The sequence below is a fragment of the Phyllobacterium sp. TAF24 genome, assembly GCF_052113785.1.
Lineage (GTDB): Bacteria > Pseudomonadota > Alphaproteobacteria > Rhizobiales > Rhizobiaceae > Phyllobacterium.
On record NZ_JBFRDN010000003.1, the window covers coordinates 57,535 to 115,205 of the forward strand.

At 54.3% G+C, this 57,671-nt stretch carries 53 protein-coding genes (1 of these 53 running past the window's edge); 23 read left to right on the forward strand and 30 right to left on the reverse strand.

The window, feature by feature from the left end; all coding sequences use genetic code 11:
- A protein-coding gene (locus tag AB4Y96_RS03780) for an efflux RND transporter periplasmic adaptor subunit (RefSeq protein WP_441915751.1) crosses the window boundary here: on the reverse strand, window positions 1-492 show its 5' portion. It extends 594 nt beyond the left edge of the window; the window shows 492 of its 1,086 coding nt (coding positions 1-492); the start codon lies at window positions 490-492; its stop codon lies off the left edge, out of view.
- Complete coding sequence (locus AB4Y96_RS03785) at window positions 489-1,634, reverse strand: efflux RND transporter periplasmic adaptor subunit (RefSeq protein WP_244518420.1); 1,146 nt, start codon at window positions 1,632-1,634, stop codon at window positions 489-491. Before AB4Y96_RS03785 ends, AB4Y96_RS03780 begins: the two co-directional genes overlap by 4 nt.
- A 102-nt stretch (window positions 1,635-1,736) precedes the next feature.
- Here AB4Y96_RS03785 and AB4Y96_RS03790 point away from each other — a divergent pair, with 102 nt between their 5' ends.
- On the forward strand, window positions 1,737-2,396 hold the full coding sequence (locus AB4Y96_RS03790) for a TetR/AcrR family transcriptional regulator (RefSeq protein WP_441915753.1): 660 nt from the start codon (window positions 1,737-1,739) through the stop codon (window positions 2,394-2,396).
- A gap of 34 nt (window positions 2,397-2,430) precedes the next feature.
- Here the strand turns inward: AB4Y96_RS03790 and AB4Y96_RS03795 are convergent, their stop codons facing one another.
- From AB4Y96_RS03795 to AB4Y96_RS03830, 8 genes are all read right to left on the reverse strand, one after another.
- Window positions 2,431-4,371: a beta-N-acetylhexosaminidase gene (locus AB4Y96_RS03795; protein ID WP_441915755.1), complete on the reverse strand. Its 1,941-nt coding sequence runs from the start codon at window positions 4,369-4,371 to the stop codon at window positions 2,431-2,433.
- A 17-nt stretch (window positions 4,372-4,388) separates the two neighbouring features.
- Window positions 4,389-4,865: a GNAT family N-acetyltransferase gene (locus tag AB4Y96_RS03800; protein ID WP_441915757.1), complete on the reverse strand. Its 477-nt coding sequence runs from the start codon at window positions 4,863-4,865 to the stop codon at window positions 4,389-4,391.
- Between the two features lie 15 nt (window positions 4,866-4,880).
- The gene (locus AB4Y96_RS03805) at window positions 4,881-5,822 is read right to left on the reverse strand and encodes an ABC transporter ATP-binding protein (RefSeq protein ID WP_441915758.1); all 942 of its coding nucleotides are present in this window, start codon (window positions 5,820-5,822) and stop codon (window positions 4,881-4,883) included.
- Complete coding sequence (locus tag AB4Y96_RS03810; protein ID WP_441915760.1) at window positions 5,819-6,634, reverse strand: ABC transporter ATP-binding protein; 816 nt, start codon at window positions 6,632-6,634, stop codon at window positions 5,819-5,821. The genes AB4Y96_RS03805 and AB4Y96_RS03810 overlap by 4 nt, the downstream gene beginning before the upstream one ends.
- Window positions 6,631-7,533, reverse strand: coding sequence for an ABC transporter permease (locus AB4Y96_RS03815; RefSeq protein ID WP_441915761.1), 903 nt, complete (start codon window positions 7,531-7,533; stop codon window positions 6,631-6,633). The genes AB4Y96_RS03810 and AB4Y96_RS03815 overlap by 4 nt, the downstream gene beginning before the upstream one ends.
- Entirely contained in the window at window positions 7,530-8,513 is a 984-nt protein-coding gene (locus tag AB4Y96_RS03820; protein ID WP_441915763.1) for an ABC transporter permease, read from the reverse strand. The genes AB4Y96_RS03815 and AB4Y96_RS03820 overlap by 4 nt, the downstream gene beginning before the upstream one ends.
- The gene (locus tag AB4Y96_RS03825) at window positions 8,513-10,258 is read right to left on the reverse strand and encodes an ABC transporter substrate-binding protein (RefSeq protein ID WP_441915765.1); all 1,746 of its coding nucleotides are present in this window, start codon (window positions 10,256-10,258) and stop codon (window positions 8,513-8,515) included. The genes AB4Y96_RS03820 and AB4Y96_RS03825 overlap by 1 nt, the downstream gene beginning before the upstream one ends.
- 284 nt (window positions 10,259-10,542) lie before the next feature.
- Window positions 10,543-11,112, reverse strand: a complete 570-nt coding sequence (locus AB4Y96_RS03830) for a nucleoside 2-deoxyribosyltransferase (RefSeq protein WP_441916026.1) — start codon at window positions 11,110-11,112, stop codon at window positions 10,543-10,545.
- Window positions 11,113-11,345: 233 nt separating this feature from the next.
- On the opposite strand from AB4Y96_RS03830, the gene AB4Y96_RS03835 reads away from it, so the two are divergent.
- Window positions 11,346-12,425 carry a porin gene (locus AB4Y96_RS03835; protein WP_441915767.1) on the forward strand — a complete coding sequence of 360 codons (1,080 nt, stop codon included), beginning with the start codon at window positions 11,346-11,348 and terminating at the stop codon, window positions 12,423-12,425.
- A gap of 143 nt (window positions 12,426-12,568) precedes the next feature.
- Here AB4Y96_RS03835 and AB4Y96_RS03840 read toward each other — a convergent pair whose 3' ends face one another.
- From AB4Y96_RS03840 to AB4Y96_RS03895, 12 genes are all read right to left on the reverse strand, one after another.
- A complete protein-coding gene (locus tag AB4Y96_RS03840; protein WP_091883084.1) occupies window positions 12,569-13,969 on the reverse strand; it encodes an amino acid permease in 1,401 nt (466 codons plus the stop codon).
- Window positions 13,970-14,291: 322 nt separating this feature from the next.
- Entirely contained in the window at window positions 14,292-16,442 is a 2,151-nt protein-coding gene (locus AB4Y96_RS03845) for a carboxy terminal-processing peptidase (protein ID WP_441915770.1), read from the reverse strand.
- Window positions 16,443-16,622: 180 nt separating this feature from the next.
- Window positions 16,623-17,522 (reverse strand): ribokinase, encoded by a 900-nt coding sequence (locus AB4Y96_RS03850; protein ID WP_441915772.1) that lies wholly within the window; start codon window positions 17,520-17,522, stop codon window positions 16,623-16,625.
- 18 nt (window positions 17,523-17,540) lie between these two features.
- Complete coding sequence (locus AB4Y96_RS03855; RefSeq protein WP_441915774.1) at window positions 17,541-18,188, reverse strand: TenA family protein; 648 nt, start codon at window positions 18,186-18,188, stop codon at window positions 17,541-17,543.
- Window positions 18,189-18,192: 4 nt separating this feature from the next.
- Complete coding sequence (locus AB4Y96_RS03860; RefSeq protein WP_441915775.1) at window positions 18,193-19,035, reverse strand: BtpA/SgcQ family protein; 843 nt, start codon at window positions 19,033-19,035, stop codon at window positions 18,193-18,195.
- A 46-nt stretch (window positions 19,036-19,081) separates the two neighbouring features.
- On the reverse strand, window positions 19,082-19,846 hold the full coding sequence (locus tag AB4Y96_RS03865) for a glutamine amidotransferase (RefSeq protein ID WP_441915776.1): 765 nt from the start codon (window positions 19,844-19,846) through the stop codon (window positions 19,082-19,084).
- A 36-nt stretch (window positions 19,847-19,882) separates the two neighbouring features.
- The gene (locus AB4Y96_RS03870; protein WP_441916028.1) at window positions 19,883-20,905 is read right to left on the reverse strand and encodes a phosphotriesterase family protein; all 1,023 of its coding nucleotides are present in this window, start codon (window positions 20,903-20,905) and stop codon (window positions 19,883-19,885) included.
- A gap of 50 nt (window positions 20,906-20,955) precedes the next feature.
- Window positions 20,956-21,957, reverse strand: a complete 1,002-nt coding sequence (locus AB4Y96_RS03875; protein ID WP_441915777.1) for an ABC transporter permease — start codon at window positions 21,955-21,957, stop codon at window positions 20,956-20,958.
- On the reverse strand, window positions 21,954-22,769 hold the full coding sequence (locus AB4Y96_RS03880) for an ATP-binding cassette domain-containing protein (RefSeq protein WP_091883103.1): 816 nt from the start codon (window positions 22,767-22,769) through the stop codon (window positions 21,954-21,956). The genes AB4Y96_RS03875 and AB4Y96_RS03880 overlap by 4 nt, the downstream gene beginning before the upstream one ends.
- Window positions 22,766-23,719: an ABC transporter substrate-binding protein gene (locus AB4Y96_RS03885; protein ID WP_441915778.1), complete on the reverse strand. Its 954-nt coding sequence runs from the start codon at window positions 23,717-23,719 to the stop codon at window positions 22,766-22,768. The genes AB4Y96_RS03880 and AB4Y96_RS03885 overlap by 4 nt, the downstream gene beginning before the upstream one ends.
- 39 nt (window positions 23,720-23,758) lie before the next feature.
- Window positions 23,759-24,781 (reverse strand): LacI family DNA-binding transcriptional regulator, encoded by a 1,023-nt coding sequence (locus AB4Y96_RS03890; protein ID WP_441915779.1) that lies wholly within the window; start codon window positions 24,779-24,781, stop codon window positions 23,759-23,761.
- A gap of 393 nt (window positions 24,782-25,174) precedes the next feature.
- Window positions 25,175-25,807, reverse strand: coding sequence for a hypothetical protein (locus AB4Y96_RS03895; protein WP_441915780.1), 633 nt, complete (start codon window positions 25,805-25,807; stop codon window positions 25,175-25,177).
- A gap of 217 nt (window positions 25,808-26,024) precedes the next feature.
- On the opposite strand from AB4Y96_RS03895, the gene AB4Y96_RS03900 reads away from it, so the two are divergent.
- The 4 genes from AB4Y96_RS03900 to bamA all read left to right on the forward strand — a co-directional run bounded on the left by AB4Y96_RS03900 (window position 26,025) and on the right by bamA (window position 31,477).
- On the forward strand, window positions 26,025-26,750 hold the full coding sequence (locus AB4Y96_RS03900) for a response regulator (protein WP_091883118.1): 726 nt from the start codon (window positions 26,025-26,027) through the stop codon (window positions 26,748-26,750).
- Window positions 26,747-28,006, forward strand: a complete 1,260-nt coding sequence (locus AB4Y96_RS03905; protein ID WP_441915781.1) for an ATP-binding protein — start codon at window positions 26,747-26,749, stop codon at window positions 28,004-28,006. Before AB4Y96_RS03900 ends, AB4Y96_RS03905 begins: the two co-directional genes overlap by 4 nt.
- Window positions 28,007-28,329: 323 nt before the next feature.
- Window positions 28,330-28,839 carry an invasion associated locus B family protein gene (locus tag AB4Y96_RS03910; protein ID WP_441915783.1) on the forward strand — a complete coding sequence of 170 codons (510 nt, stop codon included), beginning with the start codon at window positions 28,330-28,332 and terminating at the stop codon, window positions 28,837-28,839.
- Between the two features lie 259 nt (window positions 28,840-29,098).
- A complete protein-coding gene (bamA, locus tag AB4Y96_RS03915) occupies window positions 29,099-31,477 on the forward strand; it encodes an outer membrane protein assembly factor BamA (RefSeq protein ID WP_441915784.1) in 2,379 nt (792 codons plus the stop codon).
- Between the two features lie 19 nt (window positions 31,478-31,496).
- Here bamA and AB4Y96_RS03920 read toward each other — a convergent pair whose 3' ends face one another.
- The 4 genes from AB4Y96_RS03920 to AB4Y96_RS03935 all read right to left on the reverse strand — a co-directional run bounded on the left by AB4Y96_RS03920 (window position 31,497) and on the right by AB4Y96_RS03935 (window position 35,652).
- Window positions 31,497-32,669: an ABC transporter permease gene (locus tag AB4Y96_RS03920; RefSeq protein ID WP_441915786.1), complete on the reverse strand. Its 1,173-nt coding sequence runs from the start codon at window positions 32,667-32,669 to the stop codon at window positions 31,497-31,499.
- Window positions 32,670-32,931: 262 nt separating this feature from the next.
- Window positions 32,932-33,951, reverse strand: coding sequence for an ABC transporter substrate-binding protein (locus tag AB4Y96_RS03925; RefSeq protein WP_091885282.1), 1,020 nt, complete (start codon window positions 33,949-33,951; stop codon window positions 32,932-32,934).
- 43 nt (window positions 33,952-33,994) lie between these two features.
- Window positions 33,995-34,861, reverse strand: coding sequence for an ABC transporter permease (locus tag AB4Y96_RS03930; protein ID WP_441915788.1), 867 nt, complete (start codon window positions 34,859-34,861; stop codon window positions 33,995-33,997).
- A gap of 14 nt (window positions 34,862-34,875) precedes the next feature.
- Complete coding sequence (locus AB4Y96_RS03935) at window positions 34,876-35,652, reverse strand: ABC transporter ATP-binding protein (protein WP_441915790.1); 777 nt, start codon at window positions 35,650-35,652, stop codon at window positions 34,876-34,878.
- A gap of 115 nt (window positions 35,653-35,767) precedes the next feature.
- Here AB4Y96_RS03935 and AB4Y96_RS03940 point away from each other — a divergent pair, with 115 nt between their 5' ends.
- From AB4Y96_RS03940 to AB4Y96_RS03970, 7 genes are all read left to right on the forward strand, one after another.
- Complete coding sequence (locus AB4Y96_RS03940) at window positions 35,768-36,433, forward strand: response regulator transcription factor (protein ID WP_441915792.1); 666 nt, start codon at window positions 35,768-35,770, stop codon at window positions 36,431-36,433.
- Entirely contained in the window at window positions 36,420-37,784 is a 1,365-nt protein-coding gene (locus tag AB4Y96_RS03945; protein WP_441915794.1) for a sensor histidine kinase, read from the forward strand. Before AB4Y96_RS03940 ends, AB4Y96_RS03945 begins: the two co-directional genes overlap by 14 nt.
- Window positions 37,785-37,884: 100 nt before the next feature.
- On the forward strand, window positions 37,885-39,399 hold the full coding sequence (locus AB4Y96_RS03950; protein ID WP_441915796.1) for a sensor histidine kinase: 1,515 nt from the start codon (window positions 37,885-37,887) through the stop codon (window positions 39,397-39,399).
- Complete coding sequence (locus tag AB4Y96_RS03955; protein WP_441915798.1) at window positions 39,396-40,025, forward strand: response regulator transcription factor; 630 nt, start codon at window positions 39,396-39,398, stop codon at window positions 40,023-40,025. The genes AB4Y96_RS03950 and AB4Y96_RS03955 overlap by 4 nt, the downstream gene beginning before the upstream one ends.
- 99 nt (window positions 40,026-40,124) lie before the next feature.
- Window positions 40,125-40,493: a response regulator transcription factor gene (locus tag AB4Y96_RS03960; RefSeq protein ID WP_441915800.1), complete on the forward strand. Its 369-nt coding sequence runs from the start codon at window positions 40,125-40,127 to the stop codon at window positions 40,491-40,493.
- 112 nt (window positions 40,494-40,605) lie between these two features.
- Window positions 40,606-41,388 carry an alpha/beta hydrolase gene (locus AB4Y96_RS03965; RefSeq protein WP_441915802.1) on the forward strand — a complete coding sequence of 261 codons (783 nt, stop codon included), beginning with the start codon at window positions 40,606-40,608 and terminating at the stop codon, window positions 41,386-41,388.
- 184 nt (window positions 41,389-41,572) lie between these two features.
- Entirely contained in the window at window positions 41,573-42,511 is a 939-nt protein-coding gene (locus AB4Y96_RS03970; RefSeq protein ID WP_441915804.1) for an alpha/beta hydrolase, read from the forward strand.
- Between the two features lie 18 nt (window positions 42,512-42,529).
- Here the strand turns inward: AB4Y96_RS03970 and AB4Y96_RS03975 are convergent, their stop codons facing one another.
- The 3 genes from AB4Y96_RS03975 to AB4Y96_RS03985 form a co-directional block, all read right to left on the reverse strand.
- Window positions 42,530-44,830: an FdhF/YdeP family oxidoreductase gene (locus tag AB4Y96_RS03975; protein WP_441915805.1), complete on the reverse strand. Its 2,301-nt coding sequence runs from the start codon at window positions 44,828-44,830 to the stop codon at window positions 42,530-42,532.
- 21 nt (window positions 44,831-44,851) lie between these two features.
- Window positions 44,852-45,703, reverse strand: a complete 852-nt coding sequence (locus AB4Y96_RS03980) for a formate/nitrite transporter family protein (RefSeq protein ID WP_441915806.1) — start codon at window positions 45,701-45,703, stop codon at window positions 44,852-44,854.
- Between the two features lie 282 nt (window positions 45,704-45,985).
- Window positions 45,986-46,504, reverse strand: a complete 519-nt coding sequence (locus tag AB4Y96_RS03985; RefSeq protein WP_441915808.1) for a DUF992 domain-containing protein — start codon at window positions 46,502-46,504, stop codon at window positions 45,986-45,988.
- 470 nt (window positions 46,505-46,974) lie between these two features.
- Between AB4Y96_RS03985 and AB4Y96_RS03990 the strand changes: the two genes are divergently transcribed.
- The 10 genes from AB4Y96_RS03990 (at window position 46,975) to AB4Y96_RS04035 (ending at window position 57,365) form a co-directional block, all read left to right on the forward strand.
- Window positions 46,975-47,589, forward strand: a complete 615-nt coding sequence (locus AB4Y96_RS03990) for a hypothetical protein (protein ID WP_091885316.1) — start codon at window positions 46,975-46,977, stop codon at window positions 47,587-47,589.
- A 31-nt stretch (window positions 47,590-47,620) separates the two neighbouring features.
- Window positions 47,621-48,322 carry a glycosyltransferase gene (locus tag AB4Y96_RS03995; RefSeq protein ID WP_441915809.1) on the forward strand — a complete coding sequence of 234 codons (702 nt, stop codon included), beginning with the start codon at window positions 47,621-47,623 and terminating at the stop codon, window positions 48,320-48,322.
- 249 nt (window positions 48,323-48,571) lie between these two features.
- Entirely contained in the window at window positions 48,572-48,844 is a 273-nt protein-coding gene (locus AB4Y96_RS04000) for a hypothetical protein (protein ID WP_091885321.1), read from the forward strand.
- 154 nt (window positions 48,845-48,998) lie between these two features.
- On the forward strand, window positions 48,999-49,907 hold the full coding sequence (locus AB4Y96_RS04005; RefSeq protein ID WP_091885324.1) for a LysR family transcriptional regulator: 909 nt from the start codon (window positions 48,999-49,001) through the stop codon (window positions 49,905-49,907).
- A 184-nt stretch (window positions 49,908-50,091) separates the two neighbouring features.
- Window positions 50,092-51,036, forward strand: a complete 945-nt coding sequence (locus AB4Y96_RS04010; RefSeq protein ID WP_441915811.1) for an ABC transporter permease — start codon at window positions 50,092-50,094, stop codon at window positions 51,034-51,036.
- The gene (locus AB4Y96_RS04015) at window positions 51,033-51,851 is read left to right on the forward strand and encodes an ABC transporter permease (RefSeq protein WP_091885330.1); all 819 of its coding nucleotides are present in this window, start codon (window positions 51,033-51,035) and stop codon (window positions 51,849-51,851) included. Before AB4Y96_RS04010 ends, AB4Y96_RS04015 begins: the two co-directional genes overlap by 4 nt.
- Window positions 51,848-53,479, forward strand: a complete 1,632-nt coding sequence (locus AB4Y96_RS04020; RefSeq protein ID WP_441915814.1) for an ABC transporter ATP-binding protein — start codon at window positions 51,848-51,850, stop codon at window positions 53,477-53,479. The genes AB4Y96_RS04015 and AB4Y96_RS04020 overlap by 4 nt, the downstream gene beginning before the upstream one ends.
- Before the next feature lie 21 nt (window positions 53,480-53,500).
- Window positions 53,501-55,042 (forward strand): ABC transporter substrate-binding protein, encoded by a 1,542-nt coding sequence (locus AB4Y96_RS04025; RefSeq protein ID WP_441915816.1) that lies wholly within the window; start codon window positions 53,501-53,503, stop codon window positions 55,040-55,042.
- Between the two features lie 60 nt (window positions 55,043-55,102).
- Window positions 55,103-56,551, forward strand: coding sequence for a M20 family metallopeptidase (locus AB4Y96_RS04030; protein ID WP_441915818.1), 1,449 nt, complete (start codon window positions 55,103-55,105; stop codon window positions 56,549-56,551).
- A gap of 184 nt (window positions 56,552-56,735) precedes the next feature.
- Window positions 56,736-57,365: a DedA family protein gene (locus AB4Y96_RS04035; protein WP_091885342.1), complete on the forward strand. Its 630-nt coding sequence runs from the start codon at window positions 56,736-56,738 to the stop codon at window positions 57,363-57,365.
- Here AB4Y96_RS04035 and AB4Y96_RS04040 read toward each other — a convergent pair.
- On the reverse strand, window positions 57,362-57,628 hold the full coding sequence (locus AB4Y96_RS04040; RefSeq protein WP_441915820.1) for a helix-turn-helix transcriptional regulator: 267 nt from the start codon (window positions 57,626-57,628) through the stop codon (window positions 57,362-57,364). The two genes, AB4Y96_RS04035 and AB4Y96_RS04040, sit on opposite strands and share 4 nt — an antisense overlap.
- Window positions 57,629-57,671: the final 43 nt, after the last annotated feature.

Sequence of the window (57,671 nt, forward strand, 5' to 3'; positions counted from 1 at the left end):
TTCACGTGCCTTGGTCAGGTCAGCCTCGGCCCGTACAACGGATGCCCGTGCCGCTTCATGTGCCTGCTGTGCCTGATCAAAAGTCGCTTCCGTCGCCGAACTCTGGCTAAGCAGTGCTTTCTGTCGATCTTCCGTTGACGCCGCATTGGCAAGCTGGGCTTTGGCTGAAGACAGGCTCGCTTCCGCAGCCTGCACCGCCAGCTCAAGCGCCAGCGGATCGATTGCTGCTATCTCCTGCCCGTTCGAGACCTGATCACCCACTGAAACGTCACGGCGAACAATGCGCCCGAGCGTGCGGAAACCAAGTTTGGTTTCAAAACGCGGCTCGACCTTCCCGGCAAAGCCGCGCACCTGCACGGACTGTGATTTAAGGATGGTGGAAAGAACTGGCCGGATGACCTCGGGCTTTCCGGCCTCATCTTCTTTTTGGCAAGCAGCAAGACCAAGGCTCAGACAGACAAGGCTTGCACCGGCAACAAGAACACGCCTCATGATGGATCACCATTCTTGACTGCTACAATTTCGGTCGGACGCAACCGGGTTCCACCTGAGGTTACGACCTGATCGCCCGCCTGCAGGCCGCCGCCAATTGCGACGTTCAAGGACTCATAGGCCGTCACCGTCACGCTGCGCAGGCTGACCGCTTTTGTCTGCGGATCAATCACCCATACGGCTGGCTTGCCATTATCCGATGTCATTACCGATGATGGTAAAACAGCCGCTTTGACAGCAGCCAGTTTCACCGTTCCGATCACCACAGAGCCGAGCGCCATTTCGGGCCGCGGGTTTTGCACGGCCACTTTTACACGTACCGTGCCAGAAGCATCATCAACGGTTGGCGAAACCTCGCGGATCGTGCCTGTGGCTGTGATAGTGGGATCGTCGAGCAGAGTAATCTGAATCTGGTGGTTGCCGATGTTTCGCGTTACCAGCCCTTCATACACATTGAAGATTGCGTCGCGCGGCCCATCGACGGCCACTGTGAATGCAGTTGACGCGATCTGGGTCACCTGCCCTACCTCGATATTGCGGGCGGTCACGACACCCGAGGCATCCGCTTTCAGCTCCGTATAGGAAAGTGTTTCGCGCGATGTATCGAGTTGAGCCTTGGCTGCGTCGAGCGACCCTTGCGCCGTGCGCTGGGCTTCTTCGGCGCTGTCATAGGCGCTCCTTGTGGTGAACCCTTGTGCAAGAAGCGCCTTCTGCCGGTCAAAAGCCGATGTGGTCTGCCTGACCTGCGCCTCTGCGGAACGCACAGCAGCGTCCGAGGCGTCAAGATCGGCCTTTTGCTGCGTTGGATCGATACGTGCAAGCACGTCACCCGCTGCCACATGATCACCGACATCAACAAGCCGTTCTGTTACCTTGCCACTCACCCGGAACGATAGATTGCTGTCGATCTTGGCACGTATTTCGCCGGTCACCGAAACACTTTGCGCATAGTCGGTGAACTCTACCTTGACCGCATTGACCTGTGCCGGTGGTTTCTGTTCTGCAGCCTTTTCAGGCTGACAACCCGCCAATAGGGCAAGCCCAAAAACCATGATAATCGCTTTGCGCATGAGGGGGATATCGCGCCGCCATGATTGGCGCTCAACCGTCAATTTCGGGGAGTAAAAGTCAGGCCGCATCATTCTACCAATCCATGAAAAGGTGTGACGGGTATATTATTGACTGATTGTTCAGTCAATGTATAATCTCATTCAAACGACTTCAATGCTCCATTGGAAGAAATCATGGCTGAAATAAAAGAGGCGTCAAGCGCCGAGGTAGCTGCCACTGCACCGGGAGTGAGGGCGCGCCGCAAGGCTCAACGTCCGCAGGAAATTCTGCATGCTGCTTTCGATGAGTTTGTTGAGCGCGGTTATACAGCAACCCGCATCGAAGATGTCGCCAACCGGGCTGGTGTCACCAAGGGCACGATTTATCTCTATTTCCAGAACAAGGAAGAGCTGTTTCAGGACGTCGTGCGCAAGCTGTCACAGCCAATTTTCAACGAGGAGCAGTTCTGGCATGAGCACCAGAACCGCTCCAGCGACGAACTCGTGCGGCTATATCTGGATACGGTTTATGAACACATGACCGTGAACCCCTACTCCCGCGAAATCCTCCGGTTCCTGATTTCCGATGGCCGGAGCTTTCCGGAGTTGACCGCATCGCATTACGAGGAATTTGTCCGGCCAATTTTGACGATGCTTCAACACATCCTTGAGAAAGGCGTTCGGGAGGGTATTTTCCGGCCGGAAGCGGCCGCCAGCCAAATGAGCTATATTCTTCTCAGCCCGGCGCTGACATTGACAATCGACAAGCTCCTGGACTGTCAGACTGACCTTCCCGAGCTTGGCGACTATGTGAACGCCCATTACGAAATGATTATGCGCAACGTCCGCAACTAGAACTTTTTCCGGTGATACCGGCGTATAGCGTAAATCATGCCTCCGATCGAAAGCCATAGAGAATCGGCATCAACCCGGCCAAAGCCTTGAAGCGGCTCCAGGACTTCGCTTCCGGTCTTGTCCACCCGGTCTCTGCCAGCGCTGAAATACGCGGGAAGACCAGCCGGTCAAAAACCGCACGATCCGTCATCGGTTCAGACCAGATGCAGGTCTGGACACCGAGAAACCGCTCCCTTTGCGATGTGCTCCAACCTTCGACGGGATCAAAATTATAAAGCTTCTCCGGCTCTGACCAACCCGCCCAACCGGCACCGGGCTCCGACCAGTCAGGACTATTGGCCATATCGAGATAGTAGACCGGGCCGGGACAGACCACGATGTCATAACCTTCCGCCGCAAGCTTTGCGCTGATTTCTACCGTGTGCCAGCCATTGAGATAACAGTGGTTCTTATCAATGCCGCTGCCATGGGCGGCCTCTTCCCACGCACCGGTGATGCGTCCACGTTTGGTGAGTGATGCCTGAACACGCTTCAGGAAATCCGCCTGAAGCACTGCCGCATTGTCGCTGCCCAATTGGGCAAGCCGTGCCTTAGCCTGCGGTGAACCAGTCCATGCGTCGGCGGGTACTTCATCCGCTCCGACATGAATTGTCTTCGAGGGAAAAAGTTCGAGCAACTCGTCCAGAATGGTTTCGACAAACTGATAGGTTTCCTCGCGCGCGGGGTTGAGGCAATTGTTCGGGAAGCCCTGAATGGAAAAATACTCTCCTGCCTCCTTCGGATCGCGCAGCCATGGCAGCGATTGCAGAACGGAATAGCAATGCCCCGGCATATCGATCTCGGGTACGACATCAATACCGAGATCATCGGCCAAACGGATGATCTCGCGAATAGCAGCCTTGGTGTAATAGCCACCCATTGCTTCCGGGCCTGAGCCCAGCAATGGCGGGATCGGCAGACCATGGCCGCGCCACGCGCCAACGGAAACAAGTTCCGGATAGGCATCGATCTCGACGCGCCAAGCTTCATCATCCGAAAGATGCCAGTGAAAGCGATTGAGCTTGTTCCACGCAAGGATATTGAGGAACTGGCTGATCTCGGCTGATCCATAGAATTGCCGGGAAACATCCAGATGCGTGCCGCGCCAGCGCATGGCTGGTTCGTCGCAAATATCACCTTCAAGCGGAAACACAAAAGTTTCCGGATGGAGCCGTGCACCACGCACAATCTGGCCAAGAGTGATGAGGCCATAGAGCAAACCTGAACGGGTACTGGCTGTCACTTCTGTCTGATCACCGAAACGGATCGCATAGGCTTCCGCTTTGAATCCTTCTGCAATTCGAAGCGTCACGGGCAGACCGCCCTCAGCCTGCGGACGAACAATACCCTCAACAGGAAAGAGTGACTGTACCAAGGTTTCAAAAATATCAGCGGCACGCTTGGCTTCATCATCTCGCGGCAGCAAAGCAAGTCCCAAAGGCACGGAACGGCGGCCGGAAATCGAGACCGCTTGCGGCCATGGCACAATGGAAAGCGGAACATCGACACGAACAGGAACAGGATAGATTTCGGCGCCACGCTTTAATGGTGCATTGTCACCGATGGCACGGGTGGGTGTGATTGCAACGGGCGAGGTCGTTCCGTCGGCAAGAACGAGATAGGCGGTGGTGCCCCCATCGGTCCAGTGGCGTAAAGGATAGCTCAATCCTCGCGCTGTGATTGTCCATGATGTTTTGGGCTGAAGCACAAAATCAAGTGGCGGTGCGAATTCCGAATGATTGGAAAGCCGGGCTGTCAATGTTGCACCTTCCACAGAAGCAGCCGGGTCAATACGGCCCGGTCCACTCACACAAAGGCGGAAGTCCCGGATTGGCTCATCTGAGAGATTGGTAAGGGTCAGTAAATAGGCAAGAGGTTCATCGTCCTTGGCAGGATGCCACGTGGTTGCCAGTCGGAATGCATATCGTGATGTCATGGGTAAGCTTTCAGGATTTAATCTGGATATCTGAGCAGTCCGGCAAAAACGCCGGGTTCGGAATCGGCAATCGGCGTTGCTCCGACTGCACGGACGTAGAACTCGACGGGACCGACATCACCGATCGCCGCGTAGCCATAGCCCTGCACGCGCATATCGAGCAGGCAGGCAAGCAAAAGGTCGTGGCCAATGCCTACGCCTCTGGCGGTTTCGCTGACGCCGGTTGGTCCGAAAAAACCACGCGCAATGGCATCGTAACAGGCAAAGCCGACGAGCTTGCCATCCTTGGTCGCAATGAAGCAGGCCGATGGTTGACGGGTGCAGGCAATGGTGGCTTCGCTTGCCCAGCCGGGACCAAATTCCTGCTTGATCCAGTCTGAAACAAGACCGAGTTCAGGAGCGAGCACCCGGCGAACCGCAATACCTGCATCAGCCAGACGCTGATCAAGTTCCGGTTTCGGTTCAAGCGCATATAGTCTGACAAGAAGGTCCATCACATATCCCTTTAATCAGGCGATTTCGCCAAGTGTGCGGACAAAATGGTTGGGACCAACCTTGTCTGTCCCATCGGATGATGGCCGGGATATCTGACGGATTTTTTCCGCATGCTGGAGAAACCGTGCACTGTCGCCCGGCACGAACGGCTGATACGGATCGGGCACGGCCGAAAGCAGCAGCTTGGTATAGGGATGACGAGGATCAGTGATAACAGACATTGTATCTCCCCACTCGACCATCTGTCCGGCAAACATCACCACGATTTCCTCGGCAACATGCGCCGCCGTTGCTATGTCATGGGTAATGTAAAGCAAGGCAAGATTGCGCTGACGCTTTATGCTTGAAAGCAGTTCCAGAATACCAAGCCGGATCGAGACATCGAGCATGGACGTCGGCTCATCCGCCACAAGAACTTCCGGCTGCACGGCTAGTGCGCGCGCAATGTTCACCCGCTGACGCTGCCCGCCGGAGAGTTCGTGCGGAAACTTATGTGCGGTCAAAATGGGATCAAGCCCGACACTTTCGAGCAAGGCGTCGACACCATCCGCTGCGCCCTTCCTGCCCTGCACATGCCCATGCAGTTTCAGCGGTCGAACCAGATGATGCCCGACGGAGAACACAGGGTTGAGTGAGGCAAATGGGTCCTGAAAGACCATCTGCACAGCACGGCGGTAAGACTTTTCCTCAGTTCCTGAGCCGACAGCAGTGACATCTTTGCCGCGAAAAAGCATCGTGCCCGACGTGGGGTTGTCCATCCTTGCAATGATGCGCGCGCAGGTTGTCTTTCCGCAGCCGGACTCACCCACAAGCGCCAGCGCCCTGCCCGGCACCAATGAAAAGGATATACCGCGCAAAGCATGAACGAGACCAAAGGATCGCGTGATATCTTCAAGCGCAATCACCGATGACGCCTCGGTTGCTTGCGCGCCCTTAATGTCAGGAAGGGCGTTCATGCGGGGCTCCTTTCCATGACATTCATGCTTGGCAGGCTGGGAATCGCGCCCCATAATCGTTTGGTATAGTCATGCACAGGCGCACGGCTGACCTGCTTGACATCGCCAACCTCGACCAGTTCCCCCTTCAGCATCACACCGATCCGATGACAAATCTGGGCCATCAAATGCAGATCATGCGTGATGAACAATACCGAGAAACCATGGCTCTTCTGCAGGTCCACCACTTGTTCAAGGATTTCCCGCTGCACCACCACGTCAAGCGCCGTTGTCGGCTCGTCCATAATGATCAGCTCCGGGCTGAGAGCAAGGCAGATAGCTATCACAATGCGCTGTCGCATGCCGCCGCTGAACTGGTGCGGATAGTTGGAAAGCCGGTCTGCCGGGATACCCACGAGGCGAAACATTTCTTCCGCCCGTGCGCGTGACTTCTCGCGGTTGCTGCCCGTGTGGCGATAGAGAACGTCATGAAACTGCGCTTCCACCCGCATCAACGGATTGAGCGAGTTCATGGCGCTTTGAAACACCATGCCAATGCGTTTCCACCGCACGGCTTGCAGTGCCCGCTCGGTCATACCGAGCAGATCCTGTCCATCAAGCAGTATCTCTCCGCCCGCCACCCATGCCGGCGGTTTGGCAAGACGCGTGATCGCATAGGCAATTGTGCTCTTGCCGCAGCCCGATTCCCCGGCAAGACCGAAGAGTTCGCCGCGGCCAATGTCGAAAGACACATTTTTCACGGCATTGAAAACGCCTTTGTCGAGCAGATAATCAACGCTGAGATCGCGAATTTGCAGAAGTGCATTGTTCATCGTGCAGCCTCCAACTCGCGTGTGCGCAGACGATTGAGACGCAACCAGCGGCGGAGAGCCGGGCCAGAACGCAATTGCGGATTGGCGATTTCGTCAAAAGTGAAGTTTAGCAATGAAAGCCCAAGCCCGACCAGAACGATGCCAGCACAGGGTACTGCGATATCCCACCATGCACCAACGATAATCGCCGACGAGTTCTGCGCGTTGTAGAGCATGGTTCCCCACGTCACATTCAATGGATCGCCAAAGCCAAGATATTCCAATGTCGTCTGGGCAACGATGGCGTAAATAATACTGCCGACGAGATTGAGCGCGATGAGTGGCAGGAGATTAGGCACGATCTCGACAAATACGATCCGCCAGTTCGGCTCACCCACCATACGCGCAGCGACAACAAATTCGCGGTTGCGCAAAGCCAATGTCTGAGAACGCGTCATGCGTGCCCCCCACGGCCACGATGTCAGCGCTATGATAGCCATGATGGCAACAGGTCCCACTGTACCAGCGAATGATGCCAGCAGGATCAACAGCGGAATATTGGGAATCACGAGCACCGCATTGGTCAAGAGGTCGAGAATATTGTCGGTGCGCCCGCCAAAATAACCACCGGCAAGCCCAATCAATGTACCGAGTACGGTGATGAATATTCCGGTTGCAAAGCCAATGGTCAGGGATGACCGTGCGCCCCAGACAAACTGACTGAAAACGTCGCGGCCCATTTTTGTGGTGCCCATGACATGTTCAATGCTTGGTGGCTGATGCGAGCGACCGACACGCGCGGCTGGATCGTTCGGGGCAAGGACCGGCGCGAAAAGAGCCATCAGACACAGCGCGACGACGATGGTGAGACCAACGACAGCCTTCTTCTGGCGCAATAAGAGTTTCATTCCGGCGTTCATGTGCGCGCCTCCCCAATGCGCGGATCAACAACGCCGTAGATGAGATCAACCAGCAGGTTTGCCCCAAGGGTCGCCAGCGTCATCAACAGGAGCTGTCCCTGAATAACCGGATAATCACGGGCCACGCTTGCCGTATAAAGTGTGAGGCCAAGACCCGGATAGTTGAAGACAATTTCGGTAACGATGGAGCCACCGAATACCGCGCCAAGCATGAGGGCAAGATTGGTCAGCACGGGCAGCATGGCGTTGCGGGCGGCATAACCAAACATAACAGCGGTTTCGCTCAGGCCTTTGGCCCGGCCCATAGTGACATAATCCTCGCCCAGCACTGAAATCATGCTGGTTCGCATGGTCGTCTGGAATTCGCCGATGAGATAAGGCGAGAGTGTCAACACGGGCATGATTGCGTGAAGAAAGACGCTGCCGAAGAACGTAAAGTTCAAGCCGGGATCGAGATTGGGATTGTAGGCATAGCCGACCGGGAGCCAGCGCAGAGCAACACCGAAAGTGAAAAGTGTGGCCAGGGCGATGACGACGGGTGGCACGGCAATCATCATGATGGAAAGCGGGGAGACGATGGAATCAAACCGCCCCCCACGCCGCCATGCGGCAAGCGCACCCAATGTTGTCCCGATGCAAAGGGAAAAGATAATAGCAGTGATAACGAAAAAGGCCGTCCATCCCGCCGAGCGGCCAAGAACTTCCACCACCGTCTGTGGGTAGTATTTTACCGACACCCCGAGATCGAGCGAGGCCAGTCCTTTCAGATAGTCGAGAAATTGCTCCCACAGAGGCTGCTGAACCGCACCAAACCGGGCCTTGATCGCCTCAATGGCGGCGGGCGTGGCACGCGGACCAAGCTGTGCGATCATTCCATCAACGGGGCTCCCCGGCATCAGCCGGGGAACGAGAAAATTGACAACAATGGCAAAGAGAAATGCTACGCCATAAATAGCAAGCCGGTGCAGAGGGAGCCGCATCAGCCGTTATCTCCGCCAGCCTTTTCGTCTATCGGATGCAGGCGCAAAAGATGGATGAGCCGCATCCTGTTATTCTCGTGATTTTCCGGGTTCAACGCTGGATCATCTTTTGAAACCCAACCGGCGAAGCGTTTTGTGGAAAATTGATACCAGGTCGGGCCATTGAAGAGAGGAACGACCGGGAAGTTATTGGCAACGACCAATTGAATCTGGTTGAAGATCGACTTGCGTTCTTCGATCGTCGTTGCTCGCTTGTAATCGCTGAAAAGCTTATCGAGGTCAGGATTGGAATAGCGGGATGGTGCGCCGGTGATGCGGCCGCCAAATGCTGTTGCCAGCGATTGATAGTAACCGCGGAAAGGCGTTGGACCATCAGCGCGTGAATTGATCAGAGTATCGAAATTACCCTCGACGATCTGTTTGCCCCATTGCTCATATTCCGGTGTAGTAACGGAGACATTGATCCCGACTTTGCGCAGACCTTCGGCTGCGATTTGCACCGCGTCGATCCAGTCCGTCCAGCCATTGGGGACCATGATTGAAAAGGCAATCGGTTCGCCTTTTGGCGTCGCGCGGAAACCATCGGCACCTTTCGCATATCCGGCAGCATCAAGTGCTTTGTTGGCCTTCTCGATGTCGTAGGTCATCCACTCATCCTGAGCTTTCTCAGCGTCAGGGTTGCGCCAACTGTCAAAGCGCGGGGGAAGACCACTGGCGTGCAGATTGACCACGGGATAACCGAAACCCGCAATGTCGACCATTGCAGTCCTGTCCATCACCAGGCTGATCGCATGGCGGAACGCGATATCATTGAACGCAGCCGCGTTGCCGGGCTTGGTCGTCTTGAGATTCATCTGGAAGGCAACGGTTTCAGCCGATGGCTGCCAGTAATGATTGTGCTTCGGGTCAAGTGAAACGTAGGTCTTTTCAATTTCTGGAATGAACGATCCGAACCAGTCCATCTGCCCGTCGGGCAATGTGGCCAATATCTGGTCGTTACCAGAGATTTGCGGCAGTTTCAGGCAATCGATTTTGAGCGAAACCGTGTCCCAATAATTCGGGTTGCGGCATTGCTCATAGACTTGCGGCGTGAAGCGGCGGATCTCGGTCATCGGTCCGGAACCGACGGGATTCTCATTCTTAAAGGCAAGCGGATCGGCAATATCCTTCCAGATATGCTCTGGAACGACAGGCAGATCAGACAGCGATTCCGGGAAATGCGTATCAACATCCTTGAGGGTGATCTTGACCTCAGTTGGCGATGGCGCTTCCACAGAGGCGACGCTGTCCGCAACCCCGACAAAATCAAGAACCGGGTTTTTGCGCATAAGTTCAATGGTGAACTTTACGTCGGCGGCGRTCAGCGGCTTACCGTCTGACCACTTCACCCCTTCGCGAATGGTATAGGTAATCGACTTCAGATCGTCGGCAAATTTGAAGCCAGTCGCTAAACGATAAGTAGGCTTGCCATTGTCGAGTTCGTTGAACACAACAAGCGGTTCATAAACGAAATCAAGCGTACTCTGGCGGCGGCCGCCCACATCAAACGGGTTGAAGTTACGCACCCAGCTTGTCTGTTCTTCAATATGCATGGTGAGAAGCGCTTCAGCGGAGGCACGCGTTGTGCCTGTCAGAGGGCTGGCGGCAAGAAGCGCGAGGCCAATAGTGGCCGCAGCGGGAAGAAAGAGCGTTAGTCGGGAAGTAATCGAGAGTCGGCGTGTTACGGCATTCCTGTTCAAGGTCATGTCTCATCCCCATTTTCAAATGATTGGCGTCGTTTTGTTCCCTTTAGGTCAATCAATTTGATTTAATGCTAGGCATGGAGATATGCGCTTGTCAACAGCCACAATTTTGCCACACAATCCAACGCCGGATTTCGGGGAAAATGGGGGTAGGACAACCCAAATGGCTCATCAGAAACCGCTGAGAATCACCTTGCAAGTCGGTTTTCGCATGCCCGTTTTATGGCCTCAAAGATGACGTTGCCAATTCATCCAATAAAGGTTTGAGAGGGCTTTCGGGGCATTGATTATCGCAGATGTTTTTCTGCGGCGAGCGCCAAGCATTCTTTAAATGCAGTCAGGTCAATAAGAATATCAGCATCTGGCACGGCTTTTCTGATGAACACGCCACCACGCGAAATAATACCGCCCTCGAGCATGAGGTTATCGGCCATGTCAAAATCTTCAATGCTCAGGCCATCGGGTCCAGTGAGCCTGCTATCGGCGCCTGAAATGACCGCTCCGCCATAATAATCCCTGCTGGTGCGCTCGAGATAGCTTTCAGCGACGTTTGTGTAACCATAGACATGGCGGCCCAGCGCGCACATGAAGCCAAGCTCGAAAGCCGTTCCGACATCGGCGCTGATACCGCGAAATGGCGTCAGATTCGCGATGATTATATCCGAGGCCAGCATGAGTCGTTCGTCGATAGCGCTGATCGCAATTCCGCGCTCATACTTGCTGTTTGTAGGCGGAATTTCCAAATCGCCGGGTGGGAGCGGCGTAAATCCGGCCGCGCGTGCCAATTCGGCTTTATGTGCCAAAACTTCTCTGGCATTGCTCAAAAAGACCTCGGGGCCAGCCAGATATACTTTCATGATCGCCACCCCTTCCCCCAGAATTTGCAGGCTCAAACTATTGCCGAAATGCCACAGTGACACAACCAACCGCCGGGCTTCAAACAAAAACACACGCTATCCGCGAACTGGATCAGTTGCGTGATAAAACCGTTACATAACTCCATTACCGACGACGCAGACAGCGATTCCTACTGTCCGTTGTGAAGCAATTCAGCCAAGCAACTTTCCAATAGATTGTGTGGAGATCACCCATGACCATCAAGAGCTTACTTCTCGGCTCTGCTGCAGCTCTCGTTGCAGTAACTGGCGCACGCGCTGCTGATGCAGTTGTCGTTGCTGAACCAGAAGCCGTTGAATATGTTCGCGTTTGCGACACTTACGGCAAAGGCTTTTTCTATATCCCAGGCACGGAAACATGCCTGAAAATCGGTGGATATCTGCGTTACGACGCCAAGGGCGGCGATGATGTCTACAAGGGCGGCGAATTCGGAACCTGGCAGAAAAAGACTCGCGCCACGGTCCGCGTCGATGCCCGTTCGGAAACCGAACTTGGCACCCTGCGTTCCTTCATCGAAACACGTTTCGATTACACGAACGGTTCCAACAGCGGCGGCACGATCCCGCAGGCTTTCATTGAGCTAGGCGGTTTCCGCATCGGTGTTGTCGATGAAATCTTCGGTACATGGACTGGCGACGCTGGCAACATCGTCAATGACGACGTGATCAACTACCAGTCAGGTTACAGCAATCAGGTCAGCTATACATTCAATGCAGGCAATGGCTTCTCTGCCATCATCGGTGCTGAACAGGGCCAGGTACAGACCGCCAGCTATTTCAACTATGATTATCGTATCGACGATTACATGCCGCATGTACTCGCCGGTGCAAAGTACGAACAATCCTGGGGTAAGGTTTCCGGCATCGTCGGCTACGACTCCAAGATCGAAGAATGGGCCGGCAAGCTGCGTCTGGACGTGAAGTTCACGGACACTGTTTCTGCATGGGTCATGGGTGGCTATCAGTCAAATTATGACGATGCAGCTCTCGGGCAGCGTAACTGGTTCGGCACCTGGGAAGGTGACTACGCCGTTTGGGGTGGTGTTGCTGCCAAGGTTTCGGACAAGGCAACTGTCAATGCACAGGTTGCATACGAATCCGAAGGCACTGTTGCTGCTGCTTTGAACGTAGCCTACGAAATCGTCCCCGGTTTCATGATTACACCTGAAGTGAACTACACGAAGTTCGATGGCGCCCGTAAGGACTACTCGATTGCGCATGGCGGCAATGACGACGCATTTGGCGGCGTTATTCGTTTCCAGCGCAACTTCTAATACCTGACAAAAAATTTGGCGATGCCGCAATTGAAACGGCATCGCCAGATGGCAAAGTTGATACGATCTCCAGTCAAATCCTTTGCAGAAACGGCGAGCCGCAAAGCTCGCCGTTTTTCATTTTGTAGCAGTACCAGAACCCATCAGGATGGATTGAATGCGGCAACCCGCTGACGCTTTATGAACTGATAGGCAATTGCCAGAAGTCCAAACCAGATGGGAGCAACGTACAGCGCTACCCGGGTCGATGGATCAAGACTGAGGAATACGGCGACCATCAAAAGGAAAGCAACAACGAGCCAATTGGCAACCGGGGCCCCGGGCATACGGAAATGCACGGCCTTGGCCTCGCCCCTCGCGACAGCCCGGCGATAGCCAAGATGCGCAATCATGATAATAGACCAGGTCCACAAGCTGCCAACCAGCGAAATACTGGTGATCCAGATAAAGGCCTGCTCCGGCACCACATAGTTCAACACCACGCCCAACGACATCACCGCCGTCGATGCTGTGATACCAGCAAATGGTATGTGGTTACGGTTGACCCGGCCGAATATGCGTGGTGCCTGCCCAGCGCGCGCCAACGTGAACAACATGCGGCCATTGCTGAAAATGCCACTGTTGCAGGATGACGCGGCGGCTGTGATAACAACAAAATTGATCACATCAGCGGCGATGCTAAGGCCAAGCTTGTCGAATACGAAAACAAACGGACTGGTATTCGGATCAAGCTGGTTCCACGGCAAAAGTGCCATGATAACGGCCAGAGCGCCCAGATAGAAAATCAGAATACGCCAGATAATGCCATTCGTGGCGCGGGGCAGGACTTCTTCTGGATTTTCAGCCTCGCCAGCCGTGACGCCGATCAGCTCCACACCCTGATAAGCAAACATCACCATTTGAAGGGCGAGAACAGCGCCAAGAGCGCCGAAAGGCAGGAAACCACCATGCGTCCAAAGATTGGAGAAACTCGCCTGCTGCCCGAGATCACCGATGCGGAAGATAATGACGGCAAGGCCGCCAAGGATCAGCGCCACAATCGTGACGACCTTTATGAGCGCGAACCAGAATTCCAGCTCGCCGAACAACCTGACGGCAACGACATTGACGATATAAAGCACCGCCAAAGTCACCAAAGCGGGCACCCATTGCGGCACATCCGGCAGCCAGTAGTGGATATAGACGCCAACGGCTGTGATTTCGGCCATGCCGATCACAACCCACATGAACCAGTACGACCAGCCCGTGGCAAAACCGGCAAAGGGTCCAACATACTCTTCCGCATAGGTTGCAAAAGAACCCGCCACCGGCTTGTGCAGAAGCAGTTCACCCAGCGCACGCATAATAAAGAAAACAGCAATGCCGCCGACAGCGTAGCTCAGCAACAGTCCGGGTCCAGCCATTGAAATGGCTTTACCTGATCCAAGGAACAGGCCGACGCCAATGGCGCCGCCAATAGCAATCATATGAATATGACGGCTCTTGAGTTTGCGCGCCAGTTCGCCGTCTCCAGGCAAATTTTCTGATTGGCTCGACATAGTCATAGCGGTCCCTCCTCCTGGCCGATGTCATGGTGCAATCGTCGATGCGACTCTAAAGTCGGCGGGATATTACATGGATCGGGGAACGCGAGAGCCTGCTGTAGGTCAATAATGTTGACCTATTGAAACCTAAGTTGATGAACACTTGTGCGCGTAAAAAACCAAGTGAAATGGCCTGATTTGCGGCGATCAATCTAAACCGATTGAATGCTAAGGTAACGGGCGTCAGTTGCCATATGGCAACCCAACCGCCCGAAACGAGAGCAACGGATGCTCCACTGGAACCATCTGCACGAAGGCGTTTAGTTCAAGCCCGCTGCTCTGACTATTTTGCCGGAGTGGCTMCCGGCTGCTGTGCTGCCACCTTCGGAACACCCGTCAAAAGGGTTGCTTCGTCGGCAACAATATTGGCAGCTTCATTCAACAACACATCTTTCGCACTTTTACGGGCTTTTTCGATGGCGATGTCAGCGCTGAGGCTACGCTCATTGGCCTGCAAGCCGTCATCCTGTGTTGTCAGATCAGCTGAATCCTCATCGTCGCCCGTTCCCGCACCATCGCTAACTTTCTCGCGTGATTTGAGACGCTTTGCCTGTTCATTCATCTCATTGCGACGGTCGGTTTCGTTGAGCGAAATGACGCGCTTTTCGCGCTGAGCTTTCAGATTAGCCATATCATCGACGAAACGCTGGAAATCCGGGTCCTTCTGTACCCGCGCGTCGTGACGGGTTTGCAGCTCGGGAAACACTGCCTTCAGATCAGCCGAAGGTGTGTAATTTGCTGGCGGAACCTGTGTCCAAGGCAGAGCATTATCATAGCTCGACTCGCCAAAAGTCTTGGTGTCCGAGAACCCCGGCAGGCTGATGTCAGGCGTCACACCACGCAACTGTGTCGTACCACCATTGACGCGGAAGAACTGCGCAACGGTCATTTTCAGCTCGCCAAATTTTGGCTTGGTATTGTGCGCCAACTGATCGAGATTGACCACGGTCTGCACTGTGCCCTTGCCGAAGCTGGGTTCACCCACAATCACACCGCGCCCATAATCCTGTATCGCAGCGGCAAAAATCTCCGACGCTGACGCTGACCCGCGATTGATTAATACACCAACAGAACCGGTCCATGCGGGTGCGGGCAGATTATCGCTCTCGACATTAACCTCACCACCGGCATTGCGTTCCTGTACAATAGGGCCTTTGCCCACAAACAGGCCCGTTAGATCAATCGCCTCAGCGAGAGAACCGCCGCCATTGTTGCGCAGGTCAATCAGGACGCTATCAATCTTGTCCTGCTTCAGTTCAGCCAGAAGATTGGCCACGTCGCGGCTGGCACTTCTGTAGTTCTTGTCGCCCTTGCGGCGCGCCTCGAAATCTTCATAGAAGGCAGGCAACGTGATGACACCGACCTTGCGGGTGGCATCGCCATCCTTGACCGACAGAATGGTCTTCTTGGCCGCCTGTTTGTCCAGGGTGATCTTGTCACGCACAAGACTGATCGTGCGATGCTTGCCATCCGGTCCGGCATCGGCAGGCAATATGTCCAGCCGAACAACCGAATCCTTGGCGCCGCGGATCATCTTGACAACTTCATCAAGACGCGTGCCGACAACTTCCTTGATAGCACCGCGCTCGCCCTGGCCAACACCAATGATACGGTCGCCAACGGTAAGCTTGCCTGACAATTGCGCCGGACCACCGGCCATCAGTTCACGGATCGTCGTGTAATCGTCCCGCTCCTGCAAGACGGCGCCGATACCAACCAGCGACAGCTTCATCGAAATATCGAACTCGGCCGAAGCCGTTGCGCCGAAATAGTCCGTATGTGGTTCAACCGACGTTGTGTAGGCGTCCATGAAAATCTGGAACACGTCGTCGCTCTTATATTTGTAAGCGCGCTCCTGCGAATTTTCGTAACGCTTGTCGAGCGTATCGCGAATGCCAGCATCAGTCTTACCGGCCAACTTCAGGCGCAACCAGTCATTCTTGACGCGTTTGCGCCAGAGTTCATTGCTATCAGCCTCTGTCTGCGGCCAAGGCTCCTTGTCGCGCACAAAGGGGTAATCTTCCTTGGCGCTGAAATCAAAACCTTGCTTCAGCAGTGAACGCGCATAGGACAGGCGTTCGACAACGCGCTGCTCGTAAACATTGAAAATCGAAAAGGGAATCCGCAAGTCTTCCTGATTGATGCCGTCATCAATCTTCGTGCTGTCGGCCATGAACTTGTCAATGTCGGCCTGCACGAAGAGGAACCTGTCCGGATCAAGTGCTTTGAGGAACCGGTCCATGATCTTGGCGGAGAGCGCATCATCCAATGGAACAGGCTTGTAATGATAACGCGTCAGAAACTGGGCGCTCAAACGAGCGGCCTGCGCCTGTTGCTGCAGCGGCGTCAGGGTCGGGGGTGTACCGGCTTCCAGCGCATAGGCAGAGGGCGCAATTGCCAGGAACACACAGAGCAAACCATATTTCATACGCATTAAAGCTTCGATCCGATTTTTGACGTTCAGGTTTCGTTATTTAATGTTGTTGGAACAATTATGGTTTTTTGGCAACCGACCGCCAGATTATTCCTGTGCCCGTCCTAATAATTTCTTTCTCCCGCTACAGTGCTGCAGCAGATTTACCCAATACGGGTCGTGGCATTTACAAGAAACTGCTCAGTGCCATGCCAGCAGAATCTCCAGTTCCTGGGATGTTGGGAAAGCGGATTGTGTCCCCTTTCTTGACACCGTGATGGCTGCGGCCTTTACCGCATGTTCAATCGCCAGCCGGTCAAGACGGCAATTGCGCTTTACAGATGACGCCAGGGCAACGGACATGAACGTATCTCCCGCGCCGGTTGTATCGACGACGACGGAGGGATGGGCCGGAACCGTAATCATGGCCTGCTCATTCGCGAGGATCGCGCCCTTATTGCCGAGGGTCAGAACAACTTCGCGCAGACCGTGTTGCAGCAGATATTTAGCTGCGGCCTCGCCAGTCGCTCCCGTCAGGGCCAACGCCTCTCCCTGATTGAGAAACACCACATCAATCAAGCGCCAGAGATCGGCGAAATACGGGCGCAGCGGGGATGGATTGAAAGCTGTGACCATCTCAAGAGCTTTGGCCCGTTCAAGGATTTCGCGCGTCGCCCTGTGCGAGAGGTTTCCCTGCAGGATCGCAAGATCATCAGGTTCAGCGACTAGCAATTTTGAAGCCACGTCAGATGAAGTCAGGCTTTGGGCAGACCCGGTTGTTGTGACAATGGCATTCTCACCATCAGGGAGGCGAAAGATAATGGAAACGTCGCTGGATTTTCCCTCTAGCTCCACCAGCTCGGCAATGAGGGGCTCATCCAGCAGGCGCTCGCGGATTGCTGCTGCCCGAACATCATTGCCGACAGGAGCGACCAATGTTGTCAGAACACCGCAGCGCGCCATGACGACGGCCTGATTGGTGCCTTTGCCTCCGAGGTCGTGCGCTCCAATTTCACCGAGGATAGAGGCACCGGACGTTGGAAGTGCCTCGACAGCGATTGTTTCATCAATGGTAACATTGCCGATTACATAGGCGCGCATTGGGGAACCCTCGGAAAGCTAAAGATAAGGCGCGTCATGAAAATCAATTTCGAGCTGCATCGCATGGCTGAAAATACTACTTAACCGGGAACATGCCTGTTCGGAAAGGCCTTCGCCAGCCAGATCGAGCTGCCGCTTGAGCCATAATGCCTGCTCGGCAAAACCCTGGCTTACATGCAGATCAACCCACTCCTTAAGCAAGGGATCGCTGATGCGACAGGCTGATGCCTCCTTGGACCACGACCAGTACATCCATTCCGCCGCGAACATCGCGGCAACAATATCGAGAAACCCGCCCTCGGCTGCAATACAGAGCATACCGGAGCAAAACGCATCAACCGCCGGTATATTCACGTCGAATGCTGATGGATCGATAGACCGCAGTGCGAAAGTTCGCTCGAAATAGACAATCTGTTCATTGGCAAGCGCATCAAGAACAGCAATGAGCCAGCGCTTCTGCTCCATGGTTTGCGCCGTCGCCGCTGCATAGGCGAAGATGGAGATTGCCGTATCGACGAAGGCACCCTCATAAACAAGATAGCGATCAAACACGTCCTTGCTCAACGCATCGTTTTTGATGTCCCTGACAAAACGATGGTCGAGCATCGCCTGGAGAACAGTAGCGTTTTCCCGCAGAATACGGTCGGAGAGGCTTTCGGTTGTCATCCGCTTAGTGCTCCAACCCCGGCTCTGCAGCGGCGCGGAATGCCTTGACCCGTTCAACATCCACCGGGTTCCACCAGACACCGCCATGTTTCAATGACGAGGCGACAATCACCCCATTGGTGCGGCTGAGAATTTCCACGATATTGTCCCGGTTGACACCTGACCCAACCAATAGCGGCAGATGCGTTGCCGAGCCAATTTCTTCAATCTCTTCAATCGTCGCGGCATTGCCAGTGCGTTGTCCCGTTGCGATGACGCCATCAGCATCAAAGAAGGCGAGATCGCGCGTCAGTTCCTGAATCGTACGGTCCGCGACGATAGCGTGACTGCCATGCTTCACGTGGCTGTCGGCGAAGACCTTGATATGTTCCGCACGCAGCATGGAGCGGTAGCGCATGGCTTCCGCCGCGCGGCCTTCCATAAACCCTTCATTGGCCACATAGGCATTGGCCCACTGATTGACACGGATGAACTTGGCACCGCCTGCCATGGCAATGGCAAAGGCGGGGATTGGCGCATTGGCCAGCACATTGATCCCCAGCGGAATACCAACAGCGCGGGCAATACGATCTGTGACGACGGACATGAATCCCGTCGTTTCCGGGCCGATATCATCGGGTTTCGAGAAAGGGATATCACCGTGGTTTTCGATAACCAGCCCATGCAGACCGCCTTCCACACAGGCTTCGGCATCCCGCATGCAGGTATCGTAGATTGAATCCATACTTGCCCTGTTATACCGCGGCGCGCCGGGGAAAGCCGGGCAATGGATCATTCCTATCAGCACCTTGTTTGTGCCGAAAATCTCCTGCACGGCATTGGAGCTTCGATCCGATATTTCCTGCATGTGGTTCCCTTTCATATGCTTTTTGAGTGGTTGGTGTTTGCGGCAATCAGCGCGTGAGCCAAGCCAGAATGTTCTTCCAAAGCTTGCCGTAGCCTTCCCATTCGCAGAAGGCGGGTGAAAGCCAATGCGGTCCGATATCGGATGTCCAGACAGCTGTGTTACCCTTGCCATAACGTCCAAGAACCAGCAGTGGGTGGCCGCCCTGATCGTCAGGCAAGGTGGCGATGACTTCAACGTCTGCGCGCTCACGCACTTCAACTTCATTCACACCGAGGAGCACCGGCCATTCCCCGCTGAGACCGGCCATGACAGGATGATCGGCCATGAGAATTTTCGCCGTTGTACCCTCGGGGATTTCAACGCGGTCATCATAGGGAAGACAGGTAACCGGAAGCACATCTTCGACAGCTGTCCGCCGCCAACGCGCCTTGCCGTCAATGCCCTGAAACGAGAAATAGCCACCGACCATCAGGAGCGCCCCGCCCTTTTCCACCCAGGCCTTGATGAGCTTGAGCCGGTTGGGAACAGTGCGCGAATGCAGCCAGACCTCAGGCGGCAGCAGCAGCGAGTTTGCACCAATATCCGACAGGATAATGACGTCATAGGCATCCAGACCCGCCATTTCATACGGGAATTTCTCGACCGCTTCGTGCGCGGGCATATAGGTCAGGTCAAACTCGCTGCCTGYCAATGCCTTGACCAGCGGCTCTGCACCCAGATGAAAGGTGACACTGCCAAACTGGTCAAAACCTTTGTAATGGGTGGCCGAACTGACCCAGCTTTCGCCAACGAGAAGTACTTTCTTTGTCATGGGTAATCACTCTTTCATTTCAAATAGGGATTTGCTTCAGGTTCCGGCGTGAAAGACGGCGCGCGGGTTTGCCCGCATCATCTGATCGAGAGCCGCCCTGTCGAGGCCATGCCTCTCAAGACGAGGCAGGAAATGGCGCAGGATATAGGCGTAACCATTACCGCCATATCGGGTCAGCATCATCTTGAGGAAAACATCGTGAGACAGAAGAACCCGGTCGAGATAACCCGCCTCAGCCAGACGCACGATGGCTCGCGCTGCATCCTCATCGCTTGGACATTGCACCTGCTGGTCCGCATAGAAGTAATCCATGCCGATCATGTCGTATTCAATGAATGCCCCACGCGAAGCAAGTTCGCTCTGATAGGCAAAGTCATCATGCGAGGGGTTCATATGGCAGAGAACCGTGTGCCTGATATCGGCCCCCTCCTGCTCCACAATATCAAGAACGCGGTGGCCAAGCCTGTACCAACCGGGCAGGTGCACCATGAGCGGAAGTCCCGTACGCAGCTGTGCCTGCGCAGCGCCGCGCAGTGACTTTTCTTCCTCCGTGGTGAAGTCCGAGGAAACGCCAATCTCCCCTATGAGGCCGATTTTGACATCGGTCCCGTCAACACCTTCCACTGCTTCGCGCACAATTTCACTGGCGATATCCTCAACAGTCATCGCAGCAACTTCATGGGGGTGGGATGAGCCAAGATAATAGCCCGCGCCCATCACCACGTTGAGACCGGCAGCCTTTGCGATCCGCCGCAGGGCCAGCGGATTGCGGCCAATGCCCCGGCATGTCGGCTCAACCACCGTCTGCCCGCCTTCGATGGCAAAGGCGCGCAGTTCTGAAATCGCCAGTGGTTCATCATCAAGCGTGATGTTGTGCTTGTTGACAAAGGGGTCCTGCTTCAATTCGCCGAGAATTTCGATGCACACGAAACCACCGGCAAGATACTGCCGCTCGGGTGTTTTGGGCGCATGCCACCAGCACCGGCAATCGTTGAGAATATGCTCGTGCATCAAGGTAATGCCGAGCGCATCCGCAGCGATGGGACCATTGACGGTCATCACCTTGCCGGAGCGAATATGCCCTTCAGATAATTCATTGCTCACGGCTGTCACCTCTTCTTACCGCCGAAGCGAAAGTTTGCAGTGAAAATCCGTGTGTTCAGCCAGATAGCGATCAGGATAATCGCGCCCGTTACGATCTGGGTGAAGAACGGCGAGATGTGCATGAGGATCAGACCATTGCCGATGACCGCAATAGTCAGCGTCCCGAGAACTGTTCCAAGAATGGTGCCACGGCCGCCCATGAGAGATGTTCCACCGAGAACAACCGCGGCGATAACCTGCAATTCGAAACCCACGGCCGCATTGGAAGAACCTGATCCCAATCGCGCCGCGATCAGCAGTCCGGCGACTGCACATGCAACGCCTGAAATAATGTAAACAGATGCGATGATCCATTTGGCGGGCATACCGACACGGCGGGCCGCCTCCATATTGGAACCTACAGCCACGACCTGACGGCCATATTTCGTCGCAGTGATTGCCACATAGCCGAGAACAGCCACGACAGCGGCAATGATGGCGGGCACGGGAATGCCGCCAACAACACCGCGACCAAGGGCAAAGAACCCCGGCGCGTCCTGAATGGGTATAGAATAGCCTTGCGTCAGATAGAGCGCATAGCCGCGCAGGATAGAAAGACCCGCAAGTGTAACAATGAACGCCGGTATGCCCTGATAGGCAACAAACCAGCCTTGAGCGAACCCGAGACCGCCACCCAGAATGAGCATTGCGATGACCACCAATGGCCAAGGATATCCCATCGCCATGACGACGGCGGCAACGGCATTGATAAGGGCCACCTGCGAGCCAACCGACAGGTCAATGCCGCCAGTGATGATCACGAAAGTCATGGCAATCGCAACAATCAATATTGGTGCGGCTTGCCGCACAATATTCAGAATATTTCCCGCAGTCAGAAAGGTGTCGCTACCAACGGAGAAGAAAATCATGCAGGCAGCAAAGAAAATTGCGATGGACAGAACCTGTGCATGCTCGCCGAAGAAATCGGCAATGCGCGATCCGTGACCGCGTTCGGTATAGACGGTCATTGCCTTGCTCCTTCGCCGACAATCAGTTTCACAAGGTCTTCCAGATTGGTTCCGCCGATCTGGCGTTCGGCAACTTTCGTGCCCTCATACATGACCGCAATACGATCACAGACCCGGAAGAGATCCTGAAGACGATGCGTGATAAGGATCACCGAAACTCCGTTGGCCTTGACGCGATTGATCAGGGCAAGCACCGCTTCGACTTCGGCCACGGCAAGTGCAGATGTGGGTTCGTCCATAATCAGCACGTTTGGCTTGAAGGATGCGGCACGGGCAATGGCGATTGCCTGACGCTGTCCACCGGAGAGTTGGGCCACCTTGCCGGTTAGTTTCGGGATACGGATTTCCAGCGCATCCAGCATTTTGCGCGCTTCTGCCAGCATGGTCTTGCTGTCGAGGAATATGCCCTTGCTAAGCTCCCGCCCGAGAAAGAGATTGCCGACAACATCAATCTGATCACACAGGCTCAAATCCTGAAAAACCATCTCAATATGCCTGTTGCGCGCATCGGCTGGTCCTGACAAACGAACTTCTTCGCCCTCGATGGTCATGGTGCCGCCGTCCGGAATGTAAGTACCGGAGATGATCTTTGTCAGCGTCGACTTGCCCGCCGCGTTGTCGCCAACAAGGCCGAGACATTCGCCGGGAAAGATATCGAGATCAACGCCGCGCAGCGCCTGATGCGAGCCGAATGATTTGCGTATACCGCGCAGTGAAATGCGCGGGGCGGGTTGCGTACCGCTAGCGCTTCCGGAGAGGTTTCCCCCTCCGGCGCTTGCGGCAGCCAATCTTTGCTGACCGTCCTGAATCATTTGAAAATGGCCCGGTACGGATCGACATTCGCCTTGGTCACGATCGTTACGGGAACAGCAATGTTCTTCTCAACGGTCTGGCCTGCCGAGGCTTTCAGCAAAGCATCGACGGCGGCGCCGCCCATTGCCGACGGGTCCTGCTGGATAACGGCGGCGACAAATCCTGCATCAATACCCGCAATGGCTTCCGCGGTCAGATCCCAGCCAAACACCTTGATCGTGTCCTGCTTGCCCTGACTTTGCACGGCAGCAATCGCACCCATCAAGGCAGGTTCACCCGTTGCATAGATTGCGGTCAGATCGGGATTGCCAGTGATCAGGTTTTCTGCGGCAGACAAGGCATTGTCCTGCACGTTCTGACCATCGACCACGCCAGCCATTTGAATGCCTTCGGCACTCTTGACCGTCTTTTCAAAACCATCCTGACGGACATTCTGAATGTAGGAATTGAGCGCACCGACAACGCCGATCTTGGCTTTGCCGCCCATATTGGTTTTCACATAATCAAGAAAGAACTTGCCCATGTCAGCGCCAGCTTTGGCATTGTCCACGCCGATCTGCGCCTTCTGCGGGCCATCAGGCAGGATCGCATCAATGGCAACAACCGGAATACCTGCATCGGCAGCCTGCTTGACGGCAGGCATCAGCCCATTGACGTCAATGGCAACGACAGCAAGGCCGGAAACCTTCTCCTGAATATAGGTTTCGATAGCGCTGTTCTGTGCCGTCGGCTCGTTGTTGGAATTGAAGATAACCAGCTTCACGCCGGCAGCATCTGCAGCCTTCTGCGCACCCTGATTCATCTGGTTGAAGAAAAGCGCCTGCTGATTGATCTGCACAAGCGCGATTGTCTTTTTTTCCTGTGCAATGGCCGTGGACGCACTGGCACAACCCAATGCGGTGAAGCCAGCCAATGCGATCAGTGTTCTCCTGCTCAAATTCAAAGTCATGTTCTCATCCTCTGTTGGTTTTTTTTACCGTCACATTTGTTATTTCGCAGGCGGAGCAACGGAGTTCCGCACGACGATTTCAACAGGCAGAAGTTCTTCCGAGGCGGAAGGTTTCCATTCTTGCCAGTTTGTTTCCAAAAGCAGTTCCAGTGCGCGGCGGCCGAGTTGACGGACCGGCTGACGAACAACCGTCAGCGGCGGCGCAAAAAGGTGAAGCGGCCCGACATCGTCGAAGCCAATGATCGAGACATCATCAGGAACCGAGATATTCCTATCCTTGAAAACCTCGATCAGACCGATGGCGATTTCGTCGGAACTGGCAAAGATGGCCGTTGCTTCATGCCGCTCTTCAAGGAACCGGAGGGCCGCTTCCCGCCCATATTTGACGGTATATTCACCGGCATACCGATCAACCTTTGCCACACCGCCATGCCGCTCGCGCAGTGCGCGCATCAGACCATCGAAACGACGGCGCGCGCTGATCATGCGCTCATCACCGCCTATGAAGAGAACATGGCTATGCCCCTGCTCGGCAAGATGAATACCGGCAAGATAGCCGCCATTCTCGTTATCGCAGAAAAGCTTTGGCGCCTTTGAACCCGGAACATCTTCGTCGACGATGATGACCTTGCCGGAGCGATTGATAAGATTGGCGAGTGCTCCATCATCGGGGTGGTTGGTGATGAAGATCAGCCCATCCACATGATTCCGCTCAATCAGCTGCAGATACTCAATCTCGCGACCCGGACGATTGAGCGTGGCATGGAGAGAGACCGCCAGCTTCCGTTCGTCAGCCGCCTGCTCGACGGCTGCCACCAGGGTCGAGAAAAACGGATTGGCAATTTCCGGGACAACCAGACCGATAGTATCCGAGCGCCCCATGCTCAAACGGCGGGCATGCGGATTAGGCATGTAGTTGAGTGACTTGATCGCGTCTTCAATACGCTTTTTGGTGTGATACGGCAGATCGAGACTGCCATTCACAAGCCGGGAAACGGTGGTCACGGACACACCGGCGGCAGCTGCAACATCTTTCAGACTTGGCGTTGTCTTCTTGATCACGGCGCATTTTCCATTTGTAAAGCGGTTTAGTAAAACGCTTTACAAAGCAATATCACTTGATCGCTATTGTCAACCGGATTCAAAAAATGATGGAATTTTTCCTGAGGACCACCTTTAAATACGGTCCTCTTCGGTGGGAGCAATATCCTTAGCAAGGTCGTATCGGGGCTGGTGGCCAATGCCAGGAGGAACGTCCCGATCAAACGCCTTTTGATTCCCGCACCTGAAATGCGTATTCAGCAGACGCAACGCCTGCCGGATGTAGGAGAATGAGACAGCGTTGACGAACGCAACTGTCAGGCTGCAAAACGTGAACATCAAATTAGTGTCCATTTGTGCGATCCATTTCAAAACTGTCTCGTAAAAATCGATGATGTGAGGGGCGTCACTGCCTCACTTGCTGCCGGGCATCCTGTGCGGCGCGGGCGGACCTTTGCGATCAGCTTCGGTAAACTTCGCCTGCTGATCCGGCGTCAATACTTCAAACAGGGCTTTGGTGGCCTGCTTCAGCGTCTGGGCTTTTGCCCCACGTTCTATGGCGATATCAGCCATACGCTCGGTCGTCTGCGGCTCGTTCTCCTGCGGTTTGGCAGGATCATCGCTCACACTGCCGGGCGCAGCGTTATCCCTGAAATGAGGATGGGGTCCCTCGGCAAATGCCAGCAATGCGGACGTGTATGTTCGCCAGGCATCGAGTTGTTCGCTGCGAATCCCCACCATCGTCTCCTCAGCGGCCAGCCAGCCCGCCAGAGCAGAGGCCGCGTCCCTGGGATGGGAAAAATGCCTTTCATGCACGTGCCTGGCTTCGTCGGCTTTCTCCAGCTGTTCACGACATGCATTCTCCTCATCGTACTCATCATCCTCACCAAGAAAGGATTGAGCCAATTGAGTGAATGATATGTTCGAGACCCTCTCCGTTGAAGTCGCAACGAAAGGATGCTCGATGGGATCGGCCCGGCTTGGAGTCATTGTCAGACCGAAGATGACCGTCGATATCAGCCCCGCAGACAGGAGTGCACGTTTCATTTTTACCTCGCATCAGGAATAAACATTTGCTTCGGGAACATGAAACGCGCCGGCGTCTGAAATCCGTCTCAATCATTTCAGAAACTTGCTGATGGGAGTATTTTTGTAACGAAACATTGCCGGGTTCATTGCCAGCAATGTTTCGTTACAAAATTTCTCTGCCGGGCTTTTGGAAATACCGTTAGGAACGGCCATGCGATTAGAAATGCGTTGAGCCATGCAAACTGTACCCAACATAATGGTTGTCGACGACGATGCCGAAATCCGTTCGCTTCTTGGACGATATTTGCGAGAGCAAGGGTTTCGCGTTTGTGTGGCCGCCAACCGGCGGGAGTTTGACGCTCTCTTTGCCGAGCGCAATCCGGACCTGCTCGTGCTTGACGTCCTGCTGCCTGACGGATCGGGTCTCGACATCTGCCGGGTTATGCGCAGTCAAAGACAACAGGTTCCCATCATCCTGTTGACCGCGCTCAAAGAAGATGTCGATCGTATTATCGGCCTCGAAATCGGTGCCGATGATTACATGAGCAAGCCATTTAACCCGCGCGAGTTGACCGCCCGGATCAAAGCCGTTTTGCGACGCTCGAACGCGGACAAATTACCGGACGAAGAAGTCAGCACTTTCGAGTTCGCAGACTTTATAGTTGAACCGCGATTGCGCCGGGTCGTTGGCCTCTCGGGCATGATGATTGATCTGACCGGAGCGGAATTCGACCTGCTGAAAGTGTTCCTTGAGCGAGCTGGCAAACTTTTGTCCCGGGACCAGCTACTCGACCTGACGCAAGGACGCGACCGGGACCCGCTCGACCGTTCCATTGACGTGCTGATGAGCCGCTTGCGCAAGAAGCTCGGTGACTCCGAGGAGCGCCCCCTCTTTAAGACCGTGCGCAACGGTGGCTATCAACTGACCGTGCCCGTCAAGCTGATTGTCGCTGAAGCATGAATTCGCTGCGCAACCGGATTGCCCTGTTGCTGTTTCTGGCAATCGTAACCGTGGTGCTCTTGGCCACGCTTACCGCCGTTACCGTGCTTCGCGGGCCTCCACCGGAAGCGGTGCTGTCCCCGGTTATACAGCGGATCACCCCCGTTATCAGCATGATTGAAGCAGATCCGGCGAGCGCCGCATCGCAGGAATTTGCTGTGCAACCAATGCAGGCCCCTGGCTTTGACGACAGACGGCTATCCGGGATGTTCATGCGGGAGCTTGGGGAACACGGACTTGCCCGGACAGTCCTTGTGACCCGAAACGCCGGGCGGCAAGGCCTTGCGGCCTCAATCAGATTGCAAACGGGCATGTGGCTGGTCGTAGATATTCCGGATATGACACCACACACATGGTGGATATTGACGGGTTGGATCACGCTCATCACCCTCGGCAGCACCGCAGTATCCGTCTTTGCTGCATCAAAAATCACCAAACCGCTTCTCCTGTTGGATAACGCTGTTACGGCAGTCAGCGCCGACGGGACTTTGCCCCATGTTCCCGAAACGGGTTCTCAGGAAGTCCGCGCTACGGCACAAACGATCAACAGACTATCCGAGCGGCTGAAAACCGCCACAGAAAGCCGTATGAGACTGATTGCTGCAGCGGGTCACGACATGCGGACACCAATGACCCGAATGCGGCTTCGTGCGGAGTTCCTGCCTGATGATCTCGATCGCCAGAAATGGCTCAATGACCTTGAGGAACTGAGCAACATTGCCGACAGTGCCATCAGCCTTGTTCGCGAAGAAACTGTCAAAGATACATTTAGAAGCACGCGGCTTGATCTCACTATCAAGGAGATAGCCGAAGAACTTTCCAGTCTCGACATGAAGGTGAATGTTCAAAGTCTGGCACCGCTCTCCATTGCTGCAAGCCCGTTGGCACTGAAACGCGCTTTGCGAAACCTCATCATCAATGGTGCAACCCACGGCAATGGTGCGGAGGTTGTCATGGAGCAGAGACTGCAAACCGCTGTCATCACTATAAAGGATAATGGTCCGGGAATTCCTCCTGAACTTCTGGATAAGGTGTTTGAACCGTTTTTCCGCGCCGATATTTCCCGGCGCAAGACCGTGCTTGGCGCAGGTCTTGGCTTGGCGATTGCCAAGGAGATCATCGAGCGCTTCGGGGGAACCGTTACCATCACCAACAAAGCGCCGTCAGGGCTTCTTCAGACTGTGTCATTTACCGTCGAAGCATTCCCACAGCTATAGAGCCGGACGAGAAACACTCGTTAACGAAATCCCCACGGTCAGAAACCTTCTGAAACCGTTGGAACGCATTCCAAACATTCTGTTCTGCAAATTTTGCCTGATTGGTCGAGGCTGGAAGGACACACTCCAGCTATCGCCAACACAGGCAACAGGCCGCTGGAAATGCAGCGCAAAACGATGTGCGGGACGCCATGACACCAAGCAATCGATATTGGAACATTCTGGCATTGACGGTGGGCCGGTGCATTCTTGTCTCATTTGCCGTGATGTTTTCTGCTCAGGCTCACGCTGGGGTCGACAGCAAACCCTTGCTTGATCAATTGATGAGTGACCGAAAGGAAGCATCCACCCCCGTGCGAACCGAAGCGAGCTTGCAGGACCCGCTGACCGTCAAACTATTGACGCAGCCGCGCGAGGAAACATTTCAGAATTGGTCTTTGCTTTGTCAAACACTGGAAACGGGCAATGATTGCTTTGTGTCGCAAACACTTGTCGATGACCGGGTGCCTGACGGCAAAATGCTGTTCCAGATCAATGGCATTGATGAAAACGGCGCCCGTGGACATGTGATGCTGCCAGCCGGTTTCCTGCTGCGGGAAGGCGTAACCATCCGCATTGGCGAAACCTCCCTTCAGTTTCCTCTTCTGTCGTGCATGCCTGAAGGGTGTGTTGCCGACATCAGTTTCAATCAGCAGCAATTGGCGTTGCTGCAAACGAGCAATCAAGTCGATATCGCGATTGTACTACAGTCAGGCGAGTATATGCATTTCCCGTTCAAGCTGCAGGGTTTTCAGTCCGCATTCCAGAAGATGAGTTCTGTCATCCGCCCTTAGGGGCGAAAGCGGCTTTGCGTCAACAAAATGGCCAGCAACGTTCGATTACAAAACAGCGGGTTGCAGCAAAATTGCGAGACAATACGGACTGATTTTGGACATCCCCGGCGGGGAATGTCGAGACCAGCAGTGCAAAGAACGAGGGGCGGCATACATGGACGATGTTTCCGGAGAAGCAGATTTGCCCAGGCGTAGCCCGCCCGCCATCGGTCATCGTTGAGTACCTTTCCCGGAATAAGAAGACAGAGTTGGAATACTGATGGCGGCAAGTTCAAAATTCGTTGGTGCAGCGTCGGCGCTCGCCATTTCAGCGGCTCTTGTAAGTTCGGGAGCAATCGTCACCACGATTGCGGGGATTACAGCAGCTCATGCAGCAACAGTCAGCCGCATTGAAGTGCGCGGGAATACCCATGTTGATGCCCAGACGGTCAAGGACAATCTCGGCATTACGCCGGGCAAGCCTTTCTCCAACAATGATATTGATGCAGCCACCAAGCGCCTGTTCGCAACGGGCCTGTTCGGCGATGTGCGCATCACTCAAGGCGGCGGCGCGCTTATCGTCACCGTGTCCGAGCATCAGGTGGTCAATCAGGTCATTTTCCAGGGCAACAAGAAGATCAAGGATACGCAACTCGCCGAAGCTGTAAAACTGAAACCACGCAGTGCGTTTGATCAACAAACGCTTGATGCCGACACCGAAGCTGTCCGCGTCGCATATCGCAATGTTGGTCGTAACGATGCCACGGTGAGCTCGCGCCTGATGAATTTGGACGGAGGCCGCGTCAACGTCGTTTTCGATATCAACGAAGGCGACCGCACCAAGATCGCCAATATTGTCTTCGTCGGCAACAACGCTTTCAACACGCGTCGTCTAAGAGATTTGATGACAACGAGGCGATCCAATTTCTTATCCTGGCTGACACGCAATGACGTGTATAGTGAAGACCGCATGCGGGCTGATGAGGAAATTTTGCGCCGGTTTTACTATGAACATGGTTATGCGGATTTCCGTGTTGTCTCGTCGACAGCCAATCTTGATGCAGCGACCAATGAGTACACGATCACCGTTACGGTTGATGAAGGCGAGAAATATACGTTCGGCGGTGTCGAAATCCAAAGCTCGGTCGAGGGTGTTGATACGTCCAAGCTTGGCAGCGTGGTAAAATCTCCTGAGGGTTCCACCTATAACGCCAAACAGGTCGAGGATTCCGTTAACAAGCTGTCAGAGCAGGTTGCAGGTCAAGGCTACGCCTTTGCCAAGGTCGAGCCACGCGGCGACCGCAACTTCCAGAACCACACGATTTCGGTTGTCTATAACATCGATCAGGGTCCGCGTGCCTATCTTGAACGCATCGAAATCCGCGGCAACGAGAAGACACGCGACTACGTTATCCGTCGTGAATTCGATGTGAGCGAAGGCGATGCGTTCAATCAGGTTCTGATCCAGCGCGCCAAGAAGCGTCTGGAAAACCTCGACTTCTTCCAGACCGTGAATATCTCGACTGCCCCCGGTTCGCAGCCTGATCAGGTTGTGCTCATTGTGGACGTCGTGGAAAAATCATCAGGGGATTTTTCGATCGGCGGCGGCTACACCACGAGCGGTGATCAGTCAGGACCATCCGTAGAAGGTTCGATCACCGAAAAGAATTTTCTTGGGCGCGGCCAATACCTTCGCTTGTCGGCGGGAACAACACTCTTCAACGACCAGAATTATCAGTCCTATGGATTGTCATTCACCGAGCCATATTTTCTCGGCGAACGCATCTCCGCAGGCTTTGATATCTACAAACGACAATCGGGGGTCACCGACAAATACCAGACGGATACAACAGGCGGGTCGATCCGTTTCGGACTCCCCATCGGTAATGATCTGACGGCGGGAGTGGCCTATAATCTGTCGCAGCAAACCATAACGATCGACGACGCTGCATTGACCGCAGCTGGCATTCCCGATCCGACGCAGGTCTCGCAAGCCTATATCGATGCTGCTGCGCAAGGCGCATGGGTAAAATCATCTGTGAGCTGGTCCCTCATCTACAACACCATCGATGACGTAAAGAATCCGCATGACGGGATTTACGCAAAGTTCGAGCAGGAAGCCGCCGGTCTTGGCGGCGATGCCAGCTTCCTCAAGACCACGTTCAAAAGCAGCGTCTACAAGACGCTGTCTGAGGAGCAGGATATTGTCGGTCTGGTGCGTGTTGGCGGTGGCTATATCAAGGAATTGGGAAGTAACGGCCTGAGTGTCTTTGATACGTTCCAGAATAACACCGATATGATCCGCGGCTTCAGTTCAGCTGGTATAGGTCCGCGCGACACTCGCGTTACGGACAGTGATGGCAGTTTCATCGGGGGTACAACCTATCTCAATGCGACGGCCGAGACCCAGTTTCCGATACCGCTGATACCCGATAGTGTTGGAATTAGAGGCGCTGTATTCAGCGATGTCGCCACGCTGTTCGGCAATGACAGTTCCTATGCCGCCAACACGGACATGCAGTGGCGTGCTTCAGTGGGCGCAAGCATTCTGTGGGCATCGCCATTCGGCCCGATACGTTTTGACTACGCAGTACCCGTGCTGAAGGTCGACGGCGATCAGGTGCAGAACTTCAATTTCAATATGTCGAGCAAATTCTAGTTATTCGAGAACGCCAAAATCAGAAGTCGATTGATGCGTAGAAGATGGCAAAAACACCGTCCAATACGATAACAATGAAAATCGATTTGACCACAGATGCGGTCACGCGCAGGCCCAGCGATTCCGCACTGCCGCCAACTTTCATGCCTTCAACCGCAGCAATCGTCCCGATGATCATGGCCATAAAAGGGGCCTTGATCAGGCCGGCCAGAAAATACTGGACGCTGATGGCATCACGCAGATTGGCTACGTAGATACCCGGTGACACGTCCGAATAAAGCCATAGGGCAACAGCACCGCCTGCAAGCCCGGCGAAATCTGCAATGATCGTCAGAAGCGGCAAGGAGATGCTCAACGCGACCAGACGGGGAAACACCAGCACGCTGATGGGATTGAGGCCAATGACGTGAAGAGCATCAACTTCCTCACGCATCTTCATGGACCCAAGCTCGGCTGTAATCGCACTCCCCGAGCGACCGGCAATCATAATTGCGGTCAGAAGAACACCCGTTTCACGCAGCACCAGCACGCCAACAAGGTTGACCGCATAGGCTTCGGCTCCATAGGTGCTGAGCATATAAGCGCCCTGCTGCGCAACAATCGCACCCATAATGAACGAGATAAGGACCACGACCGGAATTGCACCAACACCCAGCCGGTCAATCTGATGAAAGAATGCGGGATACCTGATCGGGCCGCCCTTGCCCGCACGCACTTGGGAGCCTGTCACCACAGCACCCAACACATGCATTGATTTGATAAAATCGTCGCCGAAATTGACAACTGTTCTGCCAATTGTATCGAGAAGCTGAATACCGATATTCATCTTGTGCGGAGCCGCATAGGCATCTGCAGGGGCGGATGCGGTTTTGCCGACTGCATCGAACAAAGTTTCCCAGTGCTTCTTCAAGCCGCGGATTTCCACCTGTTTACCCGCACCCTCAAGGGACACACGCAACCGGTCCACCAGCCAGGCGCCAGCTGTATCCAAGGCATCCACGTCCGACAGATCAATGACTGCACTTGAGAATTCTTTCCGGTGCTCGATCTTGTGCATTTGCGCGTTGACGCGCCCGACATAGCGGGTGATCCAGGAACCTGCCAGCACAACCGTTGCCTGGTCATTCTCGGCACTGAAACTAACGTTGAGGGGCTGCCCAGAAACGCCGGATTCGTGTGTCGCATCAACCATGGCCGAAATACTTTCGATTTTTGAATTTGCTGTTCGAACAAGCAGGCTGCTTTATCCCCCGCCTGTTCGGTTCTGGCAAGCACAACCCAAAACAAATTGCCTCTGGCCCTCAATGGCTTGCGAAACATTTGCGTGACCGATGCATTCCAGCACCTGTTATTGAATCTCCCCTTCGAAACAGGGTCAAGCAATAAGATAAAGCCGGTTGTCACACATGGTAACAACCGGCTTTCGATTTTCTGTCCGTAATAGCGCTGTTTAACTAGCTACCGCTACGGGAATGAAGCTGCGGAATGAACAGATCCGTCCAGCTTGCGGGTTTGACCTTGATCGTACCGGCAAGGTTCATGAACTCGGCAAACTGCATCACGCCATTTGGTGTTGTGGAGAATTTGGAGTCCTTGTCGTTCAGCATTTCAAGAACTTCTTCGACGGAAACCTTTACCTTTGAACTCTTGGCAAAGATTTCCGCAGCAGCCTGCTTGTTACCGGCGATGAAAGCATTGGCCTCATCCAGCGCGGCCAGAAATGCCTCTGTGGTTTTCGGATTGGCATCGACAAACTTCTTGGGCGCGAAGGTAACATCCAGCGTGATATTGCCGATAACATCGACCGAATTGACCACACGATGCATTTTCGGGTCTTTCAGTTCCAGATAGGAGAAAGGAGGCGATGTGAAGTGCGATGTGATCTCGGTCTGGCCACTCGTCACCGCTGCCAAGGCTTCCGGGTGCGGCAGGCTGACCGTCAACGGATCGAGCTTTGCGTAGTTCTCACGCCCAAATTCATGGGCTGCCATCATCTGCAGAACAACAGCCGAAAGCGATGTCTTGATCCCCGGCAAGGCAATCTTGTCCTTGGGCGTCAGATCCTTCAGCGTTTTGACTTCAGGATTATTCGAATTGAGCCAGAGCGATGTGGCGCTTAGCCCGCTGATGCCAACAACTTCAACATTGGGAATGCCCTTGGCTTTTGCCCACAGGGTAACAAAACCGGGCGCTCCAGTTCCTGCGAAATCGAGCGAACCCGCCATCATGGCGTCATTGATCACATTTCCGCCGTCCAGCATCAGCCATGTGACTTTAACGTCGCCGAGGCCTGCCTTGGCTGCCTGCTTTTCCATCAGCTTCTGATTTTCCATAACGATCAGCGGCAGGTAAAGAATGCCGTAGCCTTTGGAAATCCTTACCTCGTTGACCTCAGCCTGAACGGGTGCAACTGCGCCTGCCAATCCAAGTCCGACGCCCAGCGCAGCGGCACATAGTTGTTTCAAGATGTTCATTGTATTCCTCCCTTTATAGATACCGGCTCCCGGCGGTTTAGAGTCAAGCCTGCATTCCCCAGCGGCGAATGGTCTTCTTTTCAATCGTGGCAAAGATCAGGTTTTCAACGGCAAGGCCAATCAGGATAACGGTGAACAGGCCCGCAAAGACGTTGGCGGTTTCAAGCTGGTTGCGGTTTTCAAAAATGAACCAGCCAAGACCACCCGAACCCGAGGACACCCCGAATACGAGTTCGGCCGCAATCAACGTGCGCCATGCAAAAGCCCACCCCACCTTCAAACCTGTCAGGATAGACGGGAACGCGGCGGGTATCAGGATGTGGCGAACAAGTTTGAGGCCGCGCAGGCCATAATTGAGACCCACCATCCGCATCGTGTTGGATACGGATTTGAAACCGGCATGGGTATTCAAAGCAATCGCCCAGAGCACCGAGTGCACCAGTACAAAGATCACACTTCCCTGTCCGAGACCAAACCAGATCAGCGCCAATGGCAGCAATGCAATCGCCGGAAGAGGATTGAACATGGAGGTCAAGGTTTCGAGTAGATCAGCACCAATGCGCGACCCAATCGCCAGCGTGGTCAAAAGTGAAGCAAGCACAATGCCGATACCATACCCGATGAGCAGCGTTTTCAGGGATGCCAGCGTTCTGGCCGGAATGGTTCCGTCGGCGATATTGGAGACAAAGGCAGAGAACGTTTGGGTAAAGCTCGGAAACAGCAAGGGGTTACCCAGCCAGCGCCCATACATCTCCCAGACAACAGCCAGAACGAGCAGGATAAACGCCTTTCGCACAGCGCCGATACGGTAGATGCGTTCAAAGCCGGAAAGTGTCTTTTCGACCTGCAGAAAATCCTTCTTGCTGTCGCCACGCAGAATTTCCGGTCGTGTGTAGAGAACTTCGGTCATCATTTTATCCGATCTCAGCTGGCAAACAGCATGTCGTTGATGCGGGTTTCGAGAGCTGCCTGCGTACCGGTTCCAAGTTCGCTGGGAGGTATGCTGTTCAGCTCAGCCTTGACCTGTCCCGGATGGGGCGAAAGCAGCAAAATGCGTGTGCCGATGCGGATTGCCTCTTCGATGGAGTGTGTGACGAACAGAACCGTAAAATGCGTGTCATCCCATAGCTGCAGCAGTTCATCCTGCATCTTGCGGCGCGTCAGCGCGTCAAGCGCAGCAAACGGTTCGTCCATGAGCAGTACATCCGGCTCCATAGCCATGCCGCGCGCGATGGCGACGCGCTGCTTCATCCCGCCTGATAACATGTGAGGATAGCTGTCGATAAATTTTGTGAGGCCAACCTTGTCGATATAACTGCGCGCACGCTCGCGTGCTTCAGCTGGCTTTGCGCGGCCACTTGAAGTGAGTGCGAAGACAACGTTCTCGCCAACCGTTTTCCAGGGCAGCAGTTGGTCGAACTCCTGAAACACCATCATGCGATCAGGGCCGGGCTCCGTGACTTCCTTGCCCTTGAGCTTTATCTGTCCTTCGGTCGGCGTGAGATAGCCGCCAATTGCCTTGAGCAAGGTCGACTTGCCACAACCTGACGGTCCAAGCAGGACAAAGCGATCGGATTGAAAAACCTGAAAATCGACACGATGCGTGGCCGTAACCAGCGTGTCCTCGGTCTTGTATTGCAATGTGACGCCCTCAACGCTCAGCAATGCGCCGCGAGCATCAATCGAATGATGCAAAGTCATACTTCCTCCCAGTGCGTCTTCTCTTTTGCGCAACGCTGTAACGTTGACAAAACTCCCAAGCCGACTGTACTTGCGGTAACTGACACATACCTGACTCAAGTTTCGGGGGCACGATTTGCGCATTCTTGTCGTGGAAGACATGCCCGACATCGCCAAGGCAATTGCCCAGCGCTTTGAAAAAATCGGGCATGCGGTTGATTGTGAAAATAATGGGCGGACTGCCAGTGAAGTGCTGCTGGTGCAGGACTATGACCTTATCATCCTCGACATGATGCTTCCCGGAGCAGATGGTTTTGAGATTCTCAAAGGACTGCGTGGCCGCAAGAACAAAACGCCGGTTCTGGTGTTGACCGCACGATCCGCTGTCGATGACCGCGTGGATGTTCTTGATCTCGGAGCCGATGATTATCTGACCAAGCCGTTCGATTTTCGTGAGCTGGAAGCGCGGGCACGCGCGCTTCTGCGCCGAAGCGCGGGGATGTCTGACAATGCGCTGCGATTTGGTGATCTTGTCATCGATCAGGCCGGACGCACGGCAAGCATTGCCGGTACGGCTCTTGACCTCACCCGCCGCGAACTGATCGTGCTGGAGATTCTGGCGGCAAGGCCAAAGCGCTTCATCTCTAAGGAAGAGTTGGTGGAACAGCTTTTCAACTTTGATCAGGAGCCAAGCGCCAACGCGGTTGAGCAATATGTAACGCGCCTGCGGCGTAAACTGGCGGATACAACAATCGAAATTCGCACCACGCGAGGATTGGGCTACCAGCTTGCAATCAAGTGATATCCGTTATTCGCTCCACGTCCGGATCATTGTGTTCATCGCGCTCATTCTGGGTGTGGGCGCGATCGTCCTCGCCTTTGCCGCCTGGCAATATGCAGGAATCGCGGCGCGCGATGCCTATGACAAGCTACTGATTGGCGGAACAATACAGGTTGCTGAAAACGTCTACGTTCAGGGCGGGGTTGTAACGCTTGACCCTCCCGCGGCTGCCTTCGCCACACTTTCCGCTTATGATCTTGTCTTCTATCGCGTCACCGATCCGCGTGGGGTGGTTGTGGCCGGTTATGGCGATCTCGCCCCGAAAATTCCGTCAGAGGAAATCCGTAAGGGCGTGGTTCTCACCGATGATACCTATCAGGGGCAACCAGTTCGCGTTGCTGCCATCGGCAAACAGATTGATACGCCCTCGGGAAGCGGCTGGGTGGAAATCGTATTGGCACAGACATTGCGGGCACGGCAGTCACTTGCATGGGATCTGACCGGCAAAGCTGTTGGAATGATTGCCATCATGAGCCTGCTTGCCTTGATTGCCGGAGCCATTTCCGTTCGCATCGCATTGAAACCACTCACGCGCATCGAACGGGAAATTGCAGCACGCAAGCCTGATGATCTGCGCGCGATCCGCGTTACACCTCCCCATGAAATCCGCGCATTGGTCAGTGTTCTTGACGACTTCATGCGCCGTCTCGCAGACCGCATTGCCTTGATGCAACGTTTCATTGCCGATGCAGCCCACCAGATGCGCACACCTTTGGCAGAGCTTAACGCGCAAGTCGAAATCCTCTCGAATGATGCAGACCCCAAACTGCAGAACCAGATTGACCGGCTTGGCGCCAAAGTAGCCGAACTCGGCAATCTCACCAGCCAGCTTCTGGACCACGCCATGGTCATTCACCGTGCCGGTACTGTTGCATTTACCTCGATTGAGTTGAATGGCTTGGCCAAAACCACTTTGGCGCAGTCGGTGCCGCTTTCTCTCGAACGCGAGGTCACGATTGCGTTCACGCCCAGCCCGGCAGAACTTCATATTCAAGGCGATGTGATCAGTATCCGGGAGGCGCTGACAAATCTCATCCAGAATGCCTTGATTCATGGAGCATTGACCCGATTGTCGGTGGAACTCAACCACGATGCCAGCACGGCTTGGATCAATGTTTGCGATGATGGACCAGGTATTGCACCATCAGAACAGGAGCGGGTGCTGGAACCATTCGAAACAGGGCTTGGCCATACATCCGGTTCCGGTCTGGGCCTTGCAATTGCTGTCGAAGTAGCAAAAGCACATGGTGGAGAACTTACTTTCAGCAATACACCGGGTGCATTTTGTGTTCGGTTGACCTTTCCACTTTGATTGAGGGAAAGGGTGTAGCGAACGTTCGCATTATTTCTCGCAAGAGACCGGATTGATCTGCTATTGCCAGTTTCACAATATCTCTTTTACGGGGAACGGCATGTCGCGATTTTCGCCACTCGCCGCAATACTGATTGCGGTTGTGATATTTGCGCTGGATACGCTGACGAGCTTTGATATGGCCATCGCCGTGCTCTACGTCACGGTCGTGCTCCTTTCCCTCTCATTTGCCACGAGAAAGGGACTTCTGTTTATCGGCGCTGTTTGTATAGGCTTGACACTGCTCAGCTTTGCCGTTTCCCACGGCGAAAATCCCACGTCGGATTCTACCGCCCGGTGTTTTGTGAGCCTTGCTGCCATCGGCATCACCACTTTGCTGGCATACAGGGTCAAAACGGCTATCGCTGTGCTTGGTGAGAGTGAACAAAGATACCGGACCATCTTTCTCGCAACGGGCGTTGCTATCCTCGAAATGGATTTTACCGCCGTTAAAGCTGCAATCGAACGGCTCAAAGCCGATGGCTTTCCTGATATGCGGACAGCCGCAGAGGCCAATCCCGACTTTGCGCGCACTGCAATCGGAATGATGAGGCTGACCAACGTCAACAACACCACCCTGACCACTTTCAGGGCAAAGGACGTTGATGCTTTCAAGACCGCTTTGCCAAAGCTTATTGGCAAGGAAATGGAGGGATCAATCTGGGCATTGCTCGAGGCAATATGGGACTCCAACACATCTTTCGAATCCGAAACGATGATGAGCGATCTCGATGGCAACCGCATCTCTATCCTTTACAATGTTGCCATGCCGCATGACCGTCCATCGCTTGACATGGTGCTGGTGAGCATCGTGGACGTAACAGCGCGGCATGAGGCTGAAAATGAATTGCACCAGGCCCATGCGGAACTGGCTCACGTCACCCGTGTTGCCACGCTGGGGGAACTCACGGTGTCTATCGCCCATGAAGTCAACCAGCCGCTCGCGGCTATTGTTACCAATGGGGGAGCAGGTTTGCGCTGGCTCAAACGAAGTGAGCCAGACCTTGACGAGGTCGAAACATCGATGCAGCGCATGATCGCCGACGCGGGCCGGGCGAGCGAAGTTATCAAACGTTTGCGAGCGCTGTCGAGCAAGGCGACCTCGCAGACAATCCCTGTTAATCTCAACGAGGTCATCAGGGAAACCGTGGTGCTGGTTCAAAGGGAATTGAGCAACCAGCGGATAGATCTGCAACTGGAACTCGTAGCTGACTCCCCATCGATTTCCGGCGATCCCATACAACTCCAGCAGGTCATCATCAATCTGATCCTCAATGCGGTTCAGGCAATGTCTGAACCGGGAATCAAAACCCGTAAACTTCTGGTCCAAACCGCAGTCGCCGGTGGGGTCGTTGTGACGAAGGTTCGCGATACCGGACCGGGTTTTGCCGCTGAGAAAGCAGCAAACCTGTTCGATGCCTTTTATACGACCAAGTCCAACGGCATGGGCATGGGACTATCGATCTGCCGGTCGATTGTTGTTGCCCATGGCGGGCGGATCAATGCAAGCTCTGAACCTGGCAAAGGTGCCATCTTTGAGTTCACCATTCCATTTCACGAGGAGGCTGTGTCATGAGCCAAAACACGTCGCCATTGGTGTTTGTCGTTGATGACGATGCTTCCTTGCGCGAGGCATTGGGCAGCCTTTTCAGATCAGTCGGTATGCAGGTCGAGCTGTTTGGCTCGCCGTCAGAATTTCTGGAACGCGGTCCCGTAGCGGCAGGCGAAAGTTGTCTTGTACTGGACATCCGCCTCCCCGGCGTAAGCGGGCTGGATTTCCAGAACCAGCTTGCGAAACTTGGCAATAATATTCCAATTATTTTCATGACCGGTCATGGCGATATTCCGATGTCCGTACGCGCGATGAAAGCGGGAGCACTCGATTTTCTTATCAAGCCATTCCGTGATCAGGATATGCTCGATGCCGTCTCGAACGCTCTCGCGCTTGATCGGGAGCGCCGCGCGACGGATGGCGAACTTTCCAATCTGAAGTCACGGTATGAGAGCCTGACGGCGCGCGAACGGGATGTTATTGCCTTGGTAACCACCGGGTTGATGAACAAGCAAGTTGCCGGAAAACTGGGCGTAAGCGAGATTACCGTAAAGATCCATCGCGGCCACCTGATGGAAAAAATGGGCGTCAGAACGCTTGCTGAACTGGTCAAGATTTACGAGGCGCTCCGGCCTGTTCTGGGCAAATAAAGCCGCGACCTAAACCTCTGTATGATATGATTCGGCGTCTGAAAAGCGCATCTTCAGCATGCGTGAGCTGCATTGCGCATCCCATCAAAAGGACGGGCCGTGTCTGAAGTAAAATCCATAGCCATTATAGACGATGACGCGTCGGTGCTGGATGCTACCGAGAATCTGGTGCGCTCCTATGGATTCAAAGTCTGCAAGTTTACTTCTGCTGAATCCTATCTTGCTTCCATCGGAGACATCGAAATCGATTGCCTCATAACCGACGTACAAATGGACGGGATCAGTGGCGTCGAGCTGTCGCAAATCCTGTGGGAGAGCGGTGTCAAAACGCCCATAATCTTTATCACCGCGTTTCCAGATGAACGGATACGCAACCGTGTTATGGCGGCGGGTGCCATTGGCTTTCTGGGCAAGCCATTCGAAAGCAAATCCCTGATTGATTGCATCGAGCGTGCGCTGACCAACTGAGCGCTGTCCACGCGCTTGGTCTTTCCGATATCTGTATGATCCGACCAACACGTAAGTATGATTACCTAGACGAACCGCCGGATGTAACTATTGGTGAGTACACCCCGTACTTATGGACAGGAGACGCATCGTGACGTTCAGCAAAATCCTCGCTCCAGCCCTGGTTGCTGGCTTTCTTTCTATCGGTGTTTCCAGTGCCGCATTCAGCGCGCCGCTGAAGTGCGTCGTTCTCGTGCACGGTGCGTTTGTCGACGGATCAGGCTGGAAGCCGGTGTATGATATTCTCAACAAAAAGGGCTATAATGTCAGCGTTGTCCAGCAACCGCTCACTTCAGTTGCAGATGATGTAGCCGCAACCAAACGCGTGCTCGGCCTTCAGCAAGGTCCGTGCATTCTCGTTGCCCATAGTTATGGCGGGGCCATCATAACCGAAGCTGGAAACGATCCCAAAGTTGCCGGGCTGGTTTATGTCGCAGCGCATGCGCTTGATCAAGGCGAAACCGAAGTCGGCAATGGCAAGCTCTTTCCTCCCGCTTACAAGTCTCTCGTGAAAACGCCTGATGGTTTTACCTATATTGACCCGGACCATTTTCATGCCGACTTTGCAGCTGATCTTCCGACCAAGCAGGCGGATTTCGCGGCACATTCCCAGATGTGGACTGCCGCTGCGGTATTTTCGACACCAGCTACAGATCCCGCATGGAAGCATAAGCGGAGCTGGTACGTGGTGGCAAAGAGTGATCGGATCATCAATCCTGATCTGGAACGCATGTACGCCAAGCGTGCTGGCAGCCACACAATCGAAATAGCAGGTGCAAGCCACTCGGTTTATGAAACCCACCCTAAGGAAGTCGCAGCCTTGATCGAACAGGCTGCACAACAATCGGTAAAATAGGTCGAGCCCCAAGGCAATGTACACCCCGCCACTGGCGAACGCCGGTGACGGCGTGAACTATTGGTCTACGGCATTCTCGTTGAACTTGATCTCCAAGAACCCTTGAACTTTGCATCTTGAAACCGGCGTAAAGCGTTTCTAGGGTTTGCGCAAAATGAACCTTTGGATACGAAGGAAGCAGGCGATGTTGACCCGTCGAATGATATTGGCTGCAATCGGCATGACCGCCCTCCCCACCAGACTTTTTGCCAGCACTGCTGATACCGTGCTTCCACTTTGGCCAGCGATACCGCCTGGTGGCGGTGGCCCAACGGGTCCTGCCAGTGAAAGTGCCAAGGGCGCTCTCAGCAACATCGCTGCACCGTCGATAGAAGCGTTCCAACCCGCAAAGCCGAATGGCGTTGCGGTGCTCGTTGCAGCAGGCGGCGGTTACAAGCGGATTGAAATGAAAAAGGAAGCCCTTCCCGCAGCGAAGTGGCTGACAGACAGGGGTTTCACGGCTTTTGTCCTCACCTACCGGTTGCCGGGAGAAGGTTGGAGAGATGGGCCACTTGCGCCATTACAGGACGCGCAACGCGCATTGCGGCTGATCCGTCAGAATGCCAGTCGTTTCCAAATCGATCCGGAACGTATTGGCATACTCGGATTTTCCGCCGGTGGCCATCTGCTCGGACTGGCTTCCACGCGTTCAGCCTTCTCGTCCTATAATGCTGTCGATATGACAGACAGCCTTTCAGCACGGCCGATATTTGCAGGCCTGATCTATCCGATTATCACGCTGGAGGCACCTTACGATCATACGTCCACCCGCCGTATTCTAATCGGCAAACATCCAAGTCCTGCGGAAAGCGCGGAATGGTCGGTTCAAACCCATGTCCGCAGCCAATGTCCACCCATGTTTCTGGTTCAAGCGAAGGATGATCCCATTTCCGACCCGGCAAACACCCGCATTATGGCGGACGCCTGCAAACAAGCCGATATTCCAGTTGAACTTCATCAACTGGCAAGCGGAGGGCATGGCTTCGGAATGGGGGAAATAGGGACGCCAACCGGCGTGTGGCCGGATTATTTCGCCACCTGGCTTGCAAAGGTCGATGTTTCAGCGGCGCAACAACACCGCTGAAACCATTGACGCTCAGTTTCAGGCGGCGCGCGTGATGCGTATCGGGACCGACTTGAACGACGGTGTTCCCGATCGCTTGTCATAATGCGACAAGGCGACCAGCGTGTTCATCTCCGGATAATAACCAGCAGCGGAMCCGCGCGGAATATTGTACATCACGGCTGTCACACGCTTGACACGGCGTGGCCGGTCATCGGGTTCGCCAGGATTTCGGGCCGCTTCGATATCGATCGTATCGCCATCCGATAATCCCCGGTCGGCCAGATCATCTGCGTTCAGAAAAATCACGTCGCGCCGCCCGAAAACACCGCGATAGCGGTCATCCATGCCATAGATCGTCGTGTTGTACTGGTCATGACTGCGGATGGTTGTGAGCGTCAGCACATTGGGTTCCAGAATGCGCGGGTCTTCATTCAGCCCATTGACCACCAGAAAACATGCCTTCTGGTTTGGCGTTTTCCACTCGCGATGCGATGCGGGGACACTCAGGCGAAAGCCACCCGGCTCTTTGATGCGCGCGTTGAAATCCTTGAAATCGGGAAAAACAACTTCGATCTTGTCGCGGATACGGCTGTAGTCTGCGATCATGGCGTCCCATTCGATACCGTAACGATCACCCAAAGTCGCTTTGGCCATCCCTGCAATCACGGCTGGTTCGGAGCGAATATCACCACTTGGCGGGTTAAGAAAACCGCGCGAGGCATGCACCATCGACATGGAGTCTTCCACCGTAACCGATTGCCTGCCGGTTTCCTGCATATCGGCGTCGGTACGGCCGAGAACTGGCAAGACGATGGAGGTCTTGGCCGTCAGCAGATGTGAACGGTTGAACTTAGTCGTCATATGCACGGCAAAGTCGAGCTTGCGCATTCCGGCAAAAGTGGCATCAGGGTCCGACATGGCAACAGCTAGGTTTCCGCCGAGGCAGACCAGCGCCTTGGACCGGCCATCAATAATTGCCTCAATGGCTTCGATGGCATTGTGGCCCCTATCGGCGGAGGGTCTAAAACCGAAAGCCCGCTCCATGCCGTCAATCAAGGCGGCGTTGGGAATTTCGGTGATGCCAACCGTGCGATCGCCCTGAACGTTGGAATGGCCGCGCAAAGGACAGATACCGGCGCCTTCCCGTCCGATATTCCCGCGCAGCATCAGAAAGTTGGCAATCTGCTGGACGTTTGCAGTACCGTTCCTGTGTTGGGTGATGCCCATGCCATAGCAGAGAATGACATTCTTCGATTTGGCATAGACATCGCCGGCGCTCTCGATAGCAGCACGGGTAAGGCCGGACATGAGTTCAATATCATCCCAGCTGGTCGCCTCGATATCATCCCTCAAAGCCTCAATGCCGTCCGTATGCTCAACGATGAAATCGCGATCAAGTACTCCGTTTCCGCCGCGCTCCAGATCAAGCCTGTCAAGCTCGAACACACGCTTCATCATGCCTTTGAGCACCGCTACATCGCCGCCGATACGAACCTGATGATAGGCCGAAGCAATATCCGTTGAGCCGAGCGTGACCATCTCCACGGGGCTTTGCGGCGAAGCAAAGCGTTCAAGCGCGCGTTCTTTCAACGGATTGAAAACGATGATGGGAGCGCCGCGCTTTGCTGCTTCGCGCAATGTTGTCATCATGCGGGGATGGTTCGTGCCGGGATTATGCCCAAAGCTGAAAATGGCATCGGCATGGTCAAAATCTTCCAGCGTAACCGTCCCCTTGCCGACCCCGATTGAATGCGGAAGGCCGACACTTGTCGCTTCATGGCACATATTCGAACAATCGGGAAAATTGTTGGTTCCGTAGGCTCTGACAAACAATTGATACAGGAACGCAGCCTCGTTCGAAGCTCGCCCCGAAGTGTAGAATTCGGCCATATTCGGATCAGGCAATGCATTTAATGCCGCGCCGATAGTCTCGAAAGCTCTGTCCCATCCAATGGGAATATAAGTGTCCGTTGCCGCATCATAAATCAGCGGATCGGTCAGGCGGCCCTGATCTTCGAGGTCGTGATCCGACCAATCCCATAGCTCCGTAACAGTGTGCGATGCAAAGAAGGATGGCCTGACGCGTTTGGCTGTCGACTCCCACGTTACAGCCTTTGCGCCATTTTCACAGAATTCGAAAGAAGAGGTATGTTTCGGGTCAGGCCACGCGCAGCCCGGGCAATCGAAACCATCGGGTTGGTTGGCCTTGAGCAAGGTTGCCGTGCCTTGGGCGACAATCTGCTGCTGGGCGAGACTTTCCGCCACCGCTTTCAACGCCCCCCAGCCACCCGCCGGTGCATTATAGCGCTCAATACCTTCGGGTCTCTTTTTGGCCATTTCAAACTCCTCGGGACTTAATCAACGATTGGCAGATATGTTGGGTTTCGTTGTAGCAGATAATAGAGCTTTTGAGTGCTGTGTGTCGTCTGAAGATGTTGCATTTTGCTGAGACACGGAGGCCTGCACCCAATATCCCAGAGCGATCATCACCGCGCCACCGCACAGATTTCCCAATGTCACGAAAGCAAGATTGTAGAAAGCGCCACCTACGGTAATGTTTACGGGATGCGTGCTTAAAAGTGCCAATGAAAAAGCGAACATATTGGCCACGCAATGTTCAAAGCCCGCAGCGACAAAGATCATGATCGGCCAGAAAATAAGGATGGCTTTGGCCGCGTCATTCTGGGTGCGATAGGTCATCCAGATTGCGAGGCAGACAAGCCAGTTACAGATCAGCCCGCGTGCGAACAACTCCGATGCAGGTGCATTCATTTTGGCGGCAACTGCTGAAATAAATGCTGCGTTTCCATCGCCGAGCAAGACGCCGCCGCCGCCAAGCTTGAAAAGCCACGCAAGCATGAACGCGCCAAGCAGATTGCCGAGCCAACAGACCGCCCAAACTCTCAGTGTGTCCATAAAACTTACCTGCCTGCTCAGCAGCGCGAGCGGCATATACATGGCCGTTCCGGTGAAAAGTTCAGAGCCCGCAAAAATGACGATTGTCAAAGCCGCGGCAAAGACGGCACCCATCACCAGATGTGCCCATGCAGGGTCGGCATGGGCGCCGACCGTGAACATGATGATGTCACCGAACCCGATATAAGCACCGGCCATGGCCGAGCCCACGATGAATGCGAGCGAATTGTATTTCAATGTGACGGATTTGGAGTGACCTGCTTCAGCAAGCCTGCTGATGGTGTCTTCGTACATGATGGTTTCCTTGCGAAATCACAATTCGCGTAAAAAGCGATCGACTTACACAAATCCGAGCCTATGCCGCGTTGTTCAACCGGGATATCGGATGTTGGTTTCGGCCGCCCTATACTTTGGTATAGGCCAGCAAAATAGACCGGAAATCATGCATGAAATTCCGTCGCTACGGCGCAGGTGCACGCGGGCGAAAAAATGCCAAAAAGCATTCTCGTATAAAAAGAAATGGGCACCACCGAACGCATTCGGTGGTGCCCATGCAAACAAGCAAAAAAGCTTATCTTAGTTTGCCGATGCAAGTGTCATCGATGTACCTGTAGCAGCAATGTTCAGGCCGATCTGGCCAGTTACACTGATTGCCTGCAGGTGAACCGAACCAGCAGTGCCGCCGAACAGAACGTTGGTACCAATGCCAGCGCCGAGTGTGGCTTCAGCTGTCGCACCGCGATAAACGCCGCTCAAGGAACCCTGATGGTAACCTGCTGTCGGCGCAAATACTGCCCAGACAAGACGGCTGCGTGTTGTGAAGCCAAGATCAACACCGAGCTTCTTGATCGCGCCGGTGTAGTGATCCGAACGCTCACGGCCGACAGTCGACCGGAAGACACAATCAACTTCCTTGGCCGAGCCAAGAACATAGCCAACGCCGCCATCGATATCGCAAGTCAGATATCCGATCCGCACACCGTTGCGTGCGTCTTCTTCCTGGTAACGCGCCTGCATATCAGCTGCAGTGGCAGCCGTTACGCCAGCAAGTGCCAAAGCTGTGGTCGCGAGTGCCATAGCAAGTGTCTTCTTCATCATTCTCTCCTTCAAAATTGTGACCGGTGCACCGCTATCGATCCTCCAGCCAACAAATTCAGCACCAGATTACGGACGATTTCGCAGAGCGATTTTAATCGACGCAACTGACGCAGCACATGTTGAGGCGTGCCGGAATGCGCAAGTGACAGACGGGTTACAGTTCGCCTCATAATGGGACATTTTGAAGGCATCACGGAAAATGTTTACACAAAATTAACAGTTTAGCCTTGGCTGTCAGGAGTTATTCCTGTGACCGTTGCGCCTTTGCCACGGCAGGCGCAAAGCTGCGAATATCGTCTGCGGTAACGGATATTTCATTGTCCAACGTCATCCAGACTGGACGAAATTGCAATTTTAGATTGATCTCTTCGCCACGATTTGCAACGACACAGTTGTATTTTCCGTTCAACCGGTTTTCCCTATACATTCTGTTTCGGTCCGTTTCGTGGATACCAAGGCTGCCCTTTATGACGAAGAAAATGTACATTGTCGGTAATGGACCAATAAAAGAGGATTTGTCCGCCGATATCGACGGGTCTGACTTTGTTGTACGCTTCAACGAACCCAAGAGTTCCATTGGTATGTCCGGCACCAAGACGGACATACTTTTCATGTGCAATGCGGGTAAACCGATGCAGCGGCGACTGAACGATCCGCGCTTTATTGATTCCCCGATCGTCCGCGCGGCCAGCCAGATTGTCTTGGCCTATCATCCATTCATTATCGACCGTTATTTCCCGAAGCCGAATATCCTATCGCGCCTGAAAGGTCGCCGTTCTGACTGGACAATGGCAACGATCAGATCATTGGGCGGGGTAGGCAAGACAAACATTGTTCTGCCGGAGCAGTTCTATCTCGATGGCTGCCGGGAACTTGGACTGCCGGAATCCAAAATGGCCGAGGTTTTCCCAAGCACCGGTTTCTTCGGCATCTATTATATTCTCAACCATCCTGATTATGCGGGCTGGGACATATCAGTCTGCGGCTTCAGCTGGCAGGGATGGAAACGTCATGCCTGGGCGAATGAGCAGGAATGGGTAAGGAACAAGGTCGATAGAAAATTGTTATCTGTCATCGACTAATAAAAGTGAAGTCTCTCGGAARGAATGCAACATGACGGAACGACTCGACATCTACGTAGGGTGGGATTCACGCGAACCGATAGCCTATGAAGTGGCGAAAAGCACAATATTGAAACATGCATCGATTCCGGTTGGCGTCGAACCTATTGTACTTGAGAATCTGGTGAGCAAAAATGCCTACACGCGTGACATCGATCCGCTTGCATCGACCGAGTTCACCTATTCGCGTTTTTTCACGCCATGGCTCGCCAACTACAAGGGTTGGGCGCTGTTTTGTGACTGCGATTTCCTGTTCTTTTCCGATGTTGCCGATTTGCTGCAATATCGCGATCCGCAGAAGGCCGTTTACTGCGTAAAACATGATTACACGCCCAAGGAAGGCACGAAAATGGACGGAAAGGTCCAGACCAGCTATCCCCGGAAAAACTGGTCATCATTCATGCTTTTCAATTGCGAGCATCCTTCCGTTCGCAAACTCACGCCTGAGCTTATCAACCGGGAAAGCGGCGCCTATCTTCACCGGATGCAATGGGCTGCCGATGATGAGATTGGAGAAATTCCAACAGCTTGGAACTGGCTTGAGGGCTGGAACGAAAAGCCCGCAAGCGGAACGCCGAATGCGGTTCATTTCACCAATGGCGGACCTTGGTTTAAAGACTGGCAGGACGTCGAATATGGCGATGTCTGGCGTAAAGAAGCCTTGAAAATCGATCCCGATTTCAAACCAATCTGAGATAGTCATAACCCATCAAAATCCCGGCGTTTCCAGCGCCGGGATTTTTTATTTGCCCTTGAGAAGGCTGAAATTGACGGCTGCCAAATGCTCACATGCTGATTTCAGTTTCGCCTCAGCCTCATATAATTCTCCACTCAGCCATCTCTGATAAAAGCTGCGGTGTATCTGGTTCGAATTCTCCTGTGCGGGCAGGAGCAATCAACCGGGAAACGCGTCTGCTGAGCGGTTATCCGGAGAATATACTCAATGCTTTTTGCACTATCTGCCCGCGATTGGTTTGTGATTCTGGCCACCATAGGCGCCAGCCTCAGTGCCTTGAAAGCCGCCTGGCACTGGCACGCCTCTACCGAGATATTGACGAGGGACGAAGTCGCGGGCCTGTCTGACGGGCGAAATGTACTCGATGACGTGCTCGACATCGCCCTTGCACAGAGTTTGGCGAATGCAAAGGCAGCTCAGGCCGCCATCTTCGCTGCTCTATTTGCCGTTATTGTATTCGTTACATGCCTGTCCAGCTGACAATATCGAGCCCGGGTGCAATCCAGTACGAATGCTTTGCTCTTCGCGCATCAGAAGAGAGCCGTCACTTAATCGATTGACAATTTTCATCCCAGAAGCTGCAGTTGATACGACCATCCAAGATGGGCATAACAACCGGAACTATGGGAATCCAATGAATTTTCGGCAGCTTGAAGTTCTTCGCACATTGCTTGTCACGGGCTCCACGACAGCAACGGCGCGAGCCATGGGTCTCAGTCAGTCAGGCATCAGCCGGTTATTGCAACAACTTGAATCCGATCTGTCGATGCAGCTTTTTGCGCGGGACAAAGGCCGGTTGATCCCAACCCCGGAGGCTGAAAAGCTTGCTTATGATGCGGAACTTGTCCTTGCGGGAATAGACCGGTTCACCAATCTTGCGCAGGATTTGCGCAGCGGTGCGGTCGGGCCGGAATCCGTGCGCATAGCTCTGCCCAACAGCCTTGCAGATCAGTTCACCCCCGATCTTCTGGCAGCCTTCGACAAGGATTTTCCACGCGTACGCATTGAGACTTTCTTTGATACATCAATGGCTATCACGCGGCTTATCGAACAGCGCATCGTGGATTTTGGTTTCCTTCGCTATGAGGGGCAACAAAGTGCTGGTGTTGAGCTGGACGTGATCGTCAGTGGCCGCAAAGTGTGTGTCATTCCAGCTGGTCACCCCTTGGCTGATCTGGAGGTGATTACCCCAAAAGATCTGCGGAATATTCCATTGATCCTGACAGGTCGTAACCGGCCCAATCGCATGAAACTTGATGAAATTTTCCGGCGCGCCAGCGTCACGCAAACGGTCAAAATCGAAACACACAGCAACAACTCTGCATTTGCCTATGCGGCCCATGGTCTTGGTGTTACGATCATCAGCAGTTTCTTCGCCAATCTCACCAAGGACCCAAGAGTCGTGATCCGCCCGTTTGAGCCGGCGCTGCGGCAAAGCTTCGGCCTCGCCAAGGCAGCAGGCGTTCCGCTTTCCATTGCCGCTGAAGCGTTGAACAATCGGATGAAGGAAATGCTTCTTGCGGTGCAAGACGTCAAAATCTAAGCCTGCGGGCGCTATTCGACAGCACTCATGATCTCCCGCTGAAGATCCGCATCTTCATGCATAACACTATGACGTTTACTCATAATATTGCGCATACTTTCCACATATGCTCATAGTCCAGCACTCAATGGCCAGACAACCGCTGGATACATGCCATCGGTCAAAAGAGCAGAATGGGAACAACGTGATCAAATTTATACTCAGCCGAATGCTGATGGCTGTGCCCACGATTATCATTGTGGCAGTTGCAGTATTCACCCTTATACGCTTCATACCCGGCGATCCGGCCGCCCTTATGCTGGGGGACCTCGCTGACCCGCAACAGATCGCAGCATTACGTTCAACATTGGGTCTCGACCAGAGCATCCCCGTGCAGTTCATGATATGGGTCGGCCATCTGTTCCAAGGCGATTTTGGTAAATCCATTGTCACAGGCGAACCTGTCCTGCATCTCGTCTTGTCCCGGTTTTTCATCAGTGCCCAGATCGTCGTTCTTGCTGTTTTCATTGCAAGTGTGATCGCCGTTCCGGCGGGTGTTATTGCGGCATGGAAACAGAATAGTCTCACGGATCTTGCCCTCGTCGGTACGGCAACGGTTCTTTTGTCCATTCCGACATTCTGGCTTGGGCTTTTGCTGCTGCTCTTCTTTGGTCTGAAACTTAGTTGGGTGCCGGTGCTGGGCTACGTCTCCGTGACAACCGACTGGAAAGCAGGGCTCATCTACATGGCGCTTCCGGTTGCCACGCTTTTTATCCACGAGATGGGCGTCATCATCCGCATGGCTCGCGCCTCAACCCTTGAGGTCCTGCGTCTCGACTATATCACCCATGCGCGCGCCAAAGGGCTTTCCGAACAGGCTGTTCTCTGGCGTCATGCCTTCAAAAACGCTTTTGGTCCCACATGGACAATGATTGGCCTGATCCTCGGGAACCTGCTGGGCGGTATTGCAGTGATCGAAACTGTCTTCTCGATACCCGGCCTTGGCCGCTTGCTGGTCGACAGTATTTTCCAGCGCGACTACCCCGTCATTCAAGGCTGTCTTCTCCTCGTCGCCCTCGCCTATGTGCTGGTCAATCTCGTCATTGATCTTCTCTATCCACTCTTCGATCCGCGGGTGGTGGCAGAATGAAAAAGTTTACATTCAACGGCGTTATCGGCGGGACTATTATTGCCCTGCTGTTTGTGGTTGCCGCTATCGGAATGGTCTGGACGCCATTTGATCCGATGAAGCTCAGTTTTTCCGCGCGCCTTGCAGCCCCAAATGGATTGCATCTTTTGGGAACAGACGAGTTCGGCCGCGATGTTCTGAGCCGGTTGATAATTGGTGCGCAGGCCAGCGTCTGGATCGGCCTCGCAACGGTCTGTTTTGCGGTATTGTTCGGTACTCTAATCGGTCTGACCAGCGGATATCTGCGTGGCTGGGTGGACGGGATTATCATGGCATTCAACAATGCCCTTCTGGCATTTCCCGGCATTTTGCTGGCGCTCGGTCTCCTCGCGGTTTTCGGTGCCAACCAGTATGGCATCATCTTTGCGCTGGGCATCGCCTACACCCCCTCCATGGCACGTATTGTCCGTGGTGCCGTTTTATCCCTGCGTGAGCGGGAATTCATTGAAGCCTCGAAGGTTATGGGCAACAGCGAGATCTACACGATCCTTCGCCACATCCTTCCCAATTGTCTCGCACCGATCACCGTTCTTGCCACATCCATGTTTGGCTGGGCGATCCTTTCCGAAAGCGCCCTCAGCTTCCTCGGTCTTGGTGTGCCGCCACCCGCGCCAACCTGGGGCAATATGCTTGCAGCCGGTCGTCCGTTCATTGAGCAAGCCGCATGGCTCGGCTTCTTCCCGGGACTGTGCATCGCATTCACCCTTCTTGGCATCAACCTGCTTGGCGATGCCCTGCGCGACAAGCTTGATCCCCGCATGAGAGGTTTGAAATGAGCAGTCAGAACACCCTTCTCAGCGTTCGCGGGCTGACCCTTGAAGTCATCCACAATAATGGCGCAGTCGTCAAAAATGTCAGCTTCGACGTTTCATCCGGTGAGATCGTTGGTATTGTCGGTGAATCCGGATCGGGAAAAACCCTCGCAACTCGCTCCATCATTGGATTGATTGCGCCCGGTATCCGCCATACCAGCGGTTCAATCCTCTATAAGGGTCAGGATATCCTCAAGGCCGGTGATCGCGCGCTGCGGCGCTTGCGTGGTGGTGAAATCGGTGTCGTCTTTCAGGAACCGATGACTTCCCTCAATCCCTCGATGACCATTGGTCGCCAGCTGGAAGAGGGTCTTATTCTCCACACCAAACAAACATCCGAGCAGCGCCGCACCAATATCCTGCACATGCTGACCCGTGTGGGCTTGAAAGACCCGTCGGGCGCATTGACGGCCTATCCGCATGAGTTTTCCGGCGGCATGCGTCAGCGCATCATGCTTGCCTCGGTCATGCTTTTGAAGCCTGCCCTGCTGATTGCCGATGAACCCACAACGGCACTGGATGCCGTTGTTCAGCGCGACGTCATGGAACTCATGGTAGAACTGACGAAAGAACAGGGCACCGCAGTGCTTTTGATCAGCCACGATCTGCCGATGGTCGCGCGATACACCAATCGTTTTGTCGTGATGGAACGCGGTGTCGTTGTCGAACAAGGCACGACGGAGGAAATCCTGTCGGCTCCGAAACATCCCTATACACGCAAGCTTCTGTCTTCCCTGCCATTCCGGGGAGATGTCCGCTCGATTGACACCACTGCGGGGCCCATAGTTTCCGCGCGCGATATCGTCGTCGATTATCCGGGGCGCAAAAGCCTGTTCAAGAAAGGCGTTGCAAAGCGCGCCCTGCACGGCATCAGCATAGATATTCATCCCGGCGAGGTGGTGGCCCTGGTCGGTGGCTCGGGTTCGGGAAAAACCACTCTCGGCCGCACGATTGCGGGACTGGTCAAGGAGACAAGCGGCGAAATCCTGTTTCAGGGCAAGAGTCGCCGAAGTGACTGGTTTGATTACCGCATGAATTGCCAGATGGTCTTTCAGGACCCCTACTCATCGCTCGACCCGCGCATGACGATCATGGCTCTGGTCGAAGAAGCGCTCAGGCTCATCCCCGATCTGACAATGGCCGAGAAGAGACAACGCGCCGCCGAGACACTTGAAGAGGTTGGTCTCGATAAAGCATTTGCTGATCGTTATCCGCACCAGCTTTCCGGTGGCCAGCGGCAACGTGTTGCCATTGCGCGGGCGATTGCACGCCGCCCCAAATTCCTGATCGCGGACGAGCCCGTCTCAGCACTTGATGTCACCGTGCGCGCGCAGGTTCTCGACCTCTTTTCAAACCTGCAAAAACGGTATGGCTTTTCCTGTTTGTTCATCAGCCATGATCTGGGTGTCGTCGAGCAGATCGCCGATCGTGTCATCGTCATGCAGGACGGTGAGATCATCGAGCAGGGCGACCGGAACGCAATCTTCGATACGCCAAGGGAAGCCTATACCCGCAAGCTGCTTTCGGCCATTCCCGCGCTGGACCTCAACGACAATGGCGGCGTCAAACTCAAATGGCGGCTCGACGCCTGAACCAATGAAAAAGGGTGGAACATGAAGAAAATACTTCTCGCAGGAACAATCCTGATAACGACTGTTGGTCTGGCTCAGGCACGGGACATCAATATCGCGCAAAGTTCGGATATTCGCAGCAACATCCCCGGCGTTAATCGCGACGGCAATACGGACTCGGTCATCTTCCATCTGGTCGAAGGACTGGTTGGCTATACGGAAAACGGTGACGTAAAACCGCTTCTCGCGCAGTCCGTCAACGTATCACCCGATGGCCTGACCTATACATTCCCGCTGCGCGACAATGTGAAATTCCACAACGGCGATCCGCTGACGGCTGAAGATGTCGTATGGAACTGGAACCGCTATATGGCGGAGGACACAAAGTGGACTTGCCGTGCGGATTTTGATGGCAGCAGGACCGTTAAGGTCACTGGTATTGAAGCTGTCGATCCCCATACCGTTGCCATGAAGATTGCAGCACCCTCCGCTGTATTTCTCGGGCTCATGGCACGGCCCGAATGTGGCTATACCGGAATTATCAGCCCCAAATCGATAGCGGCTGATGGCAGTTTCGTGGCGCCTATTGGCACAGGACCATTCAAATGGGGTGAATGGAAGCGCGGCGAATATGTGCGGCTGGCAAAATTCGATGCCTATGTCTCACCACCAAACGATGGCAAACCCGATGGCATGGTCGGCTCCAAGCGGCCGCTGGTGGACGGGGTAAAATTCACAGCAGTTCCCGATGCTTCAACGGTTAAGGCCGGATTGCTCGCAGGTGCGCTTGATGCGGCTGAGGTACCCGCCGACCTCGTCCCGGAACTGAAGGACAGCGCGATACAGCTGATCATGAAGCGCAACAATGGCAAAAACCTTCTCTATATCCAGACCCGCGATCCCGTCCTGAGCAAGGTCGGCGTGCGCCGTGCCATGGCGGCAGCGCTTGATCTGGATGATCTGGTCGGAGCTGTTTCCAATGGCACAGGGACCGCGAATGCTTCCATGGTTTCGCTGGACTCAATCTACTATTCCGATGTTCAGAAAAAGCGGATTGCCACAGATCTCGATGCAGCGAAGAAAGAACTCGCGGATTCCGGCTATAAGGGTGAACCAATCAAGATCATCGCGAACAAGCGCGGCAATGTCCCAAGCTATCCGGTGGCTGTTGTTGCTCAGGCCATGATGGCACAGGTTGGCCTCAATGTGCAGATCGAAGTTCTCGATTATGCCACACAGGTCGACCGGCGCCGCAGCGGCAATTATCAGATTATCTCCCAGTCCGTCACGCCGCGTCTCGATCCGGCGCTGATGTACAGTTTCTATGTGGGCAACAAGGACAAGAACGCTTCGCTCATGTGGGATAATCCCAAGGCGATCGAACTCATGGATGCAGCTTACAAGGAAGCGGACCAGACCAAACGTCAGGCCATATTCGATCAGTTTCATGAACTCATGCTGCAGGAGGTTCCCGGCATCTTTCTTTATGATCTCATGGATCTGTGGGGCGCATCGAAAAAACTGCACGGCACACCCGTATGGCAGTCGAATGCACGCGTTTGGGAAGTATCGCTCGACGATTAATTCGAAGGTTTATTGCCGGGCATCCGTGTTCGGGCATTGAAGAACCAGAAGGAAGAAATGATGACGACCAAGCAAACTGTTGCGGCCATAGCCGCAGCTGTCGACCAGTTGCAGCCTGAATTTGCAGCTATGAGCGATGCTATCTGGGATTATGCGGAGCTGAGCTTTTCCGAGCACCAATCGGCACAGACGCAGATTTCCATGCTGGAAAAGCACGGCTTTCGCATTGAGCGCGAAATCGCCGATATTGAAACTGCCTTTATCGGCGAGTCGGGCGAGGGCAAGCCGATCATTGCCTTCCTCGGAGAGTTCGATGCACTTGCAGGGCTGAACCAGAAGGCAGGCATTGCCATCGAACAGCAGGAAAAAACCGGCGGCACCGGTCATGGATGCGGGCACAATCTGCTTGGCACGGGTTCAATGCTGGCCGCTGTCGCCCTCGCGAAACATCTGAAGGCAAACAATCTGTCAGGCACCATCCGCTATTATGGCTGTCCCGGCGAAGAGGGTGGATCGGGCAAGACATTCATGGCCCGCGCCGGAGCTTTTGATGATGTGGATACGGCGCTGACCTGGCACCCTGCCCCGTTCAACGGCGTGCGGTCCACCAACAATCTGGCGGTGCTGGAGATTTACTACCGTTTCAAGGGCATCGCCGCCCATGCATCAAATGGCGCGCATCTCGGTCGCAGCGCGCTTGACGCACTCGAACTGATGAATGTTGGTGTCAATTTCCTGCGTGAACACATGCCGCAGGATTGCCGTGTCCATTACGCCATCACCGATGCCGGCGGCAAAGCCGCCAATGTGGTTCAGTCGCGCACCGAAGCGCTTTACCTTGTTCGTGCGCCAGAATTACCGATTGCCCTCGACCTTGCCGCCCGCGTTGACCGGATTGCCAAGGGTGCGGCGATGATGACGGACACAGAGGTTGAAATCGTGTTTGACCGGGCAGCTACAAATCTTCTGCCCAACATCGCGCTTGAGAGCGCTATCCACGCCAATATGGTTGATTTGGGTCCAGTACCGTTTGACAATGCAGACATTGCCTTCGCGCAGGAGATACAGAACACACTGACGCCAGAAGCGGTCAAAAGCAGTGTCAGGCTTTACCAGATCAAAAAGGACGTATTCCTCAATGGCAAGGTCGATGGATCAAGCCCGCTGCATCTCGGCTTACGCGACTTCGAAGGCGAATCGCATTTCCGCGCCGGTTCAACCGATGTCGGTGACGTAAGCTGGATCACGCCTACGGCCCAGTGCTGGGCTCCGGCATGGGCAATCGGTACCGCACCACACACATGGCAGGTGGTCGCTCAAGGCAAAAGCCCAGCGGCACACAAGGCTCTTGTTCATGCCGCAAAATCTCTGGCCGCTACGGGTCTTGATCTCATTCTCAATCCCGATCTTCTGGCTCAGGCAAAGGCAGAATGGCGGGAAAAAACCGAGGGTCGCCCCTATCAATGCCCTATTCCAGCGCATATAGGCCCAAAGATCGGTAGACCCTAGACTTTACCGCAAGCCATGACTATCTAGCCAGTTACACCCAGTAACCTCTGACGGCAGCTATCACATTGCTCTGGAAGTTATGGCATATTTGCCGTAGAGGTTCTGGCGCAACGAGGCCCGAAGGCCTTGTTGGAGGCAAGATTATTATACCGCCCCACCTCGGCATAAAAGATCGTGAACTTGAATGCCTGCAGCCAACATAGCCGCCGAAGCGCCCGGAGCCATTGCAACACTTCTGAGCTTTGGTCTCGTCGGCTTTGGATCACTGGCACTCCTTGAAAAATTCATCCCCGTTATCCCGTCTTACGTGCTTTTCATGCTTTTGGGCATGACTGTGCCGGATAGCGGCGGGCTGGGACTGGCTATTCTCGTTACCACAATAGGGTCTGCGGTCGGGGCGTTGGGCTGGTTTTCCCTTGGCTGGCTGCTTGGGCCAACAAGGGCCGAAGGGATCGTCGCGCGCTACGGCAAATATGTTTTCCTGAAGCCCGCCTTCTACGAACGTCTGACAAACTCCTATCGCAGCAATCATTTCTGGGTAACGCTGACGGGACAGATTATCCCTACAGTCCGGATCTATCTTGCCCTGCCCGCTGGAGTCCTTCGGCTTGATCCCCGTTCATTCACTGTGGCAACGACGGTTGGCACTTTCCTTTGGAATACGCCATTCCTGTGCCTGGGTTATGCACTGCGGGGCACCCCCTATGATCCAATTCACGTTGGATTCTGGGCGTCAATAATTCTGTTCGTTGCTGAAGGTTCGGTCATTCTGTTTTTCAGCCTGCGCCGCAAACGTCTGGCTCGACAGAGCTAGAAACTTTTCTGAAGCCGATGCCACTTTGATTGCAGGATAAACCACAGATCCGGCATGATCCCCAGCGCGTGCTCTATACGCACGGCAATATCGAGCGTTATCGGATGCTGTCCGCCGATGATCGCCTCAATGGTCTCCACCGGGATTTCCGCGAGCAGGGCAAAATTCTCGCGGGATAGCCCGTGCGCACTGATGCAAACGGCGAGATGCTCGCCGGGATGTACGGCCCAATGCGGGTTCCATTGATCTGCTGTCGAGTGCATTTCCCATCACCGATTCAGTTTCGCTTCGGTGAGAGATTCGTAC

Excerpts from the sequence above, each read along its gene's own strand:
- AB4Y96_RS04040 (WP_441915820.1), bottom strand. The coding sequence starts at position 57,628 with ATGCACTCGACAGCAGATCAATGGAACCCGCATTGGGCCGTACATCCC.
- AB4Y96_RS03910 (WP_441915783.1), top strand. The coding sequence starts at position 28,330 with ATGAGTGACCGAAAGGAAGCATCCACCCCCGTGCGAACCGAAGCGAGC.
- AB4Y96_RS03790 (WP_441915753.1), top strand. The coding sequence starts at position 1,737 with ATGGCTGAAATAAAAGAGGCGTCAAGCGCCGAGGTAGCTGCCACTGCA.
- AB4Y96_RS03905 (WP_441915781.1), top strand. The coding sequence starts at position 26,747 with ATGAATTCGCTGCGCAACCGGATTGCCCTGTTGCTGTTTCTGGCAATC.
- AB4Y96_RS03855 (WP_441915774.1), bottom strand. The coding sequence starts at position 18,188 with ATGACAACCGAAAGCCTCTCCGACCGTATTCTGCGGGAAAACGCTACT.
- AB4Y96_RS03835 (WP_441915767.1), top strand. The coding sequence starts at position 11,346 with ATGACCATCAAGAGCTTACTTCTCGGCTCTGCTGCAGCTCTCGTTGCA.
- AB4Y96_RS03800 (WP_441915757.1), bottom strand. The coding sequence starts at position 4,865 with ATGGACCTTCTTGTCAGACTATATGCGCTTGAACCGAAACCGGAACTT.
- AB4Y96_RS03935 (WP_441915790.1), bottom strand. The coding sequence starts at position 35,652 with ATGACTTTGCATCATTCGATTGATGCTCGCGGCGCATTGCTGAGCGTT.
- AB4Y96_RS03880 (WP_091883103.1), bottom strand. The coding sequence starts at position 22,769 with ATGATTCAGGACGGTCAGCAAAGATTGGCTGCCGCAAGCGCCGGAGGG.
- AB4Y96_RS03990 (WP_091885316.1), top strand. The coding sequence starts at position 46,975 with ATGACGAAGAAAATGTACATTGTCGGTAATGGACCAATAAAAGAGGAT.
- AB4Y96_RS04020 (WP_441915814.1), top strand. The coding sequence starts at position 51,848 with ATGAGCAGTCAGAACACCCTTCTCAGCGTTCGCGGGCTGACCCTTGAA.
- AB4Y96_RS03785 (WP_244518420.1), bottom strand. The coding sequence starts at position 1,634 with ATGATGCGGCCTGACTTTTACTCCCCGAAATTGACGGTTGAGCGCCAA.
- AB4Y96_RS03870 (WP_441916028.1), bottom strand. The coding sequence starts at position 20,905 with ATGACCGTCAATGGTCCCATCGCTGCGGATGCGCTCGGCATTACCTTG.
- AB4Y96_RS03895 (WP_441915780.1), bottom strand. The coding sequence starts at position 25,807 with ATGAAACGTGCACTCCTGTCTGCGGGGCTGATATCGACGGTCATCTTC.
- AB4Y96_RS03795 (WP_441915755.1), bottom strand. The coding sequence starts at position 4,371 with ATGACATCACGATATGCATTCCGACTGGCAACCACGTGGCATCCTGCC.
- AB4Y96_RS03900 (WP_091883118.1), top strand. The coding sequence starts at position 26,025 with ATGCAAACTGTACCCAACATAATGGTTGTCGACGACGATGCCGAAATC.
- AB4Y96_RS03805 (WP_441915758.1), bottom strand. The coding sequence starts at position 5,822 with ATGAACGCCCTTCCTGACATTAAGGGCGCGCAAGCAACCGAGGCGTCA.
- AB4Y96_RS03925 (WP_091885282.1), bottom strand. The coding sequence starts at position 33,951 with ATGAACATCTTGAAACAACTATGTGCCGCTGCGCTGGGCGTCGGACTT.
- AB4Y96_RS04005 (WP_091885324.1), top strand. The coding sequence starts at position 48,999 with ATGAATTTTCGGCAGCTTGAAGTTCTTCGCACATTGCTTGTCACGGGC.
- AB4Y96_RS04035 (WP_091885342.1), top strand. The coding sequence starts at position 56,736 with ATGCCTGCAGCCAACATAGCCGCCGAAGCGCCCGGAGCCATTGCAACA.
- AB4Y96_RS03950 (WP_441915796.1), top strand. The coding sequence starts at position 37,885 with ATGTCGCGATTTTCGCCACTCGCCGCAATACTGATTGCGGTTGTGATA.
- AB4Y96_RS04025 (WP_441915816.1), top strand. The coding sequence starts at position 53,501 with ATGAAGAAAATACTTCTCGCAGGAACAATCCTGATAACGACTGTTGGT.
- AB4Y96_RS03920 (WP_441915786.1), bottom strand. The coding sequence starts at position 32,669 with ATGGTTGATGCGACACACGAATCCGGCGTTTCTGGGCAGCCCCTCAAC.
- AB4Y96_RS03860 (WP_441915775.1), bottom strand. The coding sequence starts at position 19,035 with ATGCAGGAAATATCGGATCGAAGCTCCAATGCCGTGCAGGAGATTTTC.
- AB4Y96_RS03985 (WP_441915808.1), bottom strand. The coding sequence starts at position 46,504 with ATGAAGAAGACACTTGCTATGGCACTCGCGACCACAGCTTTGGCACTT.
- bamA (WP_441915784.1), top strand. The coding sequence starts at position 29,099 with ATGGCGGCAAGTTCAAAATTCGTTGGTGCAGCGTCGGCGCTCGCCATT.
- AB4Y96_RS03830 (WP_441916026.1), bottom strand. The coding sequence starts at position 11,112 with ATGAAAGTATATCTGGCTGGCCCCGAGGTCTTTTTGAGCAATGCCAGA.
- AB4Y96_RS04015 (WP_091885330.1), top strand. The coding sequence starts at position 51,033 with ATGAAAAAGTTTACATTCAACGGCGTTATCGGCGGGACTATTATTGCC.
- AB4Y96_RS03980 (WP_441915806.1), bottom strand. The coding sequence starts at position 45,703 with ATGTACGAAGACACCATCAGCAGGCTTGCTGAAGCAGGTCACTCCAAA.
- AB4Y96_RS04030 (WP_441915818.1), top strand. The coding sequence starts at position 55,103 with ATGACGACCAAGCAAACTGTTGCGGCCATAGCCGCAGCTGTCGACCAG.
- AB4Y96_RS03840 (WP_091883084.1), bottom strand. The coding sequence starts at position 13,969 with ATGACTATGTCGAGCCAATCAGAAAATTTGCCTGGAGACGGCGAACTG.
- AB4Y96_RS03820 (WP_441915763.1), bottom strand. The coding sequence starts at position 8,513 with ATGCGGCTCCCTCTGCACCGGCTTGCTATTTATGGCGTAGCATTTCTC.
- AB4Y96_RS03875 (WP_441915777.1), bottom strand. The coding sequence starts at position 21,957 with ATGACCGTCTATACCGAACGCGGTCACGGATCGCGCATTGCCGATTTC.
- AB4Y96_RS03850 (WP_441915772.1), bottom strand. The coding sequence starts at position 17,522 with ATGCGCGCCTATGTAATCGGCAATGTTACCATTGATGAAACAATCGCT.
- AB4Y96_RS03970 (WP_441915804.1), top strand. The coding sequence starts at position 41,573 with ATGTTGACCCGTCGAATGATATTGGCTGCAATCGGCATGACCGCCCTC.
- AB4Y96_RS03965 (WP_441915802.1), top strand. The coding sequence starts at position 40,606 with ATGGACAGGAGACGCATCGTGACGTTCAGCAAAATCCTCGCTCCAGCC.
- AB4Y96_RS04000 (WP_091885321.1), top strand. The coding sequence starts at position 48,572 with ATGCTTTTTGCACTATCTGCCCGCGATTGGTTTGTGATTCTGGCCACC.
- AB4Y96_RS03930 (WP_441915788.1), bottom strand. The coding sequence starts at position 34,861 with ATGACCGAAGTTCTCTACACACGACCGGAAATTCTGCGTGGCGACAGC.
- AB4Y96_RS03955 (WP_441915798.1), top strand. The coding sequence starts at position 39,396 with ATGAGCCAAAACACGTCGCCATTGGTGTTTGTCGTTGATGACGATGCT.
- AB4Y96_RS03810 (WP_441915760.1), bottom strand. The coding sequence starts at position 6,634 with ATGAACAATGCACTTCTGCAAATTCGCGATCTCAGCGTTGATTATCTG.
- AB4Y96_RS03815 (WP_441915761.1), bottom strand. The coding sequence starts at position 7,533 with ATGAACGCCGGAATGAAACTCTTATTGCGCCAGAAGAAGGCTGTCGTT.
- AB4Y96_RS03995 (WP_441915809.1), top strand. The coding sequence starts at position 47,621 with ATGACGGAACGACTCGACATCTACGTAGGGTGGGATTCACGCGAACCG.
- AB4Y96_RS03885 (WP_441915778.1), bottom strand. The coding sequence starts at position 23,719 with ATGACTTTGAATTTGAGCAGGAGAACACTGATCGCATTGGCTGGCTTC.